We start from the raw sequence: 57090 nt of genomic DNA on the forward strand, positions 1-57090 counted from the left end.
GCTCTGCCGCCAACCGTAGTCACCCAGCGTGCGTGCGGGGGGCGTGGGCAGCCGGCGGCACAGCGGGCAGGTGCAGGCGGTTGCCGGCTCCTGCTCGCGCGGCGGGGTGTGTGCCCGGCTCCGCCAGGCCCCCTCCAGCATCGTGCAGGTCAGTCGGCAGATCTCGATATCGGTGCTGACCTGGGGGAAGGCTGCTTCGATCATGCGCAGGCTGGTGTCGAGCCGTTTCAACCTGGCGTAGCCCTCCTCGTCGGGCGGGAGGAACGCGCGTGGCGCCAGTTGGAGGGCTCCCTCCACATGCAGCGTGGTGCCGAGGTGGGGGGACCCGAGTGCGTCCAGCCGCTGCTGAGCGGCGTTCTGGGCCCTTCGGTACTGCTCCGTGGTCCCGTTGATGCGTTTCGCCAAGAGGCCGGCCAGGGCGTTCCCCGCCTCCGCGGGCTGGAGCCGGGCGCTTGGCTGCGCCGGGAGCAGGCTGTCGGCGGACGCCTTCTGAACAGCACCTACGCCTTGAGATGTCACACCGGTCTCCTTCGAGCTGTGGTCCTGGCAACGGAATCGACCGACCGTGGTCGTCGGCCGGTCGTGTCCGGGAATCTTCTGTTTCTTCCGCGACGGCCTCGCCGAACAGCCGGACGCGCACGTCCGGCTCCGGCTCCGGCTGCGAACGACCGCGAGGGGTACGACTGCTGCGCTGACGGCCCGCTCCGCCACGGCGGATTCAGCCTCGACACCGCGGGCTTCCATGAGCGGCCCGCCCTTGTCGAAGCACTCCTGCTACAGACTCCTGCTACAGGACGAGCACCTGCATCGCGGCTTCAGCTGTGTTGATCGGGAAGCACTCGCGGCCCGTCGGGCGTGGCGCGACCCCCGGACCGGGGGTGCGTGGCCGCTCCGGGCAGGCCAGAGGATCCGACGCCGGCCGCCCCGTATGCCCGATCGGCGCCGGCTTTGCCGTGCACCGGGTCCATGTCCCGGATCCGGCACGGATGGTGGGCGCGCGCGAACTCCGGATGCTCACTGACGGGGGTCTCGAAGGGCAGGTCGAAGGTGACGTCCTGAGGCATGTGTTTCCTTTCGGGCGACAGTGCGCAGAGTCCCCCCGTCCCTGCGAACGGGTGGCCTGTCGGCCACCCGTGCACTCGAACTGGCCTTCGTGGCTCGAAAGTTGAGCCGTGAGGCGCTACGAGGCTGCCCAGAGCGTAAATGATCTACGCGTGACCTGACCGTGACGTGTGTTACTGCTCACGCCTCCTGAGCTGAGTACACTCGCGCGCCCGCCACGTATGTATGCGCGACGCGTGTGTCCGCGATGCGCCCGGGGTCCCCGGCGAACGGATCGCGGTCCAGGACCACCAGATCCGCGAGCGCCCCGACCGCCACCCGCCCGGTGTCGTCGAGGTGGTTCACGTAGGCCGATCCGGCCGTGTACGCCGTGATCGCGTCCCTGAGCCCGAGCCGCTCCCCGGGCAGGAACACCGGCGCGTCGCCGCCCGGTTCGACCCGGTTCACCGCGACATGGATGCCCTGGACCGGGTCGGGGCTGCTCACCGGCCAGTCGCTGCCGGCCGCCAGCCGGGCCCCGGAGCGCAGCAGCGCCCCGAACGGGTACTGCCATCCGGCCCGTTCGGACCCCAGGAAGGGGATCGTCAGCTCGTCCATCTGCGGCTCGTGCGCGGCCCACAGCGCCTGGATGTTCGCGGTCGCGCCGAGCCGGGCGAAACGCGGTACGTCGGAGGGGTGCACCACCTGGAGATGCGCCAGGTGGGGCCGCGTGTCGCTGGGGCCGTTGGCGGCCCGCGCCGCCTCGACGGCGTCCAACGCGTCCCGTACGGCCCGGTCGCCCAGCGCGTGGAAGTGGCACTGGAAGCCGAGCGCGTCCAACTCGGTGACGTACGCGGGAAGTCGCGCCGGGTCGATGAAGCTCTTGCCCCGGTTGGCCGTGGCGCAGCCGCACTTGTCGAGGTACGGGTCGAGGAGCGCGGCCGTGCCGTTCTCGGCCACTCCGTCCAGCATCAGCTTGACCGTGCCCGCCCGGAACCGGCCGTGGCTCAACGCAGCCCGCTTCTCTACGAGTTCGGGGATCTGCTCGGCACCGCGCTCCCGGTCCCACCACAGCGCGCCGACCACCCGCGCGGTCAGCGAACCGTCCCGGGCCGCCGCCAGATACGCCTGCGACGGGTCGTCCATGCCGAGGAAGTCCCCGACCAGCGCGTCCTGCCAGGCCGTGATGCCCAGCGCGTGCAGATACCGCTGGGCGCGCAGCAGCGCCGCGACCCGGTCCGCCGGGGTGGCGGGCGGCGCGAGCCGGCCGACCAGCTGCATCGCCCCCTCCTGGAGCGTGCCGCTCGGCGCGCCGGACGCGTCCCGCTCGATCCGCCCATCGGCCGGGTCGGGCGTGTCGCGGTCGAGCCCGGCCAGCTCCAGGGCCCGGCTGTTGACCCAGGCCCCGTGATGGTCCCGGTTCGGCAGATACACCGGCCGGTCCGGTACGACGGAGTCCAGCAGCTCCCGCGTCGGCGTACCGCCCTCGAACGCCTCCATGGACCAGCCGCCGCCCAGGATCCACTCCCGCTCCGGATGCGCCTCGGCATAGGCACGTACGGCGGCCACGGACTCCCCGGCGGTCCGCACTCCCGTGAGATCGCACTGGCTCAACTCGAGCCCGGCCGGCACCGGATGGACGTGCGCGTCCTGGAAACCGGGCAGCAGTAGCCGTCCGGCGAGATCGACCACCTCGGTGCGCGGCCCGGCGAGCTCCCGCAGCTCCTCGGCGGAGCCGACGGCGGTGATGCGGTCACCGGTGACGGCGGCGGCCGTGGCCGTCGGGCCCTCGGGGGTGAGGACGGGGCCACCGGTGAAGAGCAGATCTGCGTGCATCGTTCCTGTTCCTTAGTTGGGGGTCGTGAGCAGCTGGGGTGCGTCGGCGTCCGTGCCCTCGCCGGTGCGGAAGTACGGCGAGCGGCGCACGTACTTCGCCCATCCGGCCGCGACGAACCCGGACGCGATCATCACCAGCGGGGTGGTCAGCAGGAACCAGCCGTTGTCCGCGCTGACCTCGAAGTGGTCGGCCGAGGTGTAGAAGGACCAGGCGAGGTAGCCGCCCAGCCCCAGCAGCGCGCAGGCGCTCAGCGCCGGGAGCACCACCGCCCGGACGCCCTGCCGCCGGTCCTCGCGCAGCAGCGCCCGGAAACGCACGGCGGCGGCCAGCGCGGTGAGCGCGTAGGACAGGGCGACGACGATGCCGACCGCGTTCACCGTCGCCATGATCATGTCGGCCAGCCTCGGGATCACCAGGGCGAGCGCGGCGACCGCCGTGGCCAGCGCCCCGATCAGCAGCGTCCCGGCCGCCGGAGTGCCGTACCGGGGACTGACCCGGGCCCACACCGGCCCGAGGGTACGGTCCCGGCTCATCGCGAACATGCCCCGCGCCGTCGGGATCACCCCGGCCTGGAGCGAGGCCATCGCCGAGAACATCAGCGCCACCAGGGGCAGCGCGGCCCACGGCTGGGAGGCGAGCCGGTCGCCGAAGAACGCCAGCCCCTCGGCCCCGTGCCCGGCCAGCTCCGGTTCCGACAGCACGCGTTGGAAGGCCACCGAGCCCAGCAGGAACAATCCCAGCATGGTCACCAGCGTGATCAGCCCGGCCCGGGAGGCGTCCCGGGGGTCGCGGACCTCCTCGTTGACACTGAACGCGGCCTCGAAACCCCAGTAGCAGAACACCGAGAGCAGCATGCCCTGCGCGAGCGCCGTCGCCGACGGGATCGCGAACGGGTCGAACCAGCTCAGGCTGAAGGGGTGCGGGCCGGTGACGATGCCGTAGCCGCAGAACCCGAGCAGCACCACGTACTCGAAGACCAGCAACCCGGTCTGGAGCCGGGCGGCGGTACGGATGCCGGTCACCGCGGTGAGGGTGACGGCGACCAGGACGACGATGCCGACGGCCGTGGTCTGCGCCGTCGAACCCGGGTCCAGGGCGAGCCCGCCGACGCGGTGCACCCCGGCCTCGCCCGCCAGTTGCAGCATCGCCGACCCGGTGACCGCCGTGGTGTACGCGAGAAAGGCGACCGTCGCCACGATGTTCACCCAGCCGACCATGAAGCCGAGCCACGGATTGAGCGAACGGCCCACCCAGACGTAGCCGTTGCCCGCGTTCGGCTCCACCCGGTTCAGCCGGGAGTAGGCGCCCGCGATGCCGAGCACCGGCAGGAACGCCAGCAGCATGATGGCCGGCAGATGCAGCCCGACCACCCCGGCCGTCACCCCCAGACCGATGCCGATGCTGGTGGTCGCGGCCGTACTGGACGCGGCGACCGCGACGCCGTCGAGGACGCCGAGGGACCTGCGCAACTCAGGAGGGTCGACTGTGTAGGGCTTGTCGGTCATGGCCAGCACTCCGCTCGCACCTGGGGGCCGGACCTGGTCGGCCCCGGTGACCGCACATGAAACTGCCGGTGGCCTTCACAGGTCAACGGTGTTGTCATAAGGTCCGCCACCAGGAGGGGAGGCCCCATGAGCGAACGAGTCGTCCCGGCCGCCGACCGGCGGCGCAGGCGCCCCACCAAACAGGGCGTGGTCCTCTCCGAGGAGCTGATCGTCGAGACCGCGCTGCGGCTGATCGAGGAGCATGGCGCCGAGGCCCTGTCGGTGCGCCGCCTCGGCCGTGCCCTGGGCGCCGACCCCAGCTCCCTCTACCGCTACTTCCGGCACACCGACGACCTGATGCTGGCCGTCGCCGACGAGCTGATCGGCCGTACCCTGCGGGTCTGGCGGCCCACCGGCGACTGGCGCGCCGACCTGCGCGACCTGGGCCTGCGCATGCACGCCGGCGCCCTCGCCCATCCCCGGGCGGCGGTGCTCAGCGCCCACCGGGTGACCGGGCGGACGTACGAGATCCAGGCCGTCGAGACCATCCTCGGGGTGCTGCGGAGCGCCGGTTTCCCGGATGCGGAGGCGGTCCGCGTCTATCACGCCTTCGTCGACCAGGCCCTCGCCTACAGCGCCCTCGACTCCGCGAACACCGCCCTGCCCAGGCCCGCCCGCGAGGCCGAGGCGGACGTGTGGCATGCGACGTACGCCCGGCTGCCCGCCGCCACCCACCCGAACATCGCGGCCACCGCCCGCCACCTCGTGGCCTCGATGCGGGGCAGCTCCTACCCGGCCGCCCTGGACCTGCTGCTCACGGCGGCCGAGGCCCGGCTCGCGGGGATCCGCGCCGCCGAGGACGTACGACGATGACTCCGACGGGAAGTGTCCGGCGGCCGACTGAATCCGGTGATCGGGGACAGACGCACCGGGAGGACCCCACCGAGGAGGAAGCATGGCACTGGTGACCGCGGCCGTCGTGGTGCTCGACTGCGCCGAGCCCGAGAAACTCGCCTATTTCTACCGGCAGTTGCTGGACGGTGAGCCGGGTGACACGTCCACCGGCCACGTGGAGGTCCGCCGCGCCGACGGCATCCGGATCGCCTTCCGGCGCGACGGCGTCTCGACCCCGGCCAGCTGGCCGCGCCCCGAGAACTCCCTCCAGTCCCATCTCGTCTTCCTCGTCGACGACATGGACGAGGCGGAGCGCCGGGTGGTCGGCCTCGGCGGACTGCCCACCGAGACCCGGGACCCGACCGGGCCGTACGAGGAGCGCGGCTACTCCGACCCGGCCGGACACCCCTTCACGCTGCGTCCGGCCCTGCCGGCGGCGGGCTGACCCGGTCCCGGCCGCCCTTGCGGGTCGTCGGCCATGCCCCGGTGGAGCGCTCTATGGCGGTGGCGCCGGTGCGGTCCACGGCACTGCGCACCACCGCGAAGACGGCGCCCTGGAGGGCCGCGGCCAGCAGCACCTCGCCCCAGCCGCGGTCCCGGTCCAGGGCGTCCGGCGCGTCCTCCTCGCCGCGCAGCGCCATCCAGGTCCGGCGGAAGGCCAGTGCGCCCAGCGCCCCGCCGGCCCAGCTCAGCAGAAAGCCGAGCGGCGCGTAGACGAGAGGGAGCTTCTGTTTCTTCCTGCGCTTGGCCATGCGTGCCTCCGCGTTGTCAGGGTCGCCCCGCGACCGCGACCTTCTCGGCCGCCGGCACCGGGCCGGGCGGTGTCCCGTCCCCGAAGGGCCGGCCGCCCAGCTGCTCCCGGTGATGGGGCGTCAGCCACCCGGCGAGATCCGGGCCGAGGGGAACGATACGGGTGGGGTTGATGCCGGTGTGCACCTGGTAGTAGTGCCGCTTGATGTGGTCGAAGTCGACGGTGTCACCGAATCCCGGCGTCTGGTAGAGGTCCCTGACGTACGCCCACAGCACGGGGTTCTCCGTGACCTTCCAGCGGTTGCACTTGAAGTGGCCGTGGTAGACGGCGTCGAACCGTACCAGCGTGGTGAACAGCCGGATGTCGGCCTCCGTGATCGTGTCCCCGACCAGATAGCGCTGCCCGGCCAGCCGCTCGGCGAGCAGGCCGAGCCGCCGGAACACCGCCGCGCACGCCTCCTCGTACACCGTCTGCTCGTGCGCGAACCCGGCCCGGTAGACACCGTTGTTGACGTCCTCGTAGACCTCGGCCATCACCGTGTCGATCTCGTCCCGGTGCTCGGCCGGGTACAGGTCCGGCGCCCCGTCCCGGTGCAGTGCCGTCCACTCGGTGGCCAGGTCCAGGGTCAGCTGCTGGTAGTCGTTGGTGACCAGCCGCCCGCTCGGTACGTCCACGATCGCGGGCACGCTCACCCCGCCCGGGTAGCCGGTCTCCCGGCGGTCGTAGGCCTCGCTGAGAAACCGGATACCGAGCACCGGGTCACGGTCGTCGGGGTCGAGGGTGAAGCGCCAGCTGCGGTCGTCCTGGATGGGGTCGGTGACGGCCAGCGACAGGGCGTCCTCCAGGCCGAGCAGCCGCCGTGACACCAGTGCCCGGCTCGCCCACGGGCAGGCACGGCTGGCCACCAGACGGTAGCGCCCGGCCCTCACCGGCCAGCCGTCCCGCCCGTCCGCCGTGATCCGGTCCGCGAAGTGACTGGGGGACCGTGCGAACGCCTTGTGCCCGAGCGAGGTGTTGCCGCCGTCACCGCTCATGGTGCCTCCTTGCCGATACGCGCCCGATGGACCGTGTTCCCCGATGCTGCCCGATTCGCTCCTCCCGTACGGTGTGATCAGCCCGTGCCGGGGCAGTCGGCCGTCGTGAGTGGGACTTCGCCGCACGAACAGTCGCAGGAACAGCCGGTGGAACAGCTGCGAGAACAGTCGGAAGGGCAATTGGAAGAGCAGCCGGAAGCACAGCCGGAAGGGCATTCGGAGCGGTCGGACGCCGATCGCAGGACACGGCTGACCGTGTTCGTGGCGCTCGCCGCCAATCTGGTGATCGCCGTGGCCAAGGCCGTCGGCGGTGTCGTCGCCGGCTCGCCCGCACTGCTGTCCGAGGCCGCGCACTCCGTCGCCGACAGCCTCAACGAGGTGTTCCTGCTGGCCGCCCTGCGCCGCAGCCGCCGCCTGCCCGACGAACGGCATCCCTTCGGCTACGGCAAGGAGCGTTTCTTCTGGTCGCTGCTCGCGGCCGTCGGGATCTTCGTCATGGGCGGCTGCTTCTCCGTCTTCCAGGGCGTCGAGGCGCTGCGCAACGGCGCGGACGAGAAGCTCAGCGGCTATGTGGCGGGCCTGATCGTGCTGGGTGTCGCCCTGCTCGCGGAGGGCGCCTCACTGGTCCGGGCGCTGCACCAGGCCCGCCGGGAGGACCGGGGTCTGCGGGATCCGGCGCTGCGTACGGTCGTCGCCGAGGACGGCACTGCGGTGCTCGGGGTACTGCTCGCGATGACCGGCATGGTCCTGCACATGGTCACCGGACAGGTCGCGTGGGAGGCCTCCGCCTCGCTGGCCATCGGCGTCCTGCTGGTGTTCGTGGCCTACCGGCTGGGCGCCGACGCCCGCGCCCAGCTGATCGGGGAGGCCGCGGACCCGGAGCTGAGCCGCACGATCCGGCAACGGCTGGCGGAGGAGCCCGAGATCGACAGCGTGGAAGCGCTGTTCACGATGAAGCTGGGCCTCGACTCGACCCTGGTCGCGGCCCGGGTCGACCTGGCGCCCGGCCTGGACAGCGAAGAGGTCGAGGAGGTCCTGGTGCGCATCAAGCGGTCTTTGGACCGGGAGTTCGGCGAGACCGACCAGATCTTCCTGGACGTGACCGACCGCTCGGCGCGGGAGGCAGCGGAAAGCCCCGCCGCGACGGGGGAACGCGGCGGGGCCTGACATTCGGCTGCCCGGCCGGATGCCGGTTCATGCCTCCGGGAAACAGATTTTTCTAAATTCCGACGTTCCCCGGCCGGAAAGGATTCCCGGAGCCGTCAGTTCCCCTGCTGCGGCTCCAGCACGAACACCGGGATCTCCCGGCTGGTCTTCTTCTGGTAGTCGGCGTACGGCGGATAGGCGGCGACCGCCCGCTCCCACCACTCGGCCTTCTCCGCGCCGGTGATCTCACGGGCGGTCATGTCCTGCTTGACCGACCCGTCCTGGAGCTCGACATGCGGCTGCGACTTGATGTTGAAGTACCAGACCGGGTGCTTGGGCGCGCCACCCTGCGAGGCGACCACCGCGTACTTCCCGTCGTGCTCCACCCGCATCAGCGGCGTCTTGCGGATCTTCCCGCTCTTCACCCCCAGGGTGGTCAGCAGGATGACGGGCATCCCGGTGTCCATCAGGGTGGTGCCCTTCGTCCCGCCGGAGCTCTCGTACAGCTCGACCTGCTCGCGCACCCAGGCTGTCGGGCTGGGCTCGTACTCGCCCTCAAGAGGCATGTGAGGTCCGTCCCCTCATCGCTTCCAAGACTGACGCCACGATTCAACACCGGGAGCGCCCCGGATCATCCACACGACACCGGCCCCTCCTTACCTCACGGGTAATCGCACGTACCGCACGCCGCGGGCACAGTCGTGCACACCCCCCGTCCGGCCGACACCCGAGGCAGGTCAACCCATGTCCCACACCCACGCCGTCGTCGAGGAACTCCTCCGCCGGATCGGCGCCGGCGACCCCGAGCGGATCGCCGAGCTGTACGCCGAGGACGCCGACTGGCGGCTGAACTGGCCGCAGGACGAGCACGACCGCCCGGACACCCCCTGGATCACCCACCGCACCGGCCGCGCCGGAGCCGCCGCGCACTACCGGGACCTCGCCGCGCACCACGTCCCCGAACGCGCGGACAGCCGGATCGAACGGGTGCTGGTCGACGGCGACGACGCGGTGGTGCTCGGCGAGATCCGGGGGAGGGCGAAACCCACGGGACGCTCGTATCACGCCAGGTTCGCCCTGCACCTCACCGTCCGGGACGGTCTGGTCGTACGGCACCACGTCTACGAGGACAGCCTCGCCGTCGCCCGTGCCTTCGCGCCCTGAGCGCGCCCGGGGGCCTCAGCCCGGCGACAGCACCATCCGGGCCGCCAGCCCCAGCATCACGCAGCTCGACAGCAGCGCCGTGACCAGGCGTCCCCGGTGGCCGGTCAGGCCCCGGCCGAGCAGTGCGCCGCCGCCCGCCAGCAGCAGTTGCCAGCTCGCGGAGGCGGCGAAGGCGGCGAGGACGAAGACGCCCTGTTCCAGCGGCCGTACCGGCTCGGCGGAACGCGTGCCGACCACCAGGGCCGCGAAGTAGATCACCGTCGTGGGGTTGAGCAGCGTGATCCCGAGCAGGCCGAGATACGCCCGTCCGGGACCCGGTACCGGCCGCTCGGCCCGGGTCGAAAGACGCCGCTCCCGGTACTGGCGCAGTGCCACCGCCGCTCCGCGTACCGCGAGGGCCACCAGGACCAGGGCCGAGAGCAGGCGCAGCGGCCCGAGTACCGGCACCAGCGCCGTCGCCAGCGCGGCGCCGCCGACCGCGGCGAGCAGAGCGTAGAGGCCGTCGGCGCTCGCGACGCCGAGGGCGGCACAGGCGCCGGTCCGCAGTGACGTGCGTGCCGTGAGGGACACTAGATAGGTGCCGACCGCGCCGACCGGGACGGCGATCCCGTACCCGGCGAGCAGGCCGGCGACGAGCGCGGCCGTCACGGGCGTGCGGGCTCGGGCCTCCAGGGGCGCCTCGGCTGCTGCTGGAGCCGCCCCCGACCGGCGGTCGCGAAGGTCAGCGGCACCACGGCGTCAGGAGTGTTCATGCGCAGATCCTGGGGTCCGCCTCGTCGTCCCGGCAAGCCAATTTCGGCGCGGAATCGTCCCCCGACCGCGTGCGGTTCGGCCAGATCACCCGATTCACCGATCTGGCTGAACTTGCGGTCGTCCCATAGGTGCCCCGGGCATCTAATGAAGATCGGCACGACGTACGACATTCGTCTGCGAGGTCTTCCATGAACGAACTGACGGACCTGACGGAACCCACTACTCCAGTCCACCAGCCCGACCCTGTGGCCTGGCCGCAGGACCGCACGTGCCCCTACCACCCGCCCACCGGCTACGACCCACTGCGTGACGGAGCCCCGCTGTCCCGTGTCACCCTCTACGACGGCCGCACGGCCTGGGCGGTCACCGGCCACGGCACGGCCCGGGCGCTGCTCTCCGACCCCCGGCTCTCCAGCGACCGCCGACGGGACGACTTCCCGATGCCGAACGCCCGGTTCGCGGCGGCCCGGGAGCGCCGCCAGGTCGCCCTGCTGGGCCTCGACGACCCCGAGCACCAGACCCAGCGCCGGATGCTGATCCCGGACTTCACCCTCAAACGGGCGACCGGGATGCGGCCGGCCATCCAGCGGATCGTCGACGAGCTGCTCGACCGGATGATCGCCCAGGGGTCGCCGGCCGACCTGGTGAGCGCCTTCGCCCTGCCCGTGCCGTCCATGGTCATCTGCGACCTGCTCGGCGTGCCGTACGCCGACCACGAGTTCTTCGAGGCGCAGTCCCGGCGGCTGCTGCGCGGTCCGGAGGCCGCCGACTCCCTGGACGCGCGCGACCAGCTGGAGGCCTATCTGGGCGACCTGGCCGACCGCAAGAGCCGGGACGAGGTGCCCGGCGACGGCGTCCTCGACGACCTCGTCCACGAGCGGCTCCGCGAGGGCGACCTGGACCGCGCCGAGGTCGTCGCACTCGCCCTCATCCTGCTGGTCGCCGGGCACGAGACCACCGCCAACATGATCTCGCTCGGCACCTTCACCCTGCTCCAGCAGCCCGAGCGGCTCGCCGAACTGCGCGCCGACCCCGCGCTGGTGCCCGCCGCCGTCGAGGAACTGATGCGGATGCTGTCCATCGCCGACGGGCTGCTGCGCGTCGCCCTGGAGGACATCGAGGTGGCCGGCACCACCATCCGCAAGGGCGACGGCGTGCTCTTCGCGACCTCGGTCATCAACCGCGACGAGTCCGTGTACGACGACCCCGACACCATCGACTGGCACCGCCCGGCCCGCCACCACGTGGCCTTCGGCTTCGGCATCCACCAGTGCCTGGGCCAGAACCTGGCCCGCACCGAGCTGGAGATCGCCCTGCGCACCCTGTGGGAGCGGCTTCCGGACCTGCGGCTGGCCGCGCCGCCGGAGGAGATTCCCTTCAAACCCGGCGACACGATCCAGGGGATGCTGGAACTCCCCGTGACCTGGTAAGAGGCTCCTGCCATGCACATCGAGATCGATACGGACATCTGCATCGGAGCCGGCCAGTGCGCCATGACGGCCCCGAACGTCTTCACCCAGGACGACGACGGCTTCAGCACCCTGCTCCCCGGCAAGGAGGACGGCGGCGGCGACCCGCTGGTCCGGGAGGCGGCCCGGGCCTGCCCGGTGCACGCCATCACCGTCAAGGAACCGACGGGCTAGCGACGGCCGGCGGCGCCCTCGGCACCGCCGGTTCCAGCCCGCGCCCGGGGCACCGCCCCGGGCGGCGGCCGCCGGCTCGTGCGCGCGGGCCCGGGCCGCTCTTCCGGTGCCCGCCGCGGCCTGACCTCAGCGGTCGGGCAGCAGCGCCCGGGCCGCCTCGCGCGCCTCGGCCGCGGGCTCCGTGCTCCCGGTGATGCCCGCGGTCACCATCGCCCCCTCGGCCAGCAGGAACAGCGGCCCGGTGAGCGCGGCGTCCAGCCCGGCGGCCGCCACCAGGCCCGCGAGATAGTCCCGGAAGGCCTGCTTGTGGCCCCGCACCTGGGCCACCACCCGCTCGGAGGTGGCACCCAGCTCGCCGTACGCGTTGATCCACGCGCACCCCCGGAAGTCCTCCTCGGCGGACCATCCCGCCAGCCAGTCGAAGACGGCGAGCAACCGCTCCCGGGGGTCCGGCCGCCGCTCGACATGCTCGGCCAGCCGCTGCCGCCAGCGCACGTCCCGGCGCTCCAGATAGGCCAGCACGAGCTGTTCCTTGGCGGGGAAGAGCTGGTAGAGCCGTTTGAGGGAGACCCCGGAGGCGCCGCGTATGTCGTCCATGCCGACGGACTGCACCCCCCGCCCGTAGAACAGCCGCTCGGCGGCGTCCAGGGCCTGCTCCCGTGCGACAGCGCTGTCCATGACCACTTCCGATGGCTCCTTGACGAGAGAACGTGCGTTCTCCTACGTTAGCAGCGACCCGGAGAACGCGCGTTCTCCGCTTGAGGAGGAGACCATGGCCGACCGTCCGCCCCTGCCGCCCTTCACCCGCGAGACCGCCGCCCAGAAGGTCCAGGCCGCCGAGGACGCCTGGAACACCCGCGACCCGCAGCGCGTGGCGCTCGCCTACTCCGAGGACTCGGTGTGGCGCAACCGCGACACCTTCGTCACCGGCCGCGCCGAGATCGTCGAGTTCCTCACCGCCAAATGGGACCGGGAACTCGACTACGCGCTCCGCAAGGACCTGTGGGCCTTCGACGGCAACCGCATCGCGGTCCGCTTCCAGTACGAGTGCCACGACACGGCCGGCCGGTGGTGGCGGTCGTACGGGAACGAACTCTGGGAGTTCGACGAGCACGGGCTGATGACCCGGCGCGAGGCCGGCATCAACGACGTCCCTATCGAGGAACGCGAACGCCGTCTGCACGGGCCGCGCCCGGAGTCCGAGCGGGGCCTGTCGTTCCCGCTCCGGTAGCACCCGCATAGGGTTCCCGGATGACCGATGCGCCCTCGAAGCCCTTTCTCTACCTCGTCGTCTGCGGGGCCGGCATCGCCGCGGGCGTCGGCAGGCTGATCGGCGCGGCCCAGGAACGCGGCTGGGAGGTCGGGGTCATCGCCACCCCGGTCGCCATGAACGGCTTCTTCGACACCGCCGAGGCCGAGGCACGCACCGGCCGCCCCGTCCGGTCGGCCTGGCGCCGACCCTCCGACCCGCGCCCCTTTCCGGCGCCGGACGCGGTGGTCGTCGCCCCCGCCACCTTCAACACCGTCAACAAATGGGCCGCCGGGCTCGCCGACACCCTCGCCGTCGGCACCCTCTGCGAGGCCCTGGGCCTGGGCGTTCCGATAGCCGTCCTGCCCTGCGTCGCCGACGCGCTGGCAGCCCACCCCGCCTACCGGGAGAGCCTGACCCGGCTGCGCGGGCTGGGCGTCCGCTTCGGCGACCCGCACACCGGCGGAGCCGAAGCGGACGGCCGGCGCCCCGAGTTCGCCTGGGAGCGGGCGCTGGACCTGCTGGAGCAGGGCTGACGCGTCCGATTACCGCCGTCGTCACGCGAGAGCGGACGGCGGGCCGACGTACGCTCGGCTCTGTACGACGTGATCTCGAATGTGGGAGACAACGATGGAGTACGTGAAGCTCGGCCGTACCGGTCTGGACGTGTCCCGGATCTGCCTCGGCTGCATGACCTACGGCCTGCCCGACCGCGGCACCCACGAGTGGACCCTCGACGAGGAGGCGTCCCGCCCGCTGATCCGGCAGGCGCTGGAGGCGGGCATCAACTTCTTCGACACCGCCAACGTCTACTCGGACGGCACCAGCGAGGAGATCGTCGGCAAGGCGCTGCGTGACTTCGCCCAGCGCGACGAGATCGTCCTCGCCACCAAGGTGCACGGCCGGATGCGCCCCGGCCCCAACGGCGGCGGTCTGTCCCGTAAGGCGATCCTCACGGAGATCGACCACAGCCTCAGCCGCCTCGGCACCGACTACGTCGACCTCTACCAGATCCACCGCTTCGACCACGACACGCCGATCGAGGAGACGATGGAGGCGCTGCACGACGTCGTCAAGGCGGGCAAGGCGCGCTACATCGGGGCCAGTTCGATGTACGCCTGGGAGTTCTCCAAGGCCCAGTACACGGCCGAGCGGAACGGCTGGACCAAGTTCGTCTCCATGCAGAACCACTACAATCTCCTCTACCGCGAGGAGGAGCGCGAGATGCTGCCGCTCTGCGCCGACCAGGGCGTGGGCGTACTGCCGTGGAGCCCGCTGGCCCGGGGCCGCCTCACCCGCGACTGGGGCACGGTCACCGAGCGCAGCACCACCGACAACTTCGGCAACCGCCTCTACCAGGACGGCGACCGCGCGATCGTCGAGGCGGTCACCCGCATCGCCGGCGACCGGGGCGTCCCCCGGGCCCAGGTGGCCCTGTCCTGGCTCCTCCGCCAGAACACGGTGACGGCCCCGATCATCGGAGCCTCGAAGCCGAACCACATCGAAGACGCTGTCGCGGCCGTGGAGTTGCAACTCAGCGACAAGGAACTCGAAGAGCTGGAGCAGCCCTACGTTCCCCATTCAATCTCCGGCCACTGAGACGCGCCCCAAAGGGGCGCGGGGAACTGCGCGAGCAACCACATCGCACCCGCCCCGAATCACGACCGCTCAGTCCCGCAAGGACCGCCCCCCTCACTCTCCAGCAAAGGAACCCTGTCCCCACCCATGCTCAACGTCCGGTAGTACCCCCCGATTCGCTCCGCCGACCGCCCGACGTAATGCCCGATGAAGGACCGCCGGAACCGCCCAGCGGAGCGATTCGGTTGTGACCCGTGCACCAGACTCCCGTTGAAGAACAGCACGTCCCCCGGCCCCATATCGACCGGCACCGCCACCAGCCCCTCCGGCGGTGCCACGTACTCCCGCGCGAACGACAGCTCCGCATCGGACTCCTCGGGGCAGAACAGCTCCATCCGATGCGTCCCCGGCACCACCTCGAGGCCGCCGTTCTCCCGGTCGATCTCCTCGCAGGCGACCCACGCGGCGACGCACGTCCCCGGCTCGACCCGCAGATAGAAGTTGTCCTGGTGCAGCGCCTGCCCCCGGGCGCCCGGCGGCTTGAAGTAGAACATGCTCTGCGCGGCCAGCACCTTCTCCCCGAACAGCCCCTCCAGGATCACCCGCAGCCGCGCGTCCAGCAGGAACCGCCGGGCGAGCGCGCTGATCTCGTGCGGCTGCATGACGCGGGGGTACCGGTGCAGCGGATCCGCCGTCGGCCCCGGCTGGAAGTGGCCCGGCACGGGCCGCCCCGCCGCGTGCAACGCCGCGAACTCCGCGCACAAGCGGTCGATCTCGTCGGACCCGAACAACCCTCGTACGACGGTGAACCCGTCCTCCTCGAACTGCCGCACCATGGTGGTGCCGATGCCCGTGACTGTCATACCCGCGCTCCTCGGTCCGGTGCCCTGGGCCTGTCACGCTAGGCCGGCGTGTTCGCGGAGAGGATGCCCATGACCGCTGAGGGATTGCCCGGGACCGCTGTCCCGGCACCACCGCCGGGCATGGTCGTCACCGGTCGCTACGACCAGGGACCCGGCTACCGGATCAACCGCCCCGAGGGGTCGAGCAGTTGGCTGTTCACCTGGACCACGGACGGCCGCGGCCTGCTCCGGCAGGGCACCGCGCAGGCCCTGGCGCGCCCCGGCGAGCTGGTCGTCCTCGCCCCCGGCGTCCCGCACCACTACACGGTGGCGCCCGGTGCGAGCCGCTGGCGCTTCTGGTGGACCCACTGTCAGGCCCGCCCCGGCTGGGCACAGTGGCTGGGCCCGTGCGCCGTGGGCGACGGCGTGTACGCCGTCGGCGCGCCGGACGACACACACGCCCGGATCGAGGCCGCTTTCCACCGTCTGCTGGCCGACTCCCGCTGGACCGGCAACGGCGCGCCGCCCGCGGCCGGGCCCGGCGAAACCCCCGTCGCCGTCGCGTACGGCAGCGCGGCACGCGAACTCGCCCTGTGCGCGCTGGAGGAGGTGGTCCTGCTCGCGACGGCCGGCGCGCACCGGGCGCCGCCCGGTCCGGACGCCCGGGACGGGCGCGTGCGCCGCGCCGAGGAACTGATCGCCGCCGACCCGGGTGCCCCGCACACCGTCGACTCGCTCGCCGCGCGTGTCGCGCTGTCACCGTCCCGGTTCGCCCACCTCTTCACCCGGGGGACCGGCGTGTCTCCGATGCGCGCCTTGCGCGAGGCGCGGCTGCGACACGCCGCCCGGCTGCTGGAGAGCACCGACCTGACCGTCGAGCGGGTCGCCGCCGCGTCCGGATTTCCCAGCCCGTTCCACTTCAACCGGGTTTTCCGTGAAAGATACGGTGTCCCGCCCGGCGCCTACCGTTCCGGTGAGCGTCCGTAATGCCCGCGGTCATTGGTTCGCGGACGCCGTCGGCCGGACGGCTTGCGCAGGTCGGGCCGTGGTTCAATGGTTGCTGCGGATGCCGGGGCGGTCGGCCCCGAATCCTCGCGCCAATTACGATGTCGATACAACGACAAGGCGCGAACGTTCTCATTGACGATTCGTCAAATTAGCGCAAGCTCCGGGCAATGCGGAAAACCCTGGGATCCCTTGTTCTGCCCTGCTGGCCTGTGCAAAAGTGTGCCGTGTCGGCATGCGGACAATTATTTTCACCCCGCATGCGCGAGGCCGCTCCTGTACGCCCCCCACGCTTCAAAAGAGCTGCCGACGGCGGACGTTCGAGCGCCGAACCCCCAACAGGCCCATCCGACCATGGTGTCGGCCGGGTCGCATACCGGTCACATACCCGACGGTATGGACTAAATTCCGCGTTGCGTCTGGAAGGAATGCCGCCGTGAATGACGCAGGCCTGGGGAATTCCCCTACCCCCGCCCGGCCGTTCGACGTCACCGACGAGCAGCTCAGCGCCGAGCTCAAGCAATGGACGGGCGCCGCGCCCGCGCTGCACCCCGTCGGTGAACTCCTCGACCGGCACTGGGAAGCGGCCTTCGCCTACGCCCGACTGTGTACCGACGGGTCCCGCGGCGCGGGAATGCTCACCACCGCCGCATTCACCCGGCTTTTCGGTGAATCCCTCCGCCAGACCGGCCCGACTGCTGCCTGGCGCCCCCAACTCCTTGTCACCGTCCGCCGTATCGCCGCCGAATGGGACAACGACGGCCGCAGCGAACTCCTGCACCCCGACCTGCGCGTCGGCGAGGGGGAGCGGGCCGCCTCCCGGCTGCTCCCGCCCACGAACCGGCGGCTGCTCTCCCGTGCCTTCCAGCGCCTGACCCAGTCCTCGCGAGCCGTGCTGTGGCACACCGAGGTCGAGTCGGAGCCGCTGTCGACACCCGCCGGACTGCTGGGCCTCGACGAGCAGGACACGCGGGTCGAACTGCGCCGGGCCCGCGAGCGGCTGCGCGAGGAGTGCCTCCAGGTGCACCGCGAACTCGCCCACGAGGACGAGTGCCAGCGGTACGTCCGGATGATCGACGTGACCTTCCGGCGCGGCGGCGTCGACATCGACCGGGACCTCCAGCTGCACCTCAACGGCTGCAGCCACTGCCGGTACACCGCCGACCAGCTCCAGCAGTTCAACGGCGGCCGCAGCCTCGGCCTCGCCCTGGCCGAGGCCGTCCTCGGCTGGGGCGCCCACGGCTATCTGGAGTCGCGGGCCGGCCTCACCGGGGAGCCCGCCGAGCAGGCGGCCACGCCGGGCGGCCGCCCCGCGGTCGGCGAGGACTTCGCCCCGCCGGCCGGGCCGGGCAAGGACCTGGTGGTGCACCCCGCCCTCTCCCGCCGCGCCAAGCAGCGGGCCGCCCGCCGGGTGCGCCGCCGCAACCTCGCCGTGGCCGTGGGTACGGTGAGCGGTCTGGTCGTGCTGCCGCTGGTGCTGTGGGCGGTGCTCGGCTCCGGCGACGACGCCGGCTCGACGGCTGCGAGCCGGCCCTCCGCCACGCCCGGCAAGGGCGCCCCCAGCTCGGGCCCGTCCTGGATCGGCACCAGCCAGACCACCCAGGGCACCCTGCGCGGACGCCTGCACAACATCGCCTCCGGCCTGTGCATCGGCGTGGTCGGCAACAAGCCCGCCAAGGGCGCCGAGACCGAGCTCGCCGAGTGCTCCTCGGTCGCCGGCCAGCAGTGGACGTACGAGAACGACGGGCTGCTGCGCAACGGAGCCGACCCCGGCCTGTGCCTCGACTCGCACCTCGGCTACTCCGTCCAGCTCGCCCCGTGCTCGGCCGCCGCCTCCGGCACCGGCGGCCGGAGCATCCGCTACGACTTCACCCTCCAGGGCGCCCTGGTGCCCCGCTGGGACCAGGACCTGGCGCTCGCCCCGGCCGCCACCGACGGCGGCGGCTCCCTGGTGGTCAAGACCCGGGCGAACGTCGCCGCCCAGCGCTGGGTGATGGACACCTCCCAGCCCGACCTGCAGATGCAGATCGTCAACTGGGACGCCGACACCACCCCGACGCCGACCCCCACCCCGTCGGCCACCCCCACACCCAAGGCCGCGAAGACCGCCACGCCGACGCCCACCCCGTCGGCGTCGCGGACGACAGCACAGCCCACGCCGTCGAGCAGCACCCCCGGCTACAACCCGTGCGAGGAGTACCCGGGCTACTGCTACGGCGGCGGCCAGTACGGCGGCGGCTACGGCGGCGGTGGCGGCTACGGTGGCGGTGGCGGTCACCACGGCCACTGAGCCGGTACGGGCTCAGGGGTGGTGCGGCGGCGGGGGCGGCATCGTCGTCAGGTCCGGCGCCCCCTCCGGCCACACCAGCAGCACCGGGCAGGGCGCGTGGTCGACGGCGAACCGCACCGCCTTGCCCAGGCTGTGCGGCCCCAGCCGGGACCGGTCGCCGTCCCGGGCCGCGATCAGCAGACCGGCGCCCTCGGCGACGGCCACCACCTCACGCTCGACGCGCCCGGTCCGCTCCAGCCGGGTGCACGGCCGTCCCAGCCGTGCCTCGGCCGCGTCCAGCAGTTCCGCCGCCGACGTGCCGCCGAGCTCCACCAGCCGCCGCTCCGGGTCCGGTTCCGAACCCGCCCGGCCCAGCAGCCCCGCGAACGCGCCGTGCGCCAGGCCGGCCATCCCCGGCTCGGTCACGTGCAGCAGCACCACCTCGGACGCGTCCCGCGCGTAGTCCCGCGCCGCGTCCACACAGGCGGGCCAGGTCCCCTCGACCAGCCAGACGATCATCCGCATGTCCATGGCCTCCCGCCTAGATCCCGACCACCTGGAGCGCCCCCCACAGTGCCACCACCGCGCCGGCCAGTGCGGTCGGCACGGCGAGCAGCCCCAGCCGGGTGAACTCCCCGAGGTCCACCCCGTGGTCGTGCTGGTGCACGATCCTGCGCCACAGCAGCGTGGCGAGCGAACCGGCGTAGGTGAGGTTCGGGCCGATGTTCACCCCGAGCAGCACCGCCAGCACCGCGCCCGGCCCGGTCCCCGCGGCCAGCGGCAGCAGCACCAGCACCGCCGGCAGGTTGTTGACGACATTGGCCAGTACGGCCGCCAGCGCGGCGATCCCGAGCAGGGCCGGCAACCCCGTCCCGCCCGGCAGGACATGCCCCAGCGCGTCGGACAGCCCGTTGTCGACGACCGCCCGCACCACGATCCCGAGCGCGAGCACGAACGCCAGGAACGCCGGAGCGGCCGCCTTCACGACCGACAGCGCGGTCGCCTGCCGCCGTACCAGCGCCGGCCCGGCGAGCACCAGCGCGCCGGCGAACGCGGCCCACGCGGGGTCGATCCCGAGCGCGGAGGTGACCACGAACCCGGCGAGTGTGCAGGCCACCGTCACCACCGCGAACAGCGGCAGCCGGGGCGGCTCGCCGGTGTCCTTCGCACCCGGGGCCGCCGTGGACAGGTCCCGGGCGAAGAACCGCCGGAACACCAGGTACTCGGCGCCGATCGCCACCAGCCAGGGCAGCACCATCAGCGCCGCGAACCGGGTGAAGCTCAGCCCGCTGGCCGCGAACGCCAGCAGGTTCGTCAGATTCGACACCGGCAGCAGCAGCGAGGCGGTGTTCGACAGATGCGTGCACGCGTAGACGTGCGGCTTGGCCCGCACCCCGGACCGGGCCGCCGTCGCGAACACCACCGGCGTCAGCAGCACCACCGTCGCGTCCAGACTCAGTACGGCGGTGATCACCGAGGCCAGCGCGAACACCGCGGTCAGCAGCCGCACCGGCCGCCCGCCCGCCCAGCGGGCCATCCACGCCCCGCAGGCCTGGAACAGCCCCTCCACATCGCAGAAGTGGGCGAGCACCAGGACGGCGGCGAGGAAACCGACGACGGGCCCGAGCCGTTCGGCCTCCTCCCGGGCGTGCTCCAGCGAGATCGCCCCGGTGGCGATCACCAGCCCCGCCGCCGGCACGGCGAGCACCGCCTCCGGCCAGCCGCGGGGCCGGATCACGGCCCACGCGAGGACGGCGGCGAGCAGCAGGACGGACAGGGTCTCGGCGAGCGGGGTGTTCAGGGCGCGTTCCTCAGCTCAGGGCGTGATCAAGTGCGGCCCGCCCATGAAAGCAGACCGTCGCTACGCGGACGGGGTACCCGCCGCGCCCAGGAATTCCGCCCAGCCGCCCGTCGGCTCCTGTCCCGGGTTCAGCGTGCGCAGGGTGCGCACCACCGCCGGGTCCTGCGCCTCCAGCCACGCCACCAGCTGCTTGAAGGAGACGAAGCGCACATCGTCGTACTCGGCCATCTTGCCGATCGCCTCCTCGACGGCGTCCATGTAGATGCCGCCGTTCCAGCGCTCGAAGTGGTTGCCGATGAAGAACGGCGCCCGGTTGGTGGAGTACGCCCGCTCGAAGCCCGCCAGATAGGTGTCACGGGCCTGGGTGCGCCAGGCGTCGTACTGGGACTTGTCGCCCAGCGGGTTGCCGGCCGACTGGTTGAACATCATGTTGTAGTCCATCGACAGGACCTGGAAGGAGTGCCCGGAGAACGGTATGGACTGCAGCGGGAAGTCCCAGATGCGGTTGCCCTGCACCTTGCCCGGCCAGATCTGCAGGCCGCCGGGGGAGCTGGCGTCGTACTTCCAGCCGAGCGCGGCCGCCGTGGGCAGCAGGTTGGTCTGGCCCTCCAGGCACGGCGTACGGCCGCCGATCAGCTCCTTGCGGTAGTCGAAGGGCAGCGGGTCCAGGTCGGTGAAGCCGGTGTTGGTCTTCCACTTGGTGACGAAGTCGATCGCCTGGTCGATCTCACTGCGCCACTCGGCCGGGGACCAGTTGCGCACGCCGTCGCTGCCGCAGAAGTGCCCGTTGAAGTGGGTGCCGATCTCGTGGCCCTCCAGCCAGGCGGCGCGCACCTGCTGGAGCGTGTTGTGGATGTGCCGGTCGGAGAGGTAGCCGATCGCCGAGGCGCCGACCTCGTGCTGCGGCGGCCGGTAGAGGTCCTTCTTGGACTCCGGCAGCGTGTAGATGCCGGACAGGAAGAACGTCATCTTCGCGCCGTGGTCCGCTGCGACCTTGCGGAAACGGGAGAACAGCTGGTTGCTGAGCTCGCCGGCGCCGTCCCAGGAGAACACCACGAACTGCGGCGGCTTGGCGCCGGCCGCCAGGCGCGTCGCCTTCGGCTGGTGCGGCTGGGCGCCGGTGTCGGCGGTGGAACCGTCCCCGATGAGCTTCAGCGGCTTGGCCGGTACGCCGCTGCTCTTGCCCGTGTCGGCGGAACTGCCGCCGCCCACCGTCCACTGGCCGTTCGAGCACCCCGACACCGCGCCCAGTGCACCCAGGGCGCCCGCCGTCGCGCCCGCCGTCAGGATCCGCCTGCGGGAGATGCCGCTCATGTCCGTCCCCGATTCCGTCGTCCCGGCCCCTCGCGGGGCCTTCTTCCTGTGTGGTCGACGGGTTCGATGGCGGGGCGGGCGAAAAAGATCGGAGCCGGGTCCGCGTGTTGCACGCCTGTGACAGTCGTGGCCCGGACATGACGAACCCCGCTGCCCGGGGGAGGGGGCAGCGGGGTCCGGGTGCGGGGTGATCGGGCCCCGGGCTGTCGGCGTCCCGGCCGGTCAGACGCCGGTTCCGGCGCTGAGCACGGTCAGCCGTACCGAGGAGGAGTTCCCGGAGACCGGGACCGTGCCGCCCTTCCAGGTGACCTTCAGCGAGTCACGCTCGTCCGGCGGGGTGACCTCCAGTGCGGCCGGGGTCGCCGTCTTGGCGCCGCTGATCTCCGGGTTGGAGAAGGTCAGCCCCGCCCAGGCGCTCTGGCCGGGCTTGAGGGTGACCGTCGCGGGGGTGCTCCCGGCCTCCCGCTTCGGGTCGGGGCCGAGCTGGGTGCCGGCGGCGTTCACGAAGGCGGCACCGGGGAAGCCGCGCACGGTGCAGGTGCGGCCCGACTTGTTGGTGAACACGATCGGGAAGTTCTCCTGACCGGCGCCGGGGTCGTTGCCGCCCACCGAGGCGGTCAGCTCCGAGGTGTGACAGCGGCTGCCGGACGCGGTGCCGGCGGTCGTCGTGCCACCGCCGGTCGAGGAGCCGCCGCCCGTCGTCGAGCCGGTGCTCTGGGACGTCGGCGAGGACGCCGTGCCGGACGGCGCGGCACCGGTGTCCGACGCGCTCGAACCCGCCGAGTCGCCGGTCGCGGGCGCGGCCGTGCCCGACACCGACTCCGGCGACTTGCCCGGGCTGTCGTTGCCGCAGGCGGTCAGGAGGCCCAGGGCGGCGACCGTGCTCGCGAGCAGGGCCGCCCCGCGCCGCAAGGACTGGGACGTGTGCGCCATGTCTCTCCACGCTCCTGGACGTTCGCGGCACGCTGCGAGGCGTGCCCGAGGCGCTCCGTGCGCCGTCACTCCCATCCGATGCGAGAAACGACGGAAAAGTTCGAGGGCACGCCGTGATTCATCGGGTCAGGTGACCCGGATCGACCGGAGTATGCCCTCCGTGGCGGTGTCGTCGGTGTTTTCGACGGATCCCTTCTGCCGTACCTGTACGTACACCTGGGGTTGGTCGTCCCCGTCGGCCGGGGCGAGGGCCACCTCCTGGACCGAGCCGCCGGCCCCGGAGCAGTCGCTCCAGGTCCGGACGCGGCCCTTCCAGGTGCTGCTCGTGAAGGCGCGGCTGCCGTCGTAGTGGCACTGCGCGTGGGACAGGGCGTTCACCTTCGCGGCTACGTCGCCGTGCTCGCTCAGGCCGATGAACACGCCGTTCACCGCGGTCGACAGGTCCTGCCACTGGGACACGTCGTCGGCGACCTCAAGTCCCGGCTCGTGCCCCGAGGCCAGCCCGAGCGCCTTGGGATTCCAGCCGGAGTTCCGCAGCTCGCCCGCCCATCCGGACGGCACCTGCGCCACCACCCGCCCGGTGGAGTCGGTGACCTTCGTCTCGTCGCCCGCCGAGCCGCTCCGGTCGACCAGCGTGACCGCGAGGGCCGTACCCCCGGCCGCGAGGACCGCGGCGACGGTCAGCGTGATGGCGTTGAGCCGTCTGCGGACGCCGTCCAGGCGCCGCGGCCGGCGCGCCGCCGCGGCCGCCGCCAGCCGGTCCAGCTCGTCCGCGAACGCCTGCGCGGACGGCCAGCGCCGCTGCCGGTCCGGCTCCAGGGCCCGCATCAGCGCCCGCTGCACGTCCTCCCCGAGGTCCGGCCGCAGCCGCTCCGGCCGCACCACGTTCCCCGGCGCCGCCGGCACCGTGCCGGTGACCAGCTCGTAGCCCACCGCACCCAGCGCGTACACGTCGGCACGCGCGTCGATGCCCTCCCCTGGCTGGGCCTGCTCCGGCGGCTGATAACCCGCCGAACCGGCCGCAAGGGTCAGCCCCGACGCCTGCGCCAGGCTCTTCGCCAGCCCCAGGTCGGCGAGCAGCACCCGCCGGGTGCCGTCCTGCGCGGTGCGCAGCAGCACATTGGTCGGCTTGATGTCCCGGTGCACGATCCCGGCCCCGTGCAGATCCGCCGCGCCGCGTGCCGCCAGCGCGGTCAGCAGCAGCGCGTCGGGGATCGGCAGCGGGCCCGCCCCGAGCAGGTCGGCGAGGGTGCCCGCGTCGGCGTACTCCATCACGAAGTACGGCCGCCCGTCCGGGAGTTCGCCGATGTCGTAGACCTGCACCACCCGCTTCGAGTCGGCCCGGCGCAGCAGCCGTGCCTCGGACAGGAAGCGGTCGTGGATGTCGAGACGGTGGGACCAGTTGTCGGCGAGCACCTTCACCGCGACCGAGGCGTCCAGCTGGTCGTCGTGGGCGAGCCAGACCGTCCCGAAGGCACCGGTGCCCAGGCGCCGTTCGAGGCGATAGCGGCCGATCCGCTCCAGGGGTTGCATACGACTATCATGCCTGGCCTGAGATCGACTTCGAGGGGGACCTCCCGTGCCGGACGCCGCGCTGACCGAAGACCTCGCCCGGCGGGCCGCCGCCGGCGACCAGCTGGCCCTGAACCAGCTGCTGACCGAGGTCTGGCCCGACGTCGTACGACGCTGCGGACGGTTCCTGCCGTGCCGGGAGGACGCCGAGGAGGCGGCCCAGGACGTGCTGCTCCAGATCTCCCGGAAGATCTCCACCTTCGAGGGCCGCAGCCGCTTCAGTACCTGGCTGTACACGGTCATCGCCAACTGCTCCCGGCAGAAGTACCGGGACCTGAAGCGGCGGGCGGCGGAGCAGCCGGCGGACATCGAACCGGCCGAGCATGTCGACCCGCGTACCACCAGCGTGATCGCCGGTTCCCGGATCGATCTGCTGGAGGCGCTGGACCGGCTGGAGCGGGAGCATCCGCAGCTGGTCGCGCCGCTGGTCTACCGGGACATCTGCCAGCTGGACTACGCCGAGGTCGCCGAACGGGTGGGGATCCCGCTGGGGACCCTGAAGTCGCGGCTGCACGAGGCGCGCAAGCAGGTCCGGCCCTGGCTGAGCGCGCCGTGACGGGAACGGCAAAAAGTTAGGGCAAAAAAATAGGGCAAGGAGTTCAGCCGCTCCTCGCCACTCTCAACTTATAGCGCACAGGGGGGCTTGCGGCAAGGCCCCCCTCGTCCCGCAAAATCGCAGGCCGAAGCCAGAACCAGCGGTATTTGGGGGATTCGCCACGTGCGTGTGTTGTTGATGGGATACGGGTCGCGCGGGGACGTCGAACCGTTGGCGGGACTCGGGCTGGCGCTGCGGGAACTCGGCGCCGAGGTGCGGGTGTGTGCCCCGCCGGACCAGGAGTTCGCGGAGTTGCTGGCCCGGGCGGGCGTGGCGCATGTGCCGTTCGGGCCGTCGGTGCGCTCGGTGGTGACCAGGCCGAACCCGCAGCCGTCGGACGCGTTCCGGCTCGCCGCCGACCTGGTCGCCGCGCACTTCGACGCGGTCGCCGCGGCGGCCGAGGGGTGCGACGCGGTGGTGGCGACCGGCCTGATGCCGGCCGGGGTGCGGTCCGTGACCGAGAAGCTGGGCATCCGGTACGTGTTCGCGTGCCCCCACCCGTTCGGGATGCCGTCCTCGCACTTCCCGCCGTCGGGCCGCCCGGGCCGCCCGGCCCCGCCGGACGCCGACCTGCGGACGCTGTGGAAGGTGGACGCCGAGCGGGTGGACGCGCTGTACGGCGAGGCCCTGAACACCCATCGGGCGGCGATCGGACTGCCACCGGTGGACGACGTCCGCGCCCACGTCCTCACCGGCCGGCCGTGGCTGGCGGCGGACCCGGTCCTGGGACCGTGGCAGGACCTGACGGACCTCGACCTGGTGCAGACCGGGGCGTGGCTGCTGCCGGACGAACGCCCGCTTCCGGACGAGCTGGCGGCCTTCCTGGCGGCCGGTGAGCCGCCGGTGTACGTCGGCTTCGGCAGCATGGCGATGCGCGGCGCGCCGGACGCCGCCCGGACGGCCGTCGAGGCGGTGCGCGCCCAGGGCCGTCGGCTGCTGGTCGGACACGGCTGGGCCGGCCTCGCCCCGATCGACGACCGGGCCGACTGCCTCGTGATCGGCGAGGTCAACCACCAGGCGCTGTTCCGTCGGGTGGCCGCCGTCGTGCACCACGGCGGCGCGGGCACCACGACGACCGCCGCCCTGGCCGGCGTGCCCCAGGTGGTCGTCCCGCAGATCGTGGACCAGCCGCACTGGGCCGCCCGGGTGGCCGAGCTGGGCATCGGCGCGGCCCACGACGGACCGACCCCGACCACCGACTCCCTCTCCGCCGCGCTCGCGACCGCCCTGGCCCCCGGGACCCGCGCCCGTGCGGCCGCCGTGGCCGCCGACATCCGCCCCGACGGCGCGACGGTGGCCGCGAGGCTGCTGCTCGAAGCGGCCGACCGGAAGCCGCCGCACGTCTCCGCATGACCAGCACCCGCCCGACGCCCTCTCCCGGCACCTCCGGACTCGGCGGTCCGGAGGACGCCGTCAGTCTGCGCGTGAACCGCGCGGAAGCAGAGCCGCCCGCACCCCTCGTGGCGCCCGGCGCCTCCGGGCGAGGTCGGCCGGAGAACGCCGTCACTCTCCGCGTGAACCGCGCGGAAGCAGAGCCGCCCGTACCCGTCGTGGCGCCCGGCACCTCCCGACGAGGTCGGCCGGAGACGCCGCCAGTTTGCGCGTGAACCGCGCGGAAGCAGAGCCGCCCGTACCATCCGCCGCCGTGCCCGGCGCCCCCCAACGGAGCTGATGCAGTGAACCCCCTGACCACCCGTGCCTTCGACCTTCCCGAACGGCTCTCCGCCAAGGCCGCCCCGGCCCTGATCGCCGACGACGAGCAGCACTTCGCGGCCATCGCGCGCTGCCTCGACGAGACGATCGCCGAGCTGTCCGACCGCCTCGACACCGAACTCAAGGCCCCGGGCGGCACCGGCCGGGCCGCGATGGACCGGGACATCGAGGTCCACCGGCTGACCGGACGGCTGCGCACCCTGCGCCGCTTCGGCCTGGACCTGTGCCTGGGGCGCATGGTCGCCGCGGACGACCCCGAGCCCGTGTACATCGGCCGGCTCGGCCTCACCGACAGCGAGGGCCGCCGGCTGCTGCTCGACTGGCGGTCACCCGCGGCCGAACCGTTCTTCGCGGCGACCCACGCCGACCCGAAGGGGCTGCGCAGCCGCCGCAGATACCGCTGGACGGGCGGCCGGATCAGCGACTACTGGGACGAGGTGTTCACCGCCGACGGGCTCGAAGGGCATGCCGCGCTCGACGACCAGTCCGCGTTCATCGCGAGCCTCGGCGCCGACCGGTCGGAGCGGATGCGGGACGTGCTCGCCACCATCCAGGCCGACCAGGACGCCATCATCCGCGCGGGATCCCGGGGCGCACTCGTCGTCGACGGCGGTCCGGGCACCGGCAAGACGGTCGTCGCCCTGCACCGCACCGCGCACCTGCTGTACTCCGACCCGCGCCTCGGCCACCGGCGGGGCGGTGTGCTGTTCGTGGGCCCGCACCGGCCCTACCTGAACTACGTCTCCGACGTGCTGCCCAGCCTCGGCGAGGAGGGCGTGCAGACCTGCGTGCTGGCCGACCTTGTGGACGAAGGAGCCGCGGCGACGCCCGAAACTGATCCGGAGGCGGCCCGCCTGAAGTCGTCCGCGGACATGGTCCGGGCGATCGAGACGGCCGTCCGCTTCTACGAGGAGCCGCCCGCCGCGGGCATGACGGTCGCCACCGACTGGGGCGACCTGTGGCTGAGCGCCGACGACTGGGCCGACGCGTTCCGGGCACCGGGGCCGGGCACACCGCACAACGAGGGCCGTGAGCAGATCTGGGAGGAACTCGCGACCATCCTGCTGGACAAACACACCGGCGACGACGTCCCGCCCGAGCGGTTCCGCAGGTCGCTCCAGCAGGACAGGGAGCTGGTCGACACCCTGAACGGGGCCTGGCCGCTGCTGGAGGCCACCGACCTGGTCGGCGACCTGTGGTCGGTGCCGGCCTATCTGCGGATGTGCGCCCCCTGGCTCGACCGCGACGACGTACGGCTGCTCCAGCGCGCCGATCCCCAGGCCTGGACGGTGTCCGACCTGCCGCTCCTGGACGCGGCAAGGCAGCGGCTCGGCGACCCGGAGGCGGCCCGGCGCAGGCAGCGGCAGGAGGCCGCGCTCGCCGCCCAGCGCGAGCGCATGGCCCAGGTCGTGGACAACCTGATCGGGGCCGCCGTCGACTCCGGCGCCGACGGGGACGACGGCGAGGGCCTGGTGCGGATGCTGCGCGGCGAGGACGCCAAGGTCAGCCTGGTCGATGAGTCCGAACTGCCCGCCCTCACCCCGGACCTGCTGGCCGGCCCGTTCGCGCACATCGTCGTCGACGAGGCCCAGGAACTGACCGACGCCGAATGGCAGATGCTGCTGCTGCGCTGCCCGTCCCGGAGCTTCACCATCGTCGGGGACCGCGCCCAGGCCAGGCACGGGTTCGCGGAGTCGTGGCGGGAGCGCCTGGAGCGGGTCGGATTCGACCGGATCACCCTGGCCTCGCTCGGCATCAACTACCGCACACCGGAGGAGATCATGGCGGAGGCCGAGCCGGTCATCCGGGCCGCGCTCCCGGACGCCAACGTGCCGACCTCGATCCGCGGCAGCGGCCTGCCCGTCGTGCACGGATCCGTCGACCGGCTGGCCCCGATCCTCGAGGGCTGGCTCGTCGCCCACGCCGAGGGCATCGCCTGCGTGATCGGCGACCCCGCCTTCACCGCGACGCCCCGGGTCCACTCGCTGACCCCGGAGCTGTCGAAGGGGCTCGAATTCGACCTGGTCGTCCTCGTCGACCCGGAGGACTTCGGCACCGGCGTCGAGGGCGCCGTCGACCGCTACGTCGCCATGACCCGGGCGACCCGCCAGCTGGTCGTCCTGACCAGCACCCCCTAGGGAACCCCTAGGGAACGTCCTCCGGGAACAGGGACAGCTCGGCCCAGATCGTCTTGCCCTCGCCGGTGTGCCGGGTGCCCCAGCGCTGGGTCAGCTGTGCCACCAGCAGCAGGCCCCGGCCGCCCTCGTCCCAGGTCTTGGCCCGGCGCAGGTGCGGGGCGGTGTGACTGGTGTCGGAGACCTCGCAGATCAGCCTGGTCGTGTCGTGGATCAGGCGGAGCCGGATGGGGCGGGCTCCGTAGCGGATGGCGTTGGTGACCAGTTCGCTGACCACCAGCTCCGTCGTGAAGGCGGCCATGGTCAGGTCCCACACGTCCAGCTGCTCCACGACCTGCTTGCGGATCGGCGCGACCAGGGCGGGGTCGGCGGGGATGTCCCAGGTCGTCACCCGGGACGGCGGCAGGCCCTGGGTGCGGGCCAGCAGCAGGGCGATGTCGTCGGCCGCACCGCCGGACGGCAGCAGGGCGTGCAGGATCCGGTCGCAGGTCTCGTCCAGCGAGTCGCTGTACGCCGCCAGCGCCTCGTGTAGGAGCCGGCGACCGGTGTCCGGGTCCTGGTGCCGGGAGGTGATCAGCCCGTCCGTGAACATGGCCAGCACGGTGCCCTCGGGCAGTTCGATCTCGGTGGACTCGAACGGCAGCCCGCCCAGGCCCAGCGGGGGACCGGCGGGCAGGTCCACCTCGTGGAGGCGGTGGCCAGGGCGCAGCACGACGGGGAGCGGATGACCGGCGCGGGCCATCGTGCAGTGCCGGGACACCGGGTCGTAGACGGCGTACAGGCAGGTGGCGCCGACCTCGCCGGGGCTGCCCTCGCCGCCCTGCTCCTCGGAGAGCCGGACCACCAGGTCGTCGAGGTGGGTGAGCAGTTCGTCCGGGGCCAGGTCGATGTCGGCCAGGGTGCGCACGGCGGTGCGCAGCCGGCCCATGGTCGCCGAGGCCTGCACGCCGTGGCCGACGACGTCCCCGACGACCATGGCGACCCGCAGCCCGGACAGCGGGATCACGTCGAACCAGTCGCCGCCCACCCCGGCCCGGGCGGCCGGCAGATAGCGGGAGGCGGCCTGCAGGGCGGCGGTGTGCGGCAGCGTCCGGGGCAGCAGGCTGCGCTGCAGGGCCAGGGCGGTCTCGCGCTCCCGGGAGTAGCGGCGGGCGTTGTCGATGCAGACGGCGGCCCGGGCCGTGATCTCCTCGGCCAGCAGCACGTCGTCCGGGCCGAACGGGTCGGGCCGCCGGTGCCGGGTCAGCACCGCGACCCCCAGGGTCGTCCCGCGCGCCTGGATCGGCACGGCCATCGAGGAGTGGACGCCGGACTCGCGCACCCGCTCCCCGCGGAGCTTGTGCCAGGTCAGCCACTGCGCCATCTCGCCGGACGCCAGCTGGGCCACGATGCTCTGCCCCGCGGTCAGCGAGTCGGCCTGCGGGGAGGAGGCCGGGTAGGACTCGCTGTGGCCGGGCTTGAGCACCGCCTCGGGGACGCCGGGCAGCACGGACTGGTGCGCGCTGCGGCGCAGCGTGACCGGCGCCGTCAGCCGGGTCGGGAGGTCGCCGCCGTTCTCCGGCGGGTCCAGCAGGTCGACGGTGACGAAGTCGGCGAGCGCCGGCACGAAGACGTCCGCCAGCTCCTGGGCCGTACGGGTGACGTCCAGGGTGGTGCCGATGCGTACGCTCGCCTCGTTGACCAGCTGGAGCCGCTCCCTGGCCAGGTAGTTCTCGGTGATGTCGTGCGCGGCCAGGCTCACCCCCAGCACGTGTCCCGCGGCGTCGGTGACCGGCGCCATCCGGGCCAGCCAGGCATGCGCCCGGGCCTCGCCGCCGGTGCGCATATAGGTCTGGACGTCCACCGGGCGGCCCGTGTCCAGCACCCGGAGCATGTTCCTCTCCAGCTCCTCGCTCTGCGGCTTGCCGCCGATCTCGGTGATCCTGAGCCCCTGGATCCGCTCCTCGGGCAACCCGATGACCTCGGCCATCGCGTCGTTCACCCGGCGCAGCCGCAGCTGCTCGTCGTAGATCGCGATCGCGCACGGCGACTGGGTCAGCGCGGCCGCGGCCAGCGGATCGTCCGGGGCGGCCGGGCCGCCGTCCGGCACCGGGGAGAAGACGAGCCAGCGCCCGGCACGCTCGTCGTGTGCCGTGCGGTGGTGGGCGACCAGCCAGACCGGGATCGTACGGCCGTCCCGGTGGCGGAGTTCGAGGGTGCCGTCCCAGCGGGCGCCGACGGGCACGGGGGGTGGGGCCCCGGCGAGCAGCAGCGCCGCGGGCCGGCCCACGACCTCCTCGGCCGGGTGGCCGAGGAGCCGCCGTGCGCCCTCGTTCCACTCGGCCAGTGTGCCGTCCTCGTCGATGACAGCCCGGGCCGTCGCCGCATCGTCGAACGGATAGACCCGGCTCATCTCGCCACTCCCAAGCGCACACTCACAGTCAACAGGTGCACCACAGGTGTTCAGCCTAGTGCGTCGGACCCGCCCGCGACCGCCGGTCACCGGCGGCCCGCTCGGACGGACCGGTCCCGTCCGGGGAACCGAACGGGGACCGGCCGACGGGACGAAAGTCATGGCTCACCGCCTCCGGACCCTTGACGACGGTAAGTGGCACGCCGTCAGAATCTGTTTGTTCGCGATCAGTTGTGAGTAGTTCTGGGCCCTGATGAGGGAGAGCCGCACCATGACGGTCACTCGCAGATCGGTTCTTGCAGCCGCCACGACAGCCCCGACGGCCGGCGCCCTGCTGGGCGCCCCGGGCGCCTGGGCGGCCCCGGAGGCGGATACGGCCACGCAGGTCACCGGGCGCCGCACGGTCGCCCTGCGCGACGGCTGGCGGTTCGCGCTGGTCGACCCCGGCGGGATCACCGACCCGACCGGCGCCTACGCGGGCGCCGCCGACCCCGGGTACGACGACTCGGCCTGGCGCCAGGTCGCCGTCCCGCACGACTGGAGCATCGAGCAGACCCCCACCACCGACCACGGCACCACCAGCGGCACCGGCTTCTTCCCGGGCGGCCTCGGCTGGTACCGGCTCGCCTTCACCCTGCCGCCCGGCTACGCCGGAAAACGGATCTCGGTGGAGTTCGACGGCGTCTACATGGACTCGTACGTCTACTGCAACGGCACCGAGGTCGGCCGCCACCCCTACGGGTACACCGGCTTCGCCTTCGACCTCACCGGGCTGCTGCACACCGACGGCAGTACCGAGAACGTCCTCGCGGTCAAGGTGCAGAACCAGTTGCCCAGCAGCCGCTGGTACTCGGGCAGCGGCATCTACCGCGAGGCCCGCCTGGTGGTGACCGACCCGGTGCACGTGGCGCGCTGGGGGACGTACGTCACCACACCGGACATCACCGCCGAGCGGGCCGTGGTACGGGTGCGGACGGCGGTCGTCGACGAGTCCGGGGCGGGCGCGGACGTCACGGTCGTCTCCCGGATCGTCGGCCCCGACGGCCGTACGGTCGCCCGCACGTCCTCCACGGTCACCGTCACCGAATCCGGCCCCGGCTCCGGTGAGACCGCCGAGACGCATGAACTGACCGTCGCCAGACCGAAGTTGTGGTCCATCGAGGCCCCGCACCGCTACACCCTGCACACCGAACTCCGGGTCGGCGGCGCCACCACCGACACCTACCGCACGGTCTTCGGCATCCGCGGCTACCGCTTCGACCCCGACGAGGGCTTCTCCCTCAACGGCGTGCACACCAAGATCAAGGGCGTCGACCTCCACCACGACCAGGGCGCCCTCGGCGCGGCGATCAGCGCCGACGCGGTGCGCCGGCAGATGACCATCATGAAGTCGATGGGCGTCAACGCCTTCCGCACCTCGCACAACCCGCCCTCGCCGCAGATGATCGAGGTCTGCGAGGAGCTGGGCATCGTGATGATGGTGGAGGCCTTCGACTGCTGGCGGACCGGCAAGACCACGTACGACTACGGCCGGTTCTTCGACGAGTGGTGCGAGAGCGACGCCACCGAGATGGTCCTCGCGGCCCGCAACTCGCCCGCCGTCGTCCTGTGGTCCATCGGCAACGAGATCCCCGACTCCACCTCCACCGCCGGCCTCGCCATGGCCGATCGGATCATCGCCGCCGTCAGGGCCGCCGACGACACCCGCCCCCTGGTCATCGGCTCCGACAAGTACCGCGGGGTGCCGAAGCAGGGCTCCGCCGCCGACCTGATGCTCGCCAAGCTCGACGGACTCGGCCTCAACTACAACACCGCCAAGTCCGTGGACGCCCTGCACGCGGCCTACCCGCACCTCTTCCTCTTCGAGTCCGAGTCCTCCTCGGAGACCTCGACCCGAGGCGCGTACCAGGAGCCGGAACACCTCAACACGGGGGAGAACCACACGCCCGGCCGCCGTGCGACCTCGTCGTACGACAACAACCTGGCCTCCTGGACGATGAGCGGCGAGTACGGTCACAAGAAGGACCGGGACCGGAAGTGGTTCGCGGGCCAGTTCCTGTGGTCGGGCATCGACTACATCGGCGAGCCGACGCCGTACAACGTGTTCCCGGTCAAGGCGTCCTTCTTCGGCGCGGTCGACACGGCCGGCTTCCCGAAGGACATGTACCACCTCTTCCGCAGCCAGTGGGTGGGCGAGCCCATGGTGCATCTGGTGCCGATGAGCTGGAACCACGAGGCGGGCGACACGGTCGAGGTGTGGGCGTACGCCAACGTGCCCTCCGTCGAGCTGTTCCTGAACGGAAAGTCCCTGGGGGTGAGGGAGTTCGACACCAAGACGACGACGGACGGCCGTACCTACCTGGAGACCACCGAGGCCACCGGCGACGACAAGACCTTCACCACCGGGACCTACCCCGGCAGTTACACCAGCCCGAACGGCAGCGCGGGCAAACTGCACCTGACCTGGAAAGTGCCGTACCGGCCGGGTGAGTTGAAAGCCGTGGCCCGGCGGGGCGGCAAGGTGGTCGCGACCGACGTCCTGCGCACCGCCGGCGCCCCGCACGCCGTGCGGCTCACCGCCGACCGCACGTCCCAGGCCGCCGACGGGCGGTCACTGGTCTTCGTGACCGCCGAGATCGTCGACGCGCACGGCGTGGTGGTGCCCGACGCCGAGCACCTCGTCTCCTTCGCCGTTTCCGGCGGCTCGCTCGCCGGGCTCGACAACGGCCGGGAGGAGAGCGCCGAGCGCTACCAGGCCGGCACCCGAACCGCCTTCCACGGCAAGGCGCTCGCCATCGTCCGCGCCGGCACGGAGCCGGGCGCCCTCAAGGTGACCGCGCGGGTGGACGGACTGCGCACGGACACCGTCACCGTACGCACCACCCCGTCGGCGTCGGTGGCCCGCACCCCCGCCCCCGACTTCGGGGCCGACCATCCGGCCCCGCCGAACTATCCCTACCCGGACGCCAGTTACTCCGGCCGTCCGGACACCCTCCCGGCCGCCATGCTCGACGGCGACGCGGCCACCGGCTGGTCCAACGCCTTCACCAAAGCGGCCACCGCCCTGCTGCCCGCGTTCAGCGGCGCCCGGACCGAGGACTGGGTGTCGGTCGACTTCGGACGCACCCGCACGTTCGACCGGGTGGACGTCTCCTTCACCGTGGACGCGGCCCACACGCTGCCCGCGTCGGTCGAGGTGGCGGTCTGGGACGGCAGGGCGTACCAGGCGGTGGAGGGCACGACGGTGGACTGGGCCGGCGCCTCGGACACCCCGACCGTCATCACCTTCACCCGGGTACGCGGCTCCCGGCTCCGGCTGACCCTGACCAGCGCCCACCCGGGGGAGACCTCGGGGGCGGTGCGGATCAGCCGGCTCGACATCTGACGACGACGGGTGCGGCGCGGCCGCCCGGCGGCGAGCCGCGCCCGTAGGAGGTACCCGGTACCGCAGGATTCTGCTCTGACCAGCGGGTATTTACGGGTGAGTACCCGCGCGGTACGGTGAAGGGCATGCCAGCTCTCAACGTGGAGTTCAGCGACCGCGAGCTAGAGGACCTGAGGCAGATGGCCAAGGAGCGCGGTACGTCCATGAAGGCCCTCGTCCGTGAGGCGGCCGCCGCCGGCATCGCCCGGCACCGGGCGTTGCAGGAGGGGGCGGAGGAGTTCCGCCGGTTCTTCGCCGCGCACGCCGCCGAGTTCGCGGCCGCCTTCCCCGACGACGAGCCGCCCGCGAAGGGCGAGGCCGCCTGAGCCATGCCGTCGGTCATCCACATCGACGTGCCCTGGCTCCTGCAGCGCCATGAGGAAGTGCTGCCGGACCAGCCCACCGTCGACGACTTCTCCGCACTGGTCGCCGCCGTCGCCCGGCACCGGGTCGACCCGCCCCGGCTCGGTGTGGACTCCGACCCGGCCTGGCGGGCCACCGCCCTGCTGCACACCCTCGCCCTGCTCAAGCCGCTGCCCGCGGCCAACGCCCGGTTCGCCTGCGCGACCGCCGTGGCCTACATGTTCGTCAGCGGTGTGGGCATCGACCCGCCCTACGGCGCCCTCGTCGACCTCGCCCGCGACCTGATGGACGGCAAGACCGACGTCTACGGCGCGGCGGACCGGCTCCGTTCCTGGCAGCTCTGACCCGCCCGGACCTGCGGGTAAAGCTGCCTCCGGCGCCTCGGGGGCCGCCGGCCACGGGCGGGAGGAACGGGGCCGGCGACCTGTTTCGCGCAGAAGAGCCGCCGTTCTGCGCGGGGCCGTACGAGGAGGGCCGGTCACCAGTGGACTACCCGCACGGGTGGGCCGGGAGCGTGCGCGCGGGACCGGAGTGGGCGCACCGTTCACACGGGGTGTGCGTAAAGGTGAATACGGCCGTGACAGGACAATGTCCGCGCCCCACTTTCTGACATTCTGTCAATGCTGTCGATGTTGTACAGGTGCCCTGTTGCTTGTGTGAGACTTGTGCGAGGGTGAAACATCCCCGCGGGGGGTAATGGCCAGGAACTATTCCGCAGTTGAGGAACGCGACCGACGCCATGCCGGTCAATTCCCGCTCCCCGCCACGCGCACCGAAGAGGTACGCACCACCGCACCAAAGGAATCCGCTCAGTGCCCACCCCCCACCCGCCTCGACCTCCCTATCCGCCGCCGGGCGCTGGTTCGGGGGAGTCCGACGAGTCCCTCGCCGCTCCGCTGCGCGCCGGATCCGACATCGAGGCCTCCCGGTCCGCCGCGCTGCTCATGGCCCGGCACTGGCGTCCCGTACAGGAATACGCGGTCATCTGCCTGGCCGCCTCCGGGCCCGTCGCCCACATGGTCGCGGCCGCCGCCTTCCACCAGGTCCTCGACCGGGTGGCCCTGGGGGAGACCGCCGACGCGCTCCGGCCCCGGCTGCTGGTCTCCGTCCGCGACACGGTCGCCAACTGGTCGGCCGAGGACCGAATAGCGGAGGTTCTTCCGGACCTCGGGAAACCGGCCGGCGGCCGCGGTATGCGCGCCACGAAGTCCATGACACCGGAAAACCGCACCCTCGCGGAGCGTTCATTCCTGGGGCTTCCGGCGCACACCCAGAGTCTGCTGTGGCACATCGAGGTCGAGGCGGAACCGATAACCGTACCGGCCGGTCTGTTGGGCATGGACACGGCAACCGCGGGCGCCGCTCTCGAAGATGCCCGGGAGAAATTCCGGGAGGGGTGTGTCCGCGCCCACCGGGAACTTGCGCCGTCCCAGGAGTGCCGCTACTACAACCGGCTGCTGGACGTCCCGCTGCGCCGCGGCGGCGCTCTGCTGCCGGATGTCCAGGAACATCTCGCACAGTGCCCGTACTGCCGGGCCGCCGCCGAACAACTCGGCCAGGTCGAGGGCGGCCTGGGGGCGCTGCTCGTCGAAGCGGTGCTCGGCTGGGGAGCCCGCCGCTACCTCGACTCGCGCCCGGGTCGCAAGAGCGGCGAGGGCGAGCCCCGTACCCGGTCCGCCTCCCGGCGTTCCGGCGGCGGCCGCCGCCGCGCGACGACGCGGAACCGGATCCTGGCCCGCATCACCGTGCCGGTGCGCCGTCCGCCGGGGTCCTGGTCGTCGAAGACGCTGCTGACCAGCGTCGGCGTCGCCGGGGCGGGCCTGCTGGCCTCCGTCCTCGCCGTCAGTGCCCTGTCGGGCGGCGGCGACGGCAGCGACGCCGTGGCCACCGCCGGCCTGGTTCCCGGCGATTCCGACCCCGAGGCGACGCCCACCTCCGGTACGGCCGCCGGGCTGCCCGCCGCCGACCACGAGACCCGGCTGCGCAATGTCGCCGCCCAGCTGTGCCTGGACATCAACGGCGAGCCGAAGGCCGGGGCCAGTGTCGTCCTGGCGGTGTGCTCCTCGTCCTCGACCCAGGAGTGGACGTACGAGAGCGACGGCGAGCTGCGCAGCGTGGCCGACCGCGGACTGTGCCTGGACTCGCACGCGGACGGCGGGGTGGTCATCCTCGGCACCTGCGCGGACGCCGGTACCGAGCGCGGGGACGACGTGCGCTACGACCTCACCGTCCAGGGCGAGTTGCTGCCCCGCTGGGACCAGACCCTCGCCCTCGCCACGGCGGGCGTGGACGCGGGCGCCGACGTCGTCGTGAAGGTCCGCGACCGCTCCAGCACCCAGCACTGGCTGACCGACCCGCCGTCCCCGTCCCAGAGCTCCAGCTCCCTCTCCATCGCCGGAACCGGCGGTCCCTCGGCCCAGCCGGCGGAGCTGTCCGGCAACTAGGCGCTTCGCTCATCAAGGCGCCGGGCCGGTGGTCGCTCCGGGCGGCCGTGCCGCCGGCCCAGCGCGGCCACGGACCCGGCACTGGCGCGGCCTGCGCACCCGTGCGCCGCCTACCGGCTGCCGTCGCGGCCCTCGTGGACCAGGCCTCCCGGCCGCATCCCGGCGCCGCGCAGCGCCGCGAGCGCGCGCGGCCACGGCGCGCCGTGGCGCCCCCGGCCGCCGGGAAGCCCGCCGTGGCCGGTCGGGCCCACGTGCCAGAGCCGCACATCGGTAGGGAGCGCACCGCGCCCCGGTGGGGCGCGGTCGAGGAGCCCGCGTCAGCTCGCGGCGGTCGCCGCGGGCCGGGTGGAGTCCGGTTCGGTGCCGGGCCCGGTGATCGGGGGCACCGGAACCTCTACGGTCGGGACCAGCCGGGGTCCCTGGGGACCGTAGGCCGCGCGCGGCTCGGGGAACAGCCGCAGCAGTGTCAGGAACAGTACGGCGGCCACCGCCAGGGACAGCGGCAGGCTGATGTCGACCCCGCCTGCGAGGTCGCCCAGCGGGCCGACGAACTGGCCCGGGATGTTGGTGAACAGCACGCCGATCACCGCCGAGACCCACCAGGCCGTCATCCCGCGCCAGTTCCAGCCGTGCGAGAACCAGTAACGGCCGCCGCGCTGGCGGCGGTTGAAGACCTGCAGGGCGTCCGGGTCGTACCAGCCGCGCCGGGTCCAGAAGCCCAGCATCATCACGACCATCCACGGCGTGGTGCAGGTGATGATCATCGTGGCGAAGGTCGAGATCGACTGCACCAGGTCCAGGCCGAACCGGCCGATGAAGATGAACGCGATGGACAGCACGCCGACGAGCACGGTCGCCTGGACGCGCGACAGCCTCGGGAACACCGAGGAGAAGTCCAGGCCGGTGCCGTACAGCGAGGTCGTGCCCGTCGACATGCCGCCGATCAGGGCGAGCAGACACACGGGCAGGAAGAACCAGCCGGGGGAGATGGCGAGCAGCCCGCCGACGAAGTCCGGGGCCGCCGGGTCGACGTACTTCGGCGCCTTCGCGGCGATGATGCTCGCGGTGGCCAGGCCGAAGACGAACGGCAGCAGCGTCGCGATCTGGGAGAGGAACGCGGCCCCGACCACCCGGCGGCGCGGCGTGTCGGCCGGGATGTACCGCGACCAGTCACCGAGGAACGCCCCGAAGGACACGGGGTTGGACAGCACGATCAGCGCCGCGCCGATGAACGACGGCCAGAACATCCCCTTCGTCGCCGCGTCCGCCGTGTCCGTGAACACGCCGGCGTACGAGGGGTCGAAGTCCCCGGCGAACGCGATCGCGCCGAGCACGAACAGCACGCTCGCCGAGGCCACCGCGACCTTGTTGACGAACAGCATGAACCGGAAGCCGTACACGCACACCGCGAGGACCAGCACCGCGAAGAGCGCGTACGCGACGACGTAGGAGAGTGTGGAGCGTTCCAGGCCGAACAGCCGGTGTGCGCCGCCGACCAGGGCGTCGCCGGAACTCCACACCGAGATGGAGAAGAACGCGATCGCCGTCAGGAGGGACAGGAACGAGCCGACCACGCGGCCGTGCACGCCGAGGTGCGCGGAGGACGAGACGGCGTTGTTGGTGCCGTTGACCGGGCCGAACACCGCCATCGGGCACAGGATCAGCGCGCCCGCGACCACTCCGAGCAGGGTGGCGGCGAGGCCCTGCCAGAAGGACAGGCCGAACAGGATCGGGAACGCGCCGAGCACACAGGTCGAGAAGGTGTTGGCACCGCCGAAGGCGAGCCGGAACAGGTCGAGCGGGCTCGCGGTCCGGTCCGCGTCGGGGATCCGTTCGACACCGTGGGCCTCGACTTCGGTGAGGGACGGCGCGGGGGCGGGGGCAGGCTGCGGGTGCTGCGGGTGCTGCGGGTGCTGCGAGGACAAGGGGGCTCCAGCGGGGGACGGCGGTGGAGCGCGGGGTGGCGCGGCGACGGGGCGGACGGCCGTCGGTGTCGCGGGGTGTGCGACGGACCGGTGGCCGTCCCCGAGGGGGTTCTGCCGACGCTAGAGCCCGGGTCAAGCCGGTGGCCAGAGGACTGTTCATCCAGCTTTCGCAGCGACAGTGGATGATTCGGCCATCGCCGGACGGTCTCAGTCCTGGTCGGCGTCCGGTCCCTGGGCCCGGACCCGCTCGACATGCTCCAGCGAGTCGCGGAGCTCGGCCAGCCAGTCGTCGGTGTGTTTCTGGACCAGCCGCACGCACCAGGCCAGTGCCTCGCTGCGGCTGCGTGCCACACCTCCGGCGATCAGCGTGTCCAGCACCTGGCGCTCGGGCTGACGGAGCCGGGTCATCACCGGCGCGGCCACGTGCGTGAACAGCGCCCGCTGCCCGGCGCACTCCACACCCCAGGACACCTTGCGCCGGAACTGGTGCTCGGCCTCCCGGGCCACCCCGACCCGGGTCTCCCGGGTGCGCTCCCGGAACTCCTGGATCCGGCCCTCCACGGAGGCCTCCCGCTCGGCGTCCGAGACGCCCTCCGCCAGCTTGGGCCCGGGGATGCGCCCGACGACGGTGATCTCCTCGCGGTCCACCGTCACCTCGACCAGTTCCTCGAACAGGTCGTCGGGCAGCCGGCCGGCGAACCAGCCGCGCAGCTTCTCTCGTTGCTCTTGAGTAATCATGTAATGACGATTACTCCGTTGCAGCACAAAGGCAAGGGCTTGCGGCGAAGTCCGCCGACAGCGGAAGCGGAATGTTTCAGGACGATTAACGAAGTGATGAGAACCGGCCATCCGACCGTTTCGAGCGATCAAGAACCGCTCTGTTGTGCGGTCGACGCGCGCGAATTCCGTGACTTCACGCCACTGATTCAATACGCAAGGTTACTGAAACCTGTGGGTTCGATGTGTGTTTCGACGGCGGACTCGGCAGAGTGGCGCCCGCCGCCCCAGCACCCACCGGGCCGTGGGCGGCACCCGTCGAATCAAGCGGAAGGATGCACACAATGCGAACCACCGCGCGCTGGGCAGCGACCCTCGGCCTCACGGCCGCCGCCGTCTGCGGGCCCCTGACCGGGGCCGCCGTCGCCGCCCCGAGCTCGCTCTACGCGCCCTCGGCCCTGGTGCTCACCACGGGCCACGGCACCGACGCGGCCAGCGCCACGCCTGAGCGCGCCGTCACCCTGAACTGTGCCCCGGCCGCGTCCGGCACCCACCCGGCGGCCGCCCAGGCCTGCGCCGAACTCAGCGGCGCCGGCGGCGACTTCGACGCCCTGGCGCCCAGAACCGACGTGTGGTGCACCAAGCTCTACGATCCCGTCGTGGTCACGGTCGAGGGCGTCTGGCAGGGCAAGCGCGTCTCCTACGAGCGCACCTTCGGCAACCAGTGCATGAGGGACGCCTACGGGGTCAGCGTCTTCTCCTTCTGAGCCCGGGATCGCACGGTCCTCGTGACTGCCGGAACAGGTCCGCAACTGGGGAGTGCGGCCCCTGGAACGGGGAACCTGCGATCTCGCACCGAGGGTCGGCGGGCGGTGTGGGGCTGCCCGCCGACCCTCGGCATCACCGCCGCTCCCCGGCGTTCCCGTCCCGGGGAAACCCGGGGAGCGGCGGAAATCGCCCCAGCAGGCCCGAGGCCCTGAGCAGCCGCGGAACGCGGGGCCCTTCGCACACCAGCCGCAGCCGCCCGCCCCGCTCCCTGGCCCGCGCCTCGGCGCGGCACAGCACCCGCAGCCCCGAGCAGTCGAGGAAGTCCAGCCGCCGCAGATCGACGAGCACCTCCGGCTCGGCCCCGGCGGTGGCCGCGAGCAGGTGCTCGGCGACCAGCTCCTCGGTGGCGATGTCCACCTCGCCGAAGACCTCGACGACGAGATACGTCCCGCACCGGCGGGTCCGCGCGCAGGAGTTGGCGGCGGGCAGCCCGGGTTCGTCGGCTTCCGGCGTCATCTCTGCTCCCCCTGGCACAGGGCGCGTACGGGACCGGTTGGTACCCGCCGGGAGCGCCTGCCATCCCTGATGCGGGCGGCGCAAGATCAGGTTCACTCGACTCGGTGAATTTCTCTCAAGTGGCTTGACTTGAAGCGGTTCGCGAAAGGCGAAGGGCCGCCGTCTCCCTGCTGACGGCGACCCCTCGGTCTTCGGCGGCTCTCCGAAGCTCACGTCACATGTGAACGACCGGCGCCGCGTCCGCGTCCTGCTGCGGAACTCCCTTGCGGAACAGCAGGAAGGCGATCACCGCACCCGCCGCGAACATGCCGGCCGACCACCAGAACGCGGTCGTGTAGCTCTCGATCGTCGCCTGGGCCTGCACCAGCTTGCTGGTCGCGTCCCGGCCGGTCAGGTAGTCCGTCGCCGCGCTCGCCGCGAGCGTGTTGAGCAGCGCCGTACCGATCGAACCGCCCACCTGCTGCATGGCGTTGACCGTCGCGGAGGCGACACCCGCCTCGTCGGCCGTCACCCCGCCCGTGGCCAGCTGCATGGCCGCCGGCATGACCAGGCCGAGGCCGAGGCCGGTGATGACCAGCTGCGGGAGCACCGCGCTGACGTAGCTGGAGCCGACGCCGATGTCGGTCAGCCAGGCCATGCCGACCGCGGAGACCGCGAAGCCCAGCGGGACGACCGCCTTCGGGCCGATCCGCGGTACCAGGACCTGGGTGCCGACCTGTGCCGTCACCATCAGGGCGCCGATCATCGGCAGGAACGCCAGACCGGTCTTGGTCGGGCTGAAGCCGAGGTTGAGCTGGAGGTAGTAGGTGAGGAAGAGGAACACGCCGAACATGCCGCCCGCGGAGATCAGCACGGCGAGGAACGAGGCCGCCCGGTTGCGCTCCAGCAGGATGCCCAGCGGCAGCAGCGGGTACTTGGCCTTGGTCTGCCACCAGGCGAAGGCCGCCAGGAGCACGACGCCGGCCAGCAGGAAGCCCCAGGTCAGCGGCGAGCCCCAGTCGTGCGTCTCGGCGTTGGAGAAGCCGTAGACCAGCGAGAACAGACCGGCCGCGACCAGGACCGTGCCCGGCACGTCCAGCTTCGCGTTCCCGGCGTCGCGGTGGTTGTGCAGCAGCGCCATGCCGCCCGCGAAGGCGACGACGGCGATCGCGACGTTCACGTACAGCGTCGAGCGCCAGTCGAACGTGTCGGTCAGGACACCGCCGAGCAGCAGACCCACCGCACCGCCGGCACCGGCGATGGCGCCGTAGACGCTGAACGCCCGGGCCCGCTCACGGGCGTCGGTGAACGTGGTGTTGAGCAGCGAGAGCGCGGTCGGGGCGAGCAGCGCGCCGAAGGCACCCTGCAGGGCGCGCGCGGTCACCAGCATCCCGAAGCCGTTCGCGGCACCGCCCAGTGCCGACACGGCGGCGAAGCCGACGACTCCTATGAGGAAGGCGGTCTTGCGGCCGAACAGGTCGGCGATCCGTCCGCCGAGCAGCAGCAGGGAGGCGAAGGAGAGGGCGTACGCGGTCACGATCCACTGGCGGTTGCCGTCGGAGAATCCGAGGTCGGCCTGGGCGGACGGCAGGGCGATGTTCACGATGGTGGCATCGAGCACCACCATCAGCTGGGCGACGGCGATGACCGCGAGGATCCACCACCGCTTGGAGGAGTCGGCGGCCGGCGGTGCCTCCGTGGCACCGACGCGGACGTCGTCGGTCAGGGTCTTCTCAGACATGGGGGAACCACTCCAGGGAAGTCGTTCGGGATTTACCGAGAAACCGCGTCGATACGACGGCCTGCCCGGCTGCGAACGAAACGGTTTCGTACACATCAAGCGTAAAGCACTTCCAGCGAAACGGCAACGTTTCGCAGGGACGGAGGTCGATCATGGTCAACGGCAGGCTCGCGGGGTACGGCGCGGAGCTCTACTACGAGGTACGGGGCGCCGGTCCGGCGCTGCTGATGATCAGCGGCGCGGGCGGGGACGCGGGCTACTACTCGGCGATCGCCGAGGATCTCGCGGACGCGTTCACCGTGATCACCTACGACCGGCGCGGCAACTCCCGCAGCACCGGCCGCACCGGCACCCCGACCACCCTCGGCGAACAGACGGCGGACGCGCACGCGGCCATCGCGGCCCTGGCCGACGGCCGCGCCCTGGTGTTCGGCAGCAGCGCGGGCGCGATCATCGGCCTCACCCTGGCCGCCACGCACCCGGAGGCGGTGTCGGGACTCATCGCCCACGAGCCGCCGGCCGTGAACGTCCTCCCCGACGGCGACCCGGCCCGCGCCTTCTTCCCGGAGCTGGCCGCGGCCTATGCCGAGGGCGGGGCGCCGGCCGCGGGTCGCCGCTTCGCGCGGGGGGTGCGCGGCGAGGGCACCTACCGCTGGCCGGACGAGCTCTGGAAACGCTTCCTCGGCAACCAGGACCACCTGTTCACGGCCGAGTGGCCCGCCTTCGCCGCCTTCCTCCCCGACGAGGAGGCGCTGCGCTCAGCCCCGTTCCCGATCATCCTGTCCGCCGGCAACGAGGACCGCGGCACGTACTACGCCCGCCCGTCGATCGAGATCGCCCACCGGATCGGCGCCCCTTGGGCGGAGTTCCCGGGCATCCACATGGAATACCTGCGCAACCCGGCTCCGTTCGCGGCGGCGGTACGGGTGCTGGCCACGCAACTGCGGGGACCGGTGGGCTGGGCGCGCTGACCGCGGCTCAGGTGGGCTCCGGCCTCACCGGTGCGTGAGCACGCGGAACTCGTTGCCGTCGGGGTCGGCCAGCAGCACCGCGCCGTTCTGGCCGTGGGCGGAGTCGAGGCGCTTCGCCCCCAGGGAGAGCAGGCGCTCCACCTCCGCCTGCTGATCGCCGTCCGCCGCGAGGTCGAAGTGCAGGTCCTTGCCGGGGTTCTGCATCAGCGGCGGACCGCCCCAGGTGAACTTCGTACCGCCGTTCGGCGACTGGATGGCGGTCTCCTCGTCCTGGTCCCAGACCAGCGGCCAGCCCAGTGCGGCGCTCCAGAAGTAGCCCACGGCCTGCGAACCGTCGCAGGCGAGCGCTCCGACGAAGCCGGCGTCGGCGAGGAAGTCGTTGCCCGGCTCGATGACACAGAACTCGTTGCCCTCGGGGTCGGCGAGCACCACGTGGGACGCGTCCGGTCCCTGGCCGACGTCGGCGTGCCGCGCGCCGAGGTCGAGCGCCCTGGCCACGGTCTCCCGCTGGTCCTCCAGGGAGGAACTGGTCAGGTCGAAGTGCAGCCGGTTCTGGGCGACCTTCCGCGCCTGGGTGGGACGGAAGCCGAGGCGGTAGCCGGCGGCGTTCCCGGATGCCAGGGAGACGTCGTCGTAGGAGACGTCCACCTTCTCCGACCTCAGGACCCCCGACCAGAACTGCGCCAGGCGCTCCGGCTGGTGTGCGTCGAAGGAGATTGCGATGAGCCGGCTGGTCATTGCGCCACGCTTCCTCGGTCTGTTGAGCGCCAACTGTCGGCAGGGCCATGTCTGCACCTCGGACGAGGGTAGGTGCAACCCCCCTGCGCGGATCCACTGGTTTTCCGGTCCGCGGTACGCAGGCCGGCGCCGATCGCTTCGGGCGTACCGCGCGGCAGGTCGTCCGTCGTCGGCCGGGTGGGAGTGAAAGAGTCGGAGGGGGAATACGGAAGCGACTGCACATTCTCCGGAGGACTGATCCCCATGCCCGCCGAACTCACCGGTACCTTTCTCACCCTCGGCGACGGCCGCCCCGCCGTCCGGTTCACCCGTACCTACGACCAACCCGCCGAGCGCGTCTGGAAGTTCGTGACCGATCCGGACACGTCGGCTCACTGGTTCCCGTCGCGCCTCGACATCGAGCCGCGCGACGGCGGCACCGTCCGGTTCAGCGGCGACCCCCGCCAGGCGAACGCCACAGGCACGGTGCTCGCCGTCGACGAACCGCGGCACCTGTCCTTCACCTGGGGCGGCGACGAACTGGACTTCGCCCTCGAAGCACTGGACGCGAAGCGCACCCGGTTCACCCTGACCCAGGCGCTGGCCGAGGAGAACGCGGCCGCCCGCAACGCCGCCGGCTGGGAGGTCTGCCTGCTCGCCCTCGACGCCCTGGCCCGCGGCGACGGACACGCGGGCCCGCATTCCGAGGACGCCGCCGACTGGCGGGAGTTCTACGACGCCTGTCTGGCCGCCGGATTCCCCTCCGGCGCCGCCATCCCCGGCCTGGACGCCTGACCGGTCACGCCAGCTGCCGTCGCACCAGCTCGTGCAGGCGCCCGCCGGTGTCGGCGAGCAGCTGGGCCGGCGGGCCCTGCTGGGCGACCTTGCCGTCCTCCATCACGACGACCCGGTCGGCGTCCATGACCGTCGACAGCCGGTGGGCGATGACGATCCGGGTGGCGTTCAGCTTGCGGGTGCTCTCGATGACCGTGCGCTGGGTGTCGTTGTCCAGGGCGCTGGTGGCCTCGTCGAAGAAGAGGATGCGGGGCCGCCGGATCAACGCCTGGGCGATCATCAGCCGCTGCCGCTGGCCGCCCGAGATGGCGCCGCTCCCGGCGACGATCGTGTGCAGCCCCATCGGCATCCGCTTGATGTCCTCGGCGAGACCCGCCATCTCGGCCGCCGCCATCGCCTCCTCGGCCGTGTACGGCTCGGTGCCGCAGATGACGTCCAGGATCGAGCCGGTGAACGGCTGCGCGTGCTGGAGCACCACCCCGCACTGCCGGCGCACCGCGGACTGGTCGAGCGCGCCCAGGTCCTGGCCGTCGTACAGCACGCTCCCCGAGACCGGTTTGTCGAAGCCGATCAGCAGCCGCAGCAGGGTCGACTTGCCGCAGCCGCTGGGGCCGACGATCGCCACGAACTCGCCCGGCCGCACCGCGAAGGAGACGTCGTCGAGGACGAGGGGACCGTCGTCGGCGTACCGGAAGGAGAGGCGGCGGGCCTCGATGCCGCCGGACAGCGGGCCGGGGCGGGTGCTGGCGGTGCGCACCTCAGGGGCGGCCTCCAGGACCGGCTTGATCTCCTCGAACAGCGGCAGCGCGGCCACCGCCGACACGAAGGAACCGGTCAGCTGGGTGACCGAGGTGAGCAGCATCGTCACCGACGTGTTGAAGGTGAGGAAGGCCGCCGCGTTCATGGCGCCCTTCGCCGGGCCCGCCAGCAGCATGAACATCAGCAGGGTGCAGACCGGGAGATAGACCGAACCCAGCACCGAGGTGAGGTTCTTGATCCGGCCCACCTTCTGCTGGAGTTCCCGGCTGCGTGCGAACTCGCCCGCCCAGGCCGCGTACGCGTAGTTCTCGGCCGCCGCCACCCGCAGCTTGGGCAGCCCCCGCAGGGTCTGGAAGGCCTGGTTGTTCAGCTTGTTGCCGAGCACCACGAGCTTGCGCTGCCAGCGCACCTGCCACAGCCCGAGCCCCAGGAACAGCGTGCCGATGACGACGAGCATGGCAAGGGCCGCCAGCGCCATCGGGACGCTGTACCAGAACAGCAGGCCCAGGTTCATCACCCCGACGGTCACCGACTGGGCGACCACCGGGCCGACGCCCGCCAGCAGCCGGCGGATCGCGCTGATGCCCATGGCCGCGCTGGCCAGCTCACCGGTCGAGCGCTGGGTGAAGAACTTCGTGGGCAGCCGCAGCAGCCGGTCCCAGACGGCCGGCTGGAGGGTCGCCTCGATCCGGCCCTCCAGGCGGAGGATGGTGAGGTTCTCCAGGAGGGTGAACGCGGCCGCCACCACCGCGCTGATCATCACCGCCAGGCAGACCTGCACGATCAGGTTCGTCTGGGCCTTCGGCACGTACTCGCCCAGCACCTTGCCGGTCGCGATCGGCACCAGTGAGCCGATCGCGACGGTCACCAGCCCGGCGAGGATCAGACCGCCGAGGTCGCCGCGGGTGCCGTGCAGACTGAACCGGAGCAGGCCGAGCGGGGTGAGCGCCTTGTCGGGCAGCGGGCGGTAGAACATCACCGCGCGCGGCTCGAACTCCTCGGCGTTCGCCTTCTCGATCGGCGTCTCCCGGCCGGTCGCCGGATGGACGGCGACATAGCCGCCACGCCGCCACAGCAGCGCGACCGGAGCGCCGGACAGGGCCCGGTGTCCGACGAGCGGTCCTACGTTGTCCCGCCACCAGCGGCCGTCCAGGCGTACCGCCCGGATCCGCACCCGGGACGCCAGGGCCACCCGTTCGACCGGGTCGACGCGGTCGCTCTCGGTGCCGCTCTGCGCGGGCTCGGCGAGGGTGATGCCGGCCGCCTGGGCGACGAGCTTGCAGGCCGCGTAGGAAGCATCGGCGTCGGCGGCGGTCGTCCGCTTGGCCGCCTTGCCGATGGAGGCCAGCAGCGTCCGGTCGGCCTGGGCGCGGACCGCCTCACCGGCCTTGATACCGGCCGCGGTGCGGGTCTCGTGGGTGTGCTCCAGCTGCTCGATCCACCGGTCAAGGGTGGTGAGCAGGCGGTACTGCTGGTCGACCACGCTCTGCCACAGCGCCGGGTCCATCAGCAGGTCGGCGGCCGCCTCCGCGCCGTACAGCGAGCCGTACTGCACGCTGCCCGGCGGCACCTGCATCCAGAACACGTCGTCGTCGGTGGGGGCGGCGGCCCGCTCACTGGCGGCCATCGGGGCCTGGAAGAGGATCGACAGGCCGCGGCCGACGCCGAGTGCGAGCGCGTACTCCAGGGGGCTCGTGGTCGGCGGCACGTACTGCGGATTGCCGTACTCGTCGTAGGACCAGGTCTGGGTGGCGGCGGGCTGGTACAGCTCGCGCAGGCCGATGCGGTGGACCACGCAGTCCCGCAACGGGCGGGCCACCAGGGTGTGCTGGGGTCCGGCGACCGGGCCGAGCAGAAGGGCACCGGCCTCCAGCCGGCCCAGATGGTGCCAGTGACCCTGCTCTTCGGCGTCCACCGCGAACAGGTCCAGGGCACCGGACACCACCAGCCACAGCACCTGCGGCCCTTCGAGGTCCAGCCGGTTGAAACCGGTGCAGTCGATCCGGGCGCCCAGTGAGCCGAGCGCGCCGAGAACGAGGTCGCCGTCGTCTGCGGTCGTCATCTCATCGCTCCCTGACCAGCGCGGCGTACGCCCCGCCGTGTGCCACCAACGCGTCGTGCCGCCCGCGCTCCACGATCGTGCCGTGCTGGAGCACGACGATCTCGTCGCTGTCGCGGACCGTGCTCAGCCGGTGCGCGATCACCACGCAGGCACAGCCGCGCCGGCGCAGGTTGTCCATGACGGTCAGCTCGGTCTCGGCGTCCAGCGCGCTGGTCACCTCGTCGAGCACGAGGATGCTCGGCCTGCGCACCAGCGCCCGCGCGATCTCCAGGCGTTGCCGCTGGCCGCCGGAGAAGTTACGGCCGTCCTGCTCGACTCTGCTGTGGATGCCGCCGGGCCGGCGCGTCACCACGTCGTACAGGGCCGCGTCCCGCAGCGCCTCCACCACCGCCTCGTCCGGGATCGACGGGTCCCACAGCGCCACGTTGTCGCGCACCGAGCCCTCGAAGAGGAAGACGTCCTGGTCGACGAAGGAGACGGAGGCGGCGAGCGCGCCGCGCGGGATGTCCTCCAGGCGCTGCCCGTCGATGCGGATCACGCCCTCCCAGGGGGCGTACAGGCCCGAGATCAGCCGGGAGACCGTCGACTTGCCGCTGCCCGAGCCGCCCACCAGGGCCACCTGCCGGCCGGGGCCGACGGTCAGGTCGAAGCCGGTGAGCAGGGGTTTGTCGAGCGGGCTGTAGCCGAATGTGATGTTCTCCAGCTCGACATGGCCGTGCAGACGCCGGGTGGAGTCGCCGGAGCCGGGGCGGGCGTAGATCGGGTCGGCCTGGAAGTTCTCCACGTCCTTCAGACGGGCCACGTCGGCCGCGAAGTCCTGGATCCGGCCCGCGACGCCGTTCAGTCGGGTCAGGGGCGCGGTGAAGCGGGTGACCAGGGACTGGAAGGCAACCAGGAGGCCGACCGAGATACCGCCTTCGATCGCCCGCATCCCGCCGATCCACAGGATCAGCGCGCTGTTGAGGGTGGCGAGCGTCGGTGCCACCACCCCGAGCCAGGCGCTCGGCACCCCGAGCCGTTGCTGTTCCTCCAGCGTGCTCGCGTGCTGCCCGGCCCACTTGCGGAAGTAGCCGTCCTCGCCGCCGGTCGCCTTCATCGTCTCGATCAGCTGGAGACCGGTGTAGGAGGTGTTGGTGAGCCGGGCGGTGTCCGCGCGCAGCTTGGCGGTCCGGGTCGCGCGCAGCCGTACGACGAACCGCATCGCCACGATGTTCAGCAGCGCCACGCCGATGCCGAGGAAGGTGAGCTGCGTGTCGTAGGTGTAGAGGAGCACCGCGTAGAGGACCACGACCACCGCGTCCACGCCGGCCGCCGCGAGGTCGCGGGCCAGGGTCTCGGCGACCTGGTCGTTGGACTGCAGGCGCTGCACCAGGTCGGCCGGGCTGCGCTGGGAGAAGAAGGTCACCGGCAGCCGCAGCAGATGGCGCAGGAAGCGGGCGCTGGACAGGGTGGAGGAGACGATCCGGCCGTGCAGCAGGTTCGCCTGCTGCAGCCAGGTCAGGGCGAGGGTGAGCAGCACGCAGGTGCCCATCGCGGCGAACAGCACGGTGAGCAGCGAGGTCTGGCCGCCGATGAGGAACATGTCGATGTACTGGCGGCTGAGCGCGGGCACCGCCGCGCCCACGACCACCAGCAGCAGGCTGGCCAGCACCGCCGCCGGCATGGTGCCCGCGGTGCCCCGCAGCCGGGCCGGCATCGCGCCGAGGACACCGGGTTTGCGGCCGCCCTTCTCGAAGCCGTCGCCCGGCTCCAGGACCAGCACGACGCCGGTGAAGCTGCCGTCGAACTCCTCCATGGGCACGAACCGGCGGCCCTTGGCGGGGTCGTTGACGAAGACGCCGCGGCGGCCGAAGCGGCGGCCCATGCCGTCGTAGACGACGTAGTGGTTGAACTCCCAGAACAGGATCGCCGGGGCCTGCACGTCGGCGAGGGCGGCCAGGTCCATCTGCATGCCCTTGGCGGTGAGGCCGTAACTGCGGGCCGCCTTCAGCAGGTTGCTGGCGCGCGAGCCGTCGCGGGAGACACCGCAGGCGATCCGCAGCTCCTCCAGCGGGACATGGCGGCCGTAGTGGCCGAGGACCATGGCGAGGGAGGCGGCGCCGCACTCGACGGCCTCCATCTGGAGCACGCTGGGGGTGCGGACCGTGCCGCCGCGCCCCTTGGGCACCGGTCGCTTGGGCGGGGCGGCACGCCGGCGGCCGCGGTTCTCCTGGGTCTCCTGGGCGGTGGTCACGGGAGCAGCCAATCGACGGGGTGCTGGTCGGCCAGCCGGATCGCGCCCGAGGCCAGGGTCATGGAGTCGAGCCCGAACGGCGGTCCGTCCGCCGAGGACCACTTGTAGCCGCTCTTCGTCTTCTTCGACGGGTCCAGCCGGACCAGGACCGCCACCGGGCGGCCCTTCCGGCTGAACTGCTCGCCGAGCTGGCTGTCCCCGAGGAACGCGGAGATCGACTGGGCCGACTGGGCGGCGCGGTCCACCGACTTCACATGGCCGCGCAGCACTCCGTACTCCTGTGTCGACACCGAGGACACGGTCAGGTCGACCGGGGCGTTCGCGGGGATGGCGGAGGCGTTCTCGGCGGGGACGTAGACGGTGGCGTAGAGCGGGTCCGAGGCGTGGGCGATCTTCTCCACGGCGGCGACGTTCGCACCGGTCTGGATGATCTGCCCGATGGTGGCGGCGAGCGCGCTGATCCGGCCCGCGGCGACCGTGCGCACGATCGAGTCGCCCTGGCTGGTGTGCACCTTGAGGACGGGGGCGTTGGCCGGCAGCCGTTCGCCCTGCTCGGCGAGGACGGCCGTGACCTGCCCCGCGACCGGGCTCTGCAGGATGTAACTGCCCTGTCCGTGGGTGAGGATGGCCTGCGCGCTCACCGTGGAGGCGACCGAACCGGTCACCGCCCACACCGAGGCCGCCGCCATCACGACGACCGAGACGGACAGCGCGAGCCAGCCCTGAGGGCGGGCGAAACGCACCGGAAGATCGAGCTCCTCCGGCGACTGGAGCTTGGCGAGGGCCTGTTGGCGGAACTGCACGGAACTTCCCTCACCTGTGGGAGAGACGCTGGTGAAAGGGGTGCTTCAGGGAGGTGTCCCAAAACACCCGAGAGCCCCGGGCCGGGGTACGGCTCCGGGACTCAGCGGCAACGAGGTGCGATCAGAGACCGGCGACCAGGTTGGTGACCGGCTGGGTGTTCAGGCCGGTGACACCCTCGACGGTGCCGACAACCGTGTTGACCAGGCCGGAAACCGGGGCAACGCCGTCCACCAGGCCGGTGACGGTGCCGAGAGCGTTCAGGGCGAGGCCGCCGGAGACGTTGTCGAGCTCGGCGTCGGAGATCTCGACGGTCTCAACCTGGGGGGTGGAGTTCATGATGGAACTTCCCTTCATATGGATATTCACAAGGGGGAGAACGGCCCCCCAACGGCCCTATGGGGACAGTACGGATGGCCGCTACCGCAGGCGCCTGGCGCCCGTCTCCGGAAGCCGTCGGCGACCTTGCGGTGCGATGGATCAAAGCACGCCCGCGGTCCGAGCATCCAATCAACCATGCGTCTCACCTGGGAACTTGAGCCTCAGGAGGGCCCATCCGTGCAGGCGTGGGCACGGCTTGTCGGCGACTCCTTCACACACCGCACGACTTCGCCCCAGCCGCACAGCTTGCCCCTCGGGCGGCGAATCCGGCACTCCGCGCCAAAGCCACGGCTCGGGCGTGCGGTTGTGCAGATCCGGCGCTCCCCGTGACCTGCTTGGGTATTGGATGTGCAGATTCCCTGAAGCAAGGATTCCGGTACGTGATCGCAACGGACCGTCGATGAACGATTGCTGACCGTGTCCGTCCGGGGTGCGGATCTTCATCCCAGGAGTGCCTGGACCGTGCCCGCCCGGGCCGCGAGCGCCCCCGACCGCCCGTCGCTCATCGTGATGTCGGCGAACGCGGTCCGGCTGCCGAGTCTGCTCGGCACCGCTCCGATCAGGACATCCGAACCGCTCACCGCGCGCATCGACGACGTCGACCGCCGCACCGCCGTCATCGACACGAAGCCGCCCCGGGCCGCCGGGGCCGCGATCACGGCCGCCGCCATCAGAGCCTGCCCCGACAGCCCGCCGCCCGCCCGGGACAACCGGTCTGACCAGGCAGACGCGGCAACGCCCGGTCCTCGCCCACCGCCTCGACGGAGAGCCCGAGACCGAGCACCCAGAGGGCGAAGCCGGCGGAGCGGATCTTGTCTCCTTCGACGGCGGTCATCGTCATATGGGGGATTGGTCCCGGGCCCGCGGCGCGGCACGCACCACCGCCGCGAGACCCGCGCGGCGTGGCCGATTCGCCCTCGGTCAAAGGAAGTTAAGAAACGGAACTGAACGCACCACGTGACCCGCCCGTACCTATGGCCATCCAGGCGCCGCTCACGAACGACTGCCCGAACACGGCAGACACTCCGTCCCTTGGAGGTCGAGAAGTTTGAGTCACAAGCGAATTCCGAAGCGCAAGGCCGCTATCGCGGTGGGCGGTGTCGCCGCGCTCGGAGCTGCGGCGTTTCTGCTGCCGATGGCCAACGCGTCTCAGGACAACGCCTCCGGCGCCACTGCCACCGCTCCCAAGACGCTCAAGTCGGCGACCGACGCCTCGGATCTGGCCGCGCAGCTCCAGGACCTGCTCGGCCAGGCCTTCGCCGGTTCCTACTACGACAGCGGCAAGCAGCAGCTCGTCGTCAACGTCATCAACGGCGACAACAACATAGTCGTCCAGGCGGAGAAGGCCGGCGCGGTCGTCCGCCAGGTGCAGAACAGCAACTCCGAGCTGGCGGCGGTCGCCAGCACGCTGAAGACCAAGGCGACCATCCCGGGCACCGCCTGGGCCGTCGACCCGAAGACCAACAAGGTCGTGGTCACCGCCGACAGCACCGTCACCGGCACCAAGTGGGACACGCTGGAGTCGACCGTGCAGGGCCTCGGCTCGGACATGGCGACCCTCAAGAAGTCGTCGGGCACCTTCAAGCCCCTCGTCTCCGGCGGCGACGCGATCTTCTCCCAGGTCGCCGACGGCACCGTCCGCTGCTCCCTCGGCTTCAACGTCACCGCCTCGGACGGCAGCCCCGCCTTCCTGACGGCCGGGCACTGCGGGGTCGCCGCCAAGGACTGGTCCGACTCCGAGACCGGCGAGCCGATCGCCACCGTGGACCAGGCCACCTTCCCCGGCGAGGGCGACTTCTCGCTCGTCAAGTACAACGACCCCGCCACCCAGGCGCCGAGCGAGGTCAACGTCGGCAACGGCCAGACCGTCGCCATCAACCAGGCCGTCGACGCCACCGTCGGCGAGACGGTGTTCCGGATGGGCTCCACCACCGGGCTGCACGACGGTCAGGTCACCGGCCTCGACGCCACCGTCAACTTCCAGAGCGAGACCGACCCCAACGGTGTCGACACCGTCACCGGCCTCATCCAGACCAACGTCTGCGCCGAGGCCGGCGACAGCGGCGGCTCGCTGTTCACCCAGGACGGCGGCGCGGTCGGTATGACCTCGGGCGGCAGCGGCGACTGCACCTCCGGCGGCGAGACCTTCTTCCAGCCGGTGACCGCCGCCCTCCAGGCGACCGGCGCGACCCTCGGCGACGCGGGCGCCGGTGACGCCGGGGCCACCGCCGACCCGTCCGCGACGGCCGGCGACGAGAACGGTGCCGGCGACCAGGCCGGCGGCGACCAGATCGGCGGCACCGCCGACCCGTCCGCGACGGCCGGCGACCAGAGCGGCGTCGGCGACGAGACCGGCACGGGCGACGAGACGGGCACCGGTGACGAGACCGGCACCGGTGACCAGTCCGGGACCGGTGTGAACGACGGCTCGGCGGTCGACGACGGTTCATCGTCGCACTGATTCACCACCCGCCCTGCCAGCGGTTCCGGCCGGTGGTGGACGGTCCGGCCCTCCGGCGGGAGGGCCGGACCGCATCGCACCCCGCGGCCGTCAGCCGACGGGACATGCTCTGAGCAAGAGCACCGCAACGTCGTCGACACGCTCCTGCGCCGCCGCACTGTGCCGCACGAGCGTGTCGGCGAGTTTGTCCAGCGGCTGGTCGCCGTTCTCCGCGAGCAGCTCGCCCAGATCGACCAGCGCGTCCTCGATGTCCACACCGGGCGATTCGACCAGCCCGTCGGTGTAGAGGGCGAGCACCGAGCCCGGCGCCAGCGACACCTCGGTGGTCGGGTACGTCGCCTCCGCGTCGATGCCGAGCAGCGGGCCGCCGGCCAGGTCGAGCACCCGCACCCGCCCGTCCGGGCGTCTCAGCAACGGCGGCGGATGCCCGGCCCGGGCCATCACCGCCCGCCCCCGCGCCGGATCCAGCCGCAGATACAGACAGCTCGCGAACAGATCCGACCCGAAGTCGATGAGGAGCCGGTTGGTGCTCCGCATCACCTCCTCCGGCGCCTGCCCGACGGTGGTGAAGGCTCGTACCCCGGTGCGGATCTGGCCCATCAGCCCGGCCGCCGTCACGTTGTGCCCCTGGACGTCCCCGATCACCGCCGCCGCCAGCGGCCGGGTCGGCACCAGGTCGTAGAAGTCGCCGCCGATCTCCATGCCGTGCATGGCGGGCAGATAGCGCGCGGCCGCCTCGATGCCGGGCGGCGGGGTCAGCGAGTGCGGCAGCAGGGCCGCCTGGAGACCGTGCGCCAGCTGGTTCTTGGCGTCGTAGAGCAGGGCCCGCTCCAGCGCCTGCGCGACAAGCCCGCCGAGACTGGTCAGCACGGCGCGCTCGTCCGCGGGGAAGGCATGCGGCTCGGCGTAGGCGAGGACACAGGTGCCCACCGGACGGCCCGACGCGATCAGCGGCAGATACGCCCAGGCGGCGAACCCGTCCGGGGCCTTGTTCCGGCCCGGATACAACCGTTCCAGCTGCTGCTTCGACTCGAAGAACGCGGGCACGCCAGTGTTGAGGACATGGGTGCCGGGCGTCCGTTCGGCCAGGGGCAGGCCGTCGAAGCGCTCCACGGTCCGCGGATCGTCGTACCCGCGCTGCCCGAGGACGTGCAGCCGTCCGCCCCGGGACCCGAGGATCACCAGCGCCTGGCTGCCGACGGCCGGGGCCACCTCGTCGGCGACCAGCTGCACCACGTCCTGCACACCGACGGCCTCCGTCAGTGCCCCGGCCAGGCTCAGCACCTGCGAGATGGTGACCAGCCGGGAACCGGGCGCCGCGTCGGCGCGCGGCAGCGCGCCCACCATCTCGGCGACCGCCCGCGCCCGGCTGATCCGGGTGGTCAGCCCGGTCGTGCTCGGATACATCCGGAACGAAAGCCAGTCGCCCGGCGGCTTCAGCGCCACGAACGACGTCACATGCTGGCTGATCAGCGCGCCTCGGTAGCGGTCCTCGTACATCGGGTCGTTCAGCCAGGGCACCGACACCCACGGCTGGGTGCCGAGCAGGTCACCGACCGGGACGCCGAGCAGCTCGGCCGCCGCCGCGTTGGCGAACGCGACCCGCCCGTGCAGATCGAGCGAGACCAGCCCGTACGGCAGCCGCGCCACCATCCGCGCCGCCTCCACCGTGCCCAGCGTGCCCGCCACCCCGGACGCCGGCGCCGCCAGCAGATCCGGCTCGGCCCGCAGCGCACCGTGCTCCCGGCCGGCCCGCTCCAGCCGCTTCGCCAGCCGGTCGGCCGCCGAGGTCAGCTGCGCCCGTTCCCGGTCGGACAGCACCGTCGGATGCGAACCGGGCCAGGTCACGTACAGCGCCCCGTACACGGTGTCCGCCGTCGCCACGGGCACCGCGGCGAGCGCGAACGGATAGGGCAGCACCACAGAGATCCGCGGATACCGGCGCGCCATCTCCTCCTCGCCGCCCACCCACACCAGCCGCCGCTCCCGCACCGCCTCCGCCACCGGGATCGGCGTGCTCAGCCCGACCCGCTCCCAGGGCGCCACGAAGGCCCGGGGCAGCCCCGCCGTCACCGCCATCTCCAGGACCGGCTCGTCGGCGGCGAGCAGATAGATCGCGCCGGAGTGCGCCTGGACCTCCTCCATCAACGAGGCCAGCGCGAACGACAGCAGCGGCGGCCGGCCGGACCGGGTGGCGTCGGCCGTTGTCTCCTGCGGGTCCGCCGTCGCCGGCGCGGGAGGGGCCCCCATCCTGTCGGACACGCCCGACCACCTCCTCGTCCGGCCGCGCGTCGCGTCCTCGGGGTCAAGACTCCCTCGTGGCGGCGAGGGGCGCACGGCGAGAGCAACACCGGTCGCCGTACCGGGCCGCCTCCGCGTACCCCCGTTCGCCCCGGCACATTCCGCGGCAGCCGGAAGCGCGCGGCGGCGATCGGGCGCCGGGCGTGCGCCCCCGCGCACCTTGCCGGCCGGCGCAGGTCGGAAAGGATGTACGGACGGACCCACGCCGGCTACGGCGGCGCACCGTCCGGGCCCACCGGCGTCATGGCCGGCCAGGCTCCGGAGCGCTGCGTGCCGGCCCTCCGGCACCGCGCGACGCGCCGTCGCGGACAGCGGCTTCGTCTGCGGGCGCGCCCGCTCCGAGCCGGTCGGTCGCGTCGTGGAAATGCCCGTCGACGAGCGCGTACACCTCGTACCGCCTGTCCATCCGCATCCCCCCGGTGGCCCGCCCCGACACTCGCAGGGCCCGCACGGTCGCGGACGGTCAAGCCGTCCCGAGGCCACCGTGCGGAACGCACGGGTCAAGACATGTCCGGTGCCTTTCGAGCGCAACGGACCCCCGGCTTCCACGGAACGGTCACAGGGGCTGCGCAGACGCCTCATAAGCG

Annotated in this window: 47 protein-coding genes and 1 pseudogene (1 of these 48 cut by a window edge); 22 read left to right on the forward strand and 26 right to left on the reverse strand. The window is 72.1% G+C overall.

Annotation, left to right across the window (positions count from 1 at the left end):
- The 3 genes from ACGFZQ_RS37615 to ACGFZQ_RS37625 all read right to left on the reverse strand — a co-directional run.
- Window positions 1–519: the 5' portion of a hypothetical protein gene (locus ACGFZQ_RS37615; RefSeq protein ID WP_393844168.1), read on the reverse strand. Its footprint begins 1212 nt before the window's first position; only the first 519 of its 1731 coding nucleotides appear in the window; the start codon lies at window positions 517–519; its stop codon lies off the left edge, out of view.
- Between the two features lie 723 nt (window positions 520–1242).
- Window positions 1243–2877, reverse strand: coding sequence for an amidohydrolase (locus ACGFZQ_RS37620; RefSeq protein WP_393844169.1), 1635 nt, complete (start codon window positions 2875–2877; stop codon window positions 1243–1245).
- Between the two features lie 12 nt (window positions 2878–2889).
- Window positions 2890–4383 carry an APC family permease gene (locus ACGFZQ_RS37625; RefSeq protein ID WP_393844170.1) on the reverse strand — a complete coding sequence of 498 codons (1494 nt, stop codon included), beginning with the start codon at window positions 4381–4383 and terminating at the stop codon, window positions 2890–2892.
- Window positions 4384–4509: 126 nt separating this feature from the next.
- Here ACGFZQ_RS37625 and ACGFZQ_RS37630 point away from each other — a divergent pair, with 126 nt between their 5' ends.
- Both ACGFZQ_RS37630 and ACGFZQ_RS37635 read left to right on the forward strand, forming a co-directional pair.
- Window positions 4510–5235 (forward strand): TetR/AcrR family transcriptional regulator, encoded by a 726-nt coding sequence (locus tag ACGFZQ_RS37630; protein ID WP_393844171.1) that lies wholly within the window; start codon window positions 4510–4512, stop codon window positions 5233–5235.
- 82 nt (window positions 5236–5317) lie between these two features.
- A complete protein-coding gene (locus ACGFZQ_RS37635; protein WP_384481481.1) occupies window positions 5318–5701 on the forward strand; it encodes a VOC family protein in 384 nt (127 codons plus the stop codon).
- Here ACGFZQ_RS37635 and ACGFZQ_RS37640 read toward each other — a convergent pair.
- Both ACGFZQ_RS37640 and ACGFZQ_RS37645 read right to left on the reverse strand, forming a co-directional pair.
- Window positions 5667–6008 (reverse strand): DUF4235 domain-containing protein, encoded by a 342-nt coding sequence (locus tag ACGFZQ_RS37640; RefSeq protein ID WP_393844172.1) that lies wholly within the window; start codon window positions 6006–6008, stop codon window positions 5667–5669. The genes ACGFZQ_RS37635 and ACGFZQ_RS37640 overlap by 35 nt on opposite strands.
- A 16-nt stretch (window positions 6009–6024) precedes the next feature.
- The gene (locus tag ACGFZQ_RS37645) at window positions 6025–7041 is read right to left on the reverse strand and encodes a glutathione S-transferase family protein (protein ID WP_393844173.1); all 1017 of its coding nucleotides are present in this window, start codon (window positions 7039–7041) and stop codon (window positions 6025–6027) included.
- 180 nt (window positions 7042–7221) lie between these two features.
- Here ACGFZQ_RS37645 and ACGFZQ_RS37650 point away from each other — a divergent pair, with 180 nt between their 5' ends.
- Window positions 7222–8208 carry a cation diffusion facilitator family transporter gene (locus ACGFZQ_RS37650; RefSeq protein ID WP_393844258.1) on the forward strand — a complete coding sequence of 329 codons (987 nt, stop codon included), beginning with the start codon at window positions 7222–7224 and terminating at the stop codon, window positions 8206–8208.
- A gap of 95 nt (window positions 8209–8303) precedes the next feature.
- Here ACGFZQ_RS37650 and ACGFZQ_RS37655 read toward each other — a convergent pair whose 3' ends face one another.
- Window positions 8304–8753: a nitroreductase family deazaflavin-dependent oxidoreductase gene (locus tag ACGFZQ_RS37655; protein WP_351744767.1), complete on the reverse strand. Its 450-nt coding sequence runs from the start codon at window positions 8751–8753 to the stop codon at window positions 8304–8306.
- 178 nt (window positions 8754–8931) lie between these two features.
- Here ACGFZQ_RS37655 and ACGFZQ_RS37660 point away from each other — a divergent pair, with 178 nt between their 5' ends.
- Window positions 8932–9351: a nuclear transport factor 2 family protein gene (locus ACGFZQ_RS37660; RefSeq protein WP_393844174.1), complete on the forward strand. Its 420-nt coding sequence runs from the start codon at window positions 8932–8934 to the stop codon at window positions 9349–9351.
- 15 nt (window positions 9352–9366) lie between these two features.
- Here the strand turns inward: ACGFZQ_RS37660 and ACGFZQ_RS37665 are convergent, their stop codons facing one another.
- The gene (locus ACGFZQ_RS37665; RefSeq protein ID WP_382532710.1) at window positions 9367–9999 is read right to left on the reverse strand and encodes a LysE family transporter; all 633 of its coding nucleotides are present in this window, start codon (window positions 9997–9999) and stop codon (window positions 9367–9369) included.
- 293 nt (window positions 10000–10292) lie between these two features.
- On the opposite strand from ACGFZQ_RS37665, the gene ACGFZQ_RS37670 reads away from it, so the two are divergent.
- Together ACGFZQ_RS37670 and ACGFZQ_RS37675 are read left to right on the forward strand one after the other, a co-directional pair.
- A complete protein-coding gene (locus ACGFZQ_RS37670) occupies window positions 10293–11534 on the forward strand; it encodes a cytochrome P450 (RefSeq protein ID WP_393844175.1) in 1242 nt (413 codons plus the stop codon).
- A gap of 12 nt (window positions 11535–11546) precedes the next feature.
- Window positions 11547–11747, forward strand: a complete 201-nt coding sequence (locus ACGFZQ_RS37675) for a ferredoxin (RefSeq protein WP_351744775.1) — start codon at window positions 11547–11549, stop codon at window positions 11745–11747.
- A 126-nt stretch (window positions 11748–11873) separates the two neighbouring features.
- Here ACGFZQ_RS37675 and ACGFZQ_RS37680 read toward each other — a convergent pair whose 3' ends face one another.
- Complete coding sequence (locus ACGFZQ_RS37680; RefSeq protein ID WP_393844176.1) at window positions 11874–12425, reverse strand: TetR/AcrR family transcriptional regulator; 552 nt, start codon at window positions 12423–12425, stop codon at window positions 11874–11876.
- A 94-nt stretch (window positions 12426–12519) separates the two neighbouring features.
- Between ACGFZQ_RS37680 and ACGFZQ_RS37685 the strand changes: the two genes are divergently transcribed.
- The 3 genes from ACGFZQ_RS37685 to ACGFZQ_RS37695 all read left to right on the forward strand — a co-directional run bounded on the left by ACGFZQ_RS37685 (window position 12520) and on the right by ACGFZQ_RS37695 (window position 14595).
- Window positions 12520–12978: a DUF1348 family protein gene (locus tag ACGFZQ_RS37685; protein WP_393844177.1), complete on the forward strand. Its 459-nt coding sequence runs from the start codon at window positions 12520–12522 to the stop codon at window positions 12976–12978.
- A gap of 20 nt (window positions 12979–12998) precedes the next feature.
- The gene (locus tag ACGFZQ_RS37690; RefSeq protein WP_351744782.1) at window positions 12999–13532 is read left to right on the forward strand and encodes a flavoprotein; all 534 of its coding nucleotides are present in this window, start codon (window positions 12999–13001) and stop codon (window positions 13530–13532) included.
- 94 nt (window positions 13533–13626) lie between these two features.
- A complete protein-coding gene (locus ACGFZQ_RS37695; RefSeq protein WP_393844178.1) occupies window positions 13627–14595 on the forward strand; it encodes an aldo/keto reductase in 969 nt (322 codons plus the stop codon).
- 59 nt (window positions 14596–14654) lie between these two features.
- Here the strand turns inward: ACGFZQ_RS37695 and ACGFZQ_RS37700 are convergent, their stop codons facing one another.
- Window positions 14655–15437, reverse strand: coding sequence for a phytanoyl-CoA dioxygenase family protein (locus tag ACGFZQ_RS37700; protein ID WP_393844179.1), 783 nt, complete (start codon window positions 15435–15437; stop codon window positions 14655–14657).
- Window positions 15438–15506: 69 nt separating this feature from the next.
- Here ACGFZQ_RS37700 and ACGFZQ_RS37705 point away from each other — a divergent pair, with 69 nt between their 5' ends.
- On the forward strand, window positions 15507–16403 hold the full coding sequence (locus tag ACGFZQ_RS37705) for a helix-turn-helix domain-containing protein (RefSeq protein ID WP_393844180.1): 897 nt from the start codon (window positions 15507–15509) through the stop codon (window positions 16401–16403).
- Between the two features lie 454 nt (window positions 16404–16857).
- Window positions 16858–18711 carry an RICIN domain-containing protein gene (locus tag ACGFZQ_RS37710; protein ID WP_393844181.1) on the forward strand — a complete coding sequence of 618 codons (1854 nt, stop codon included), beginning with the start codon at window positions 16858–16860 and terminating at the stop codon, window positions 18709–18711.
- A 12-nt stretch (window positions 18712–18723) separates the two neighbouring features.
- Here ACGFZQ_RS37710 and ACGFZQ_RS37715 read toward each other — a convergent pair whose 3' ends face one another.
- From ACGFZQ_RS37715 to ACGFZQ_RS37735, 5 genes are all read right to left on the reverse strand, one after another.
- Window positions 18724–19215, reverse strand: a complete 492-nt coding sequence (locus tag ACGFZQ_RS37715; protein ID WP_393844182.1) for a universal stress protein — start codon at window positions 19213–19215, stop codon at window positions 18724–18726.
- Window positions 19216–19231: 16 nt separating this feature from the next.
- Window positions 19232–20491, reverse strand: a complete 1260-nt coding sequence (locus ACGFZQ_RS37720; protein WP_393844259.1) for an arsenic transporter — start codon at window positions 20489–20491, stop codon at window positions 19232–19234.
- Between the two features lie 60 nt (window positions 20492–20551).
- Entirely contained in the window at window positions 20552–21805 is a 1254-nt protein-coding gene (locus ACGFZQ_RS37725; protein ID WP_393844183.1) for a hypothetical protein, read from the reverse strand.
- A 222-nt stretch (window positions 21806–22027) separates the two neighbouring features.
- A complete protein-coding gene (locus ACGFZQ_RS37730; RefSeq protein WP_393844184.1) occupies window positions 22028–22738 on the reverse strand; it encodes a DUF4232 domain-containing protein in 711 nt (236 codons plus the stop codon).
- A 126-nt stretch (window positions 22739–22864) separates the two neighbouring features.
- Window positions 22865–24271 (reverse strand): serine/threonine-protein kinase, encoded by a 1407-nt coding sequence (locus tag ACGFZQ_RS37735; protein WP_393844185.1) that lies wholly within the window; start codon window positions 24269–24271, stop codon window positions 22865–22867.
- Window positions 24272–24317: 46 nt separating this feature from the next.
- Between ACGFZQ_RS37735 and ACGFZQ_RS37740 the strand changes: the two genes are divergently transcribed.
- The 3 genes from ACGFZQ_RS37740 to helR all read left to right on the forward strand — a co-directional run bounded on the left by ACGFZQ_RS37740 (window position 24318) and on the right by helR (window position 28756).
- A complete protein-coding gene (locus tag ACGFZQ_RS37740) occupies window positions 24318–24866 on the forward strand; it encodes a sigma-70 family RNA polymerase sigma factor (protein WP_351744806.1) in 549 nt (182 codons plus the stop codon).
- Between the two features lie 162 nt (window positions 24867–25028).
- On the forward strand, window positions 25029–26258 hold the full coding sequence (locus ACGFZQ_RS37745; protein WP_393844186.1) for a glycosyltransferase: 1230 nt from the start codon (window positions 25029–25031) through the stop codon (window positions 26256–26258).
- A gap of 323 nt (window positions 26259–26581) precedes the next feature.
- Window positions 26582–28756, forward strand: coding sequence for an RNA polymerase recycling motor ATPase HelR (gene helR, locus ACGFZQ_RS37750; protein WP_393844187.1), 2175 nt, complete (start codon window positions 26582–26584; stop codon window positions 28754–28756).
- Window positions 28757–28763: 7 nt separating this feature from the next.
- On the opposite strand, the gene ACGFZQ_RS37755 is transcribed toward helR, so the two are convergent.
- Window positions 28764–31145: a SpoIIE family protein phosphatase gene (locus tag ACGFZQ_RS37755; protein WP_393844188.1), complete on the reverse strand. Its 2382-nt coding sequence runs from the start codon at window positions 31143–31145 to the stop codon at window positions 28764–28766.
- A 271-nt stretch (window positions 31146–31416) separates the two neighbouring features.
- Between ACGFZQ_RS37755 and ACGFZQ_RS37760 the strand changes: the two genes are divergently transcribed.
- The 4 genes from ACGFZQ_RS37760 (at window position 31417) to ACGFZQ_RS37775 (ending at window position 37376) form a co-directional block, all read left to right on the forward strand.
- A complete protein-coding gene (locus tag ACGFZQ_RS37760; protein WP_393844189.1) occupies window positions 31417–34530 on the forward strand; it encodes a glycoside hydrolase family 2 TIM barrel-domain containing protein in 3114 nt (1037 codons plus the stop codon).
- 125 nt (window positions 34531–34655) lie between these two features.
- Window positions 34656–34895, forward strand: a complete 240-nt coding sequence (locus ACGFZQ_RS37765) for a hypothetical protein (protein WP_393844190.1) — start codon at window positions 34656–34658, stop codon at window positions 34893–34895.
- Window positions 34896–34898: 3 nt separating this feature from the next.
- Window positions 34899–35276 carry a toxin Doc gene (locus ACGFZQ_RS37770; RefSeq protein WP_393844191.1) on the forward strand — a complete coding sequence of 126 codons (378 nt, stop codon included), beginning with the start codon at window positions 34899–34901 and terminating at the stop codon, window positions 35274–35276.
- Between the two features lie 468 nt (window positions 35277–35744).
- The gene (locus tag ACGFZQ_RS37775) at window positions 35745–37376 is read left to right on the forward strand and encodes an RICIN domain-containing protein (RefSeq protein ID WP_393844192.1); all 1632 of its coding nucleotides are present in this window, start codon (window positions 35745–35747) and stop codon (window positions 37374–37376) included.
- Between the two features lie 317 nt (window positions 37377–37693).
- On the opposite strand, the gene ACGFZQ_RS37780 is transcribed toward ACGFZQ_RS37775, so the two are convergent.
- Complete coding sequence (locus ACGFZQ_RS37780; RefSeq protein ID WP_393844193.1) at window positions 37694–39301, reverse strand: purine-cytosine permease family protein; 1608 nt, start codon at window positions 39299–39301, stop codon at window positions 37694–37696.
- A 207-nt stretch (window positions 39302–39508) separates the two neighbouring features.
- Window positions 39509–40039, reverse strand: coding sequence for a hypothetical protein (locus tag ACGFZQ_RS37785; RefSeq protein WP_393844194.1), 531 nt, complete (start codon window positions 40037–40039; stop codon window positions 39509–39511).
- A gap of 323 nt (window positions 40040–40362) precedes the next feature.
- Between ACGFZQ_RS37785 and ACGFZQ_RS37790 the strand changes: the two genes are divergently transcribed.
- Entirely contained in the window at window positions 40363–40785 is a 423-nt protein-coding gene (locus ACGFZQ_RS37790) for a subtilase-type protease inhibitor (RefSeq protein ID WP_351744828.1), read from the forward strand.
- A 133-nt stretch (window positions 40786–40918) separates the two neighbouring features.
- On the opposite strand, the gene ACGFZQ_RS37795 is transcribed toward ACGFZQ_RS37790, so the two are convergent.
- Complete coding sequence (locus ACGFZQ_RS37795; protein WP_393844195.1) at window positions 40919–41302, reverse strand: STAS domain-containing protein; 384 nt, start codon at window positions 41300–41302, stop codon at window positions 40919–40921.
- Between the two features lie 214 nt (window positions 41303–41516).
- On the reverse strand, window positions 41517–43022 hold the full coding sequence (locus ACGFZQ_RS37800; protein ID WP_351744834.1) for an MFS transporter: 1506 nt from the start codon (window positions 43020–43022) through the stop codon (window positions 41517–41519).
- A gap of 152 nt (window positions 43023–43174) precedes the next feature.
- On the opposite strand from ACGFZQ_RS37800, the gene ACGFZQ_RS37805 reads away from it, so the two are divergent.
- A complete protein-coding gene (locus ACGFZQ_RS37805) occupies window positions 43175–43993 on the forward strand; it encodes an alpha/beta fold hydrolase (protein WP_393844196.1) in 819 nt (272 codons plus the stop codon).
- A gap of 24 nt (window positions 43994–44017) precedes the next feature.
- Here ACGFZQ_RS37805 and ACGFZQ_RS37810 read toward each other — a convergent pair whose 3' ends face one another.
- Window positions 44018–44731 carry a VOC family protein gene (locus ACGFZQ_RS37810; RefSeq protein WP_393844197.1) on the reverse strand — a complete coding sequence of 238 codons (714 nt, stop codon included), beginning with the start codon at window positions 44729–44731 and terminating at the stop codon, window positions 44018–44020.
- Window positions 44732–44974: 243 nt separating this feature from the next.
- Here ACGFZQ_RS37810 and ACGFZQ_RS37815 point away from each other — a divergent pair, with 243 nt between their 5' ends.
- Window positions 44975–45505 carry an SRPBCC family protein gene (locus tag ACGFZQ_RS37815; RefSeq protein ID WP_393844198.1) on the forward strand — a complete coding sequence of 177 codons (531 nt, stop codon included), beginning with the start codon at window positions 44975–44977 and terminating at the stop codon, window positions 45503–45505.
- 4 nt (window positions 45506–45509) lie between these two features.
- Here the strand turns inward: ACGFZQ_RS37815 and ACGFZQ_RS37820 are convergent, their stop codons facing one another.
- The 5 genes and pseudogenes from ACGFZQ_RS37820 to ACGFZQ_RS37840 all read right to left on the reverse strand — a co-directional run bounded on the left by ACGFZQ_RS37820 (window position 45510) and on the right by ACGFZQ_RS37840 (window position 52582).
- Window positions 45510–48326 (reverse strand): NHLP bacteriocin export ABC transporter permease/ATPase subunit, encoded by a 2817-nt coding sequence (locus ACGFZQ_RS37820; protein ID WP_393844199.1) that lies wholly within the window; start codon window positions 48324–48326, stop codon window positions 45510–45512.
- Window position 48327: 1 nt separating this feature from the next.
- On the reverse strand, window positions 48328–50559 hold the full coding sequence (locus ACGFZQ_RS37825) for an NHLP family bacteriocin export ABC transporter peptidase/permease/ATPase subunit (protein ID WP_382537052.1): 2232 nt from the start codon (window positions 50557–50559) through the stop codon (window positions 48328–48330).
- A complete protein-coding gene (locus ACGFZQ_RS37830; protein ID WP_351744848.1) occupies window positions 50556–51362 on the reverse strand; it encodes an HlyD family efflux transporter periplasmic adaptor subunit in 807 nt (268 codons plus the stop codon). The genes ACGFZQ_RS37825 and ACGFZQ_RS37830 overlap by 4 nt, the downstream gene beginning before the upstream one ends.
- A 121-nt stretch (window positions 51363–51483) precedes the next feature.
- A complete protein-coding gene (locus tag ACGFZQ_RS37835) occupies window positions 51484–51699 on the reverse strand; it encodes a type A2 lantipeptide (protein ID WP_351696982.1) in 216 nt (71 codons plus the stop codon).
- Window positions 51700–52181: 482 nt separating this feature from the next.
- A pseudogene (locus ACGFZQ_RS37840) lies at window positions 52182–52582 on the reverse strand (thioesterase).
- Between the two features lie 207 nt (window positions 52583–52789).
- Between ACGFZQ_RS37840 and ACGFZQ_RS37845 the strand changes: the two are divergent.
- Window positions 52790–54202, forward strand: coding sequence for a S1 family peptidase (locus ACGFZQ_RS37845; RefSeq protein ID WP_393844200.1), 1413 nt, complete (start codon window positions 52790–52792; stop codon window positions 54200–54202).
- Window positions 54203–54292: 90 nt separating this feature from the next.
- Here the strand turns inward: ACGFZQ_RS37845 and ACGFZQ_RS37850 are convergent, their stop codons facing one another.
- A complete protein-coding gene (locus ACGFZQ_RS37850; RefSeq protein ID WP_393844260.1) occupies window positions 54293–56452 on the reverse strand; it encodes a SpoIIE family protein phosphatase in 2160 nt (719 codons plus the stop codon).
- Window positions 56453–57090: the final 638 nt, after the last annotated feature.

Origin of the sequence: Streptomyces sp. NPDC048254 (genome assembly GCF_043201895.1) — a bacterium.
In the GTDB taxonomy this organism is placed as follows: Bacteria; Actinomycetota; Actinomycetes; order Streptomycetales; family Streptomycetaceae; genus Streptomyces.

What these genes read in the sequence shown, in the direction of transcription:
- ACGFZQ_RS37620 (WP_393844169.1), bottom strand. Translation starts at nt 2,877, where the DNA reads ATGCACGCAGATCTGCTCTTCACCGGTGGCCCCGTCCTCACCCCCGAG.
- ACGFZQ_RS37625 (WP_393844170.1), bottom strand. Translation starts at nt 4,383, where the DNA reads ATGACCGACAAGCCCTACACAGTCGACCCTCCTGAGTTGCGCAGGTCC.
- ACGFZQ_RS37630 (WP_393844171.1), top strand. Translation starts at nt 4,510, where the DNA reads ATGAGCGAACGAGTCGTCCCGGCCGCCGACCGGCGGCGCAGGCGCCCC.
- ACGFZQ_RS37635 (WP_384481481.1), top strand. Translation starts at nt 5,318, where the DNA reads ATGGCACTGGTGACCGCGGCCGTCGTGGTGCTCGACTGCGCCGAGCCC.
- ACGFZQ_RS37640 (WP_393844172.1), bottom strand. Translation starts at nt 6,008, where the DNA reads ATGGCCAAGCGCAGGAAGAAACAGAAGCTCCCTCTCGTCTACGCGCCG.
- ACGFZQ_RS37645 (WP_393844173.1), bottom strand. Translation starts at nt 7,041, where the DNA reads ATGAGCGGTGACGGCGGCAACACCTCGCTCGGGCACAAGGCGTTCGCA.
- ACGFZQ_RS37655 (WP_351744767.1), bottom strand. Translation starts at nt 8,753, where the DNA reads ATGCCTCTTGAGGGCGAGTACGAGCCCAGCCCGACAGCCTGGGTGCGC.
- ACGFZQ_RS37660 (WP_393844174.1), top strand. Translation starts at nt 8,932, where the DNA reads ATGTCCCACACCCACGCCGTCGTCGAGGAACTCCTCCGCCGGATCGGC.
- ACGFZQ_RS37670 (WP_393844175.1), top strand. Translation starts at nt 10,293, where the DNA reads ATGAACGAACTGACGGACCTGACGGAACCCACTACTCCAGTCCACCAG.
- ACGFZQ_RS37675 (WP_351744775.1), top strand. Translation starts at nt 11,547, where the DNA reads ATGCACATCGAGATCGATACGGACATCTGCATCGGAGCCGGCCAGTGC.
- ACGFZQ_RS37680 (WP_393844176.1), bottom strand. Translation starts at nt 12,425, where the DNA reads ATGGACAGCGCTGTCGCACGGGAGCAGGCCCTGGACGCCGCCGAGCGG.
- ACGFZQ_RS37685 (WP_393844177.1), top strand. Translation starts at nt 12,520, where the DNA reads ATGGCCGACCGTCCGCCCCTGCCGCCCTTCACCCGCGAGACCGCCGCC.
- ACGFZQ_RS37690 (WP_351744782.1), top strand. Translation starts at nt 12,999, where the DNA reads ATGACCGATGCGCCCTCGAAGCCCTTTCTCTACCTCGTCGTCTGCGGG.
- ACGFZQ_RS37695 (WP_393844178.1), top strand. Translation starts at nt 13,627, where the DNA reads ATGGAGTACGTGAAGCTCGGCCGTACCGGTCTGGACGTGTCCCGGATC.
- ACGFZQ_RS37700 (WP_393844179.1), bottom strand. Translation starts at nt 15,437, where the DNA reads ATGACAGTCACGGGCATCGGCACCACCATGGTGCGGCAGTTCGAGGAG.
- ACGFZQ_RS37705 (WP_393844180.1), top strand. Translation starts at nt 15,507, where the DNA reads ATGACCGCTGAGGGATTGCCCGGGACCGCTGTCCCGGCACCACCGCCG.
- ACGFZQ_RS37715 (WP_393844182.1), bottom strand. Translation starts at nt 19,215, where the DNA reads ATGCGGATGATCGTCTGGCTGGTCGAGGGGACCTGGCCCGCCTGTGTG.
- ACGFZQ_RS37725 (WP_393844183.1), bottom strand. Translation starts at nt 21,805, where the DNA reads ATGAGCGGCATCTCCCGCAGGCGGATCCTGACGGCGGGCGCGACGGCG.
- ACGFZQ_RS37730 (WP_393844184.1), bottom strand. Translation starts at nt 22,738, where the DNA reads ATGGCGCACACGTCCCAGTCCTTGCGGCGCGGGGCGGCCCTGCTCGCG.
- ACGFZQ_RS37735 (WP_393844185.1), bottom strand. Translation starts at nt 24,271, where the DNA reads ATGCAACCCCTGGAGCGGATCGGCCGCTATCGCCTCGAACGGCGCCTG.
- ACGFZQ_RS37755 (WP_393844188.1), bottom strand. Translation starts at nt 31,145, where the DNA reads ATGAGCCGGGTCTATCCGTTCGACGATGCGGCGACGGCCCGGGCTGTC.
- ACGFZQ_RS37760 (WP_393844189.1), top strand. Translation starts at nt 31,417, where the DNA reads ATGACGGTCACTCGCAGATCGGTTCTTGCAGCCGCCACGACAGCCCCG.
- ACGFZQ_RS37765 (WP_393844190.1), top strand. Translation starts at nt 34,656, where the DNA reads ATGCCAGCTCTCAACGTGGAGTTCAGCGACCGCGAGCTAGAGGACCTG.
- ACGFZQ_RS37770 (WP_393844191.1), top strand. Translation starts at nt 34,899, where the DNA reads ATGCCGTCGGTCATCCACATCGACGTGCCCTGGCTCCTGCAGCGCCAT.
- ACGFZQ_RS37785 (WP_393844194.1), bottom strand. Translation starts at nt 40,039, where the DNA reads ATGATTACTCAAGAGCAACGAGAGAAGCTGCGCGGCTGGTTCGCCGGC.
- ACGFZQ_RS37790 (WP_351744828.1), top strand. Translation starts at nt 40,363, where the DNA reads ATGCGAACCACCGCGCGCTGGGCAGCGACCCTCGGCCTCACGGCCGCC.
- ACGFZQ_RS37795 (WP_393844195.1), bottom strand. Translation starts at nt 41,302, where the DNA reads ATGACGCCGGAAGCCGACGAACCCGGGCTGCCCGCCGCCAACTCCTGC.
- ACGFZQ_RS37800 (WP_351744834.1), bottom strand. Translation starts at nt 43,022, where the DNA reads ATGTCTGAGAAGACCCTGACCGACGACGTCCGCGTCGGTGCCACGGAG.
- ACGFZQ_RS37805 (WP_393844196.1), top strand. Translation starts at nt 43,175, where the DNA reads ATGGTCAACGGCAGGCTCGCGGGGTACGGCGCGGAGCTCTACTACGAG.
- ACGFZQ_RS37810 (WP_393844197.1), bottom strand. Translation starts at nt 44,731, where the DNA reads ATGACCAGCCGGCTCATCGCAATCTCCTTCGACGCACACCAGCCGGAG.
- ACGFZQ_RS37815 (WP_393844198.1), top strand. Translation starts at nt 44,975, where the DNA reads ATGCCCGCCGAACTCACCGGTACCTTTCTCACCCTCGGCGACGGCCGC.
- ACGFZQ_RS37820 (WP_393844199.1), bottom strand. Translation starts at nt 48,326, where the DNA reads ATGACGACCGCAGACGACGGCGACCTCGTTCTCGGCGCGCTCGGCTCA.
- ACGFZQ_RS37835 (WP_351696982.1), bottom strand. Translation starts at nt 51,699, where the DNA reads ATGAACTCCACCCCCCAGGTTGAGACCGTCGAGATCTCCGACGCCGAG.
- ACGFZQ_RS37850 (WP_393844260.1), bottom strand. Translation starts at nt 56,452, where the DNA reads ATGGGGGCCCCTCCCGCGCCGGCGACGGCGGACCCGCAGGAGACAACG.